The following is a 56,832-nucleotide window of genomic DNA, read 5'->3' as shown; positions in this document are numbered from 1 at the left end:
AAAGCCAAGAAGTTTTCAAAGAGATTGAAAATAAGTTCAAGGCGCTAGATCATCCTGAGCAGGAGAATGGCTTAGTAAGATGCTATAGGTATATGGAAAAAAGACTGGATATGATGAATTATAAAAACGCTTTAGATAAGGGCTTACCGATTGGGTCAGGCGAGATAGAAAGTAGTCATAGACATGTGGTACAAAAGAGGCTGAAGATAGCGGGAGCTTGGTGGAAGACAGAAAATGCTAATGCGATGCTAAGCTTAAGAATAGGTAGATTAAATGGTTATTGGGAAGCTTACTGGAATTCTTACAAAGCTGCGGCTTAAAAAAGATTGCCAACACTTTTGTTTACACCCCTTAACAGAAGCACATTTCTGATTTATTGACCTTATGTTAAAAGATCAGTATAATTGCACTCCTAAGCTTTAATCTTTAAGCCTAAATAAGGTATCATAAAGCCCATCTAAGGATTTAGAAAAAAGCTAAGAAAATTATTATTTTTTATTAAAACTTTTCTTATAAAGTTTGAAATTTATTTTTACACACTTTAATCAAGCTTATTGCTACCCTTTTGCCTATCACCTCTAAGCCCTCCACAATTAGCAAGTTACTAGCTAATTGAAATAAATAAGAATCCTGATTATAATTGGAATAGGTTAGAAGTTTAGCTTTAATTCCTTTTTTAACGCATTTAATTTCTATCTTAAGTCTATTGCCCTCCACCTAAAAAGCTTACATCCCTCCTGTTAACATTAGATAAATTAAAAAAAATAAAATTTACTTTGTAGACGGTGGAAGCCATTCCAAAACTCCTTGACCATTCAGAGAGAAAAGAATTATACTAGACTTGTAAAGTGAAAGAATTTTTTGTCATCATTTAGGCACTGAGAAATATTTAAATTTTGTTGCCACCAATAAAATTTCTTTATTTTTGCCAATTTATTTCTAAGCAAAGGCTGTGGCTATGGGCGAAAAAACTGAAGAAGCAACACCAAAAAAGTTAAGGGATGCCAAAAAGAAGGGTCAGGTAGCTAAATCTCAAGACCTTCCTTCTGCTTTTACCTTTATTGTCTCGGTTTATGCAGCCGTAGCATTAAGTTCAACCCTCTATCAGCAATTAGGAGATTTCACGGTAGGGACTTTTCGCATGATAGCCACCACTAATCTGGATGTGGCTATTCCTCAGCTCTATTACCAATCTGCTATTGTAATCTTTATAGCTAGCATTCCTCTGATGGCTATCGTATGTGTAGTCGGCGTTATCGTCAATTTTTTAACCGTTGGCCCGGTTTTTGCTATAGAAGTATTTAAGTTTGACCCCAAGAAATTTAATCCGATACAAAACTTAAAAGCAAAATTTAAGCTTAAGACTTTAATTGAATTGTTGAAATCAACATTAAAGTTATTTATTGCTAGCTACTTAATCTACCAGGTCATGATGAAGAGCTTACCCATTTTGATAAAAACAGTATCTATGCCGATGATCTCTGCTTTGTTGGTTTTTGATGCTTTTTTGATGGAAGTAGTAGCAAAAATAGGCTTATTTTTTATTATCATAGCGGTAGCCGATTTTATCTATCAGAAGAAAACGTTTGCTAAAGAAATGAAAATGGAAAAATTTGAGGTCAAGCAAGAGTATAAAAACTCGGAAGGAGATCCTCATATTAAAGGTAAACGAAAGCAAATTGCCCATGAAATTGCTTATTCAGAGGGACCTGCAGCAGGTGTTAAAAAAGCCAAGGCAGTTGTCACTAATCCTACCCACCTAGCTATAGCGATAGGATACGAACGAGAGATAGATGCAGCTCCTTACATCTTAGTAATGGGTAAAGATTTACTAGCAGAAAGAATTATTAAACTTGCCGAAGAATACGAAGTTCCGGTTTTACGGAATATTAAATTAGCCCATCGACTCTGGGAATCTGGGGAAATCTATCAGTACATTCCCGAAGACACCTATGAAGCCTTAGCAGAAATACTACGGTGGGTTAGCTCGTTAAATACCGAGGCTCAATACGATTATATAGGGGAAAAGTGACACATGAACTTTTTTAGAAAAATTTTGGACGGAATAACTGCCCGCCTAGGAGGAGAAAGATCGCTTGAAAATATTTCAAGATCAAGTGATGTCTTTCTTGCTTGCTTGATCATTGGTATTTTAATGATGATCATCCTTCAGCTGCCTCCTCACCTCATTGATTACTTAATTGCCTTTAACTTAGCTATCTCAGTGGCTCTCTTAATGGTAGGGATGTATATCCCTAGCGCTGTGCATTTATCTATTTTTCCCTCTTTACTGCTGATTACGACTCTCTACCGGCTAGGATTAAATATTGCTTCTACCCGTCAAATTTTATTACATGCTAATGCCGGCGAGATTATTTATGGTTTCGGTAATTTTGTTGTCGGCGGCAACTTTGTAGTGGGAGGAGTTATATTTCTTATCATTACCTTGGTCCAATTTATTGTCATCACTAAAGGTGCCGAACGGGTGGCAGAGGTAGCCGCACGTTTTACTTTGGATGCGATGCCCGGTAAGCAAATGAGTATCGATGCTGATATGAGGGCAGGGATTTTAGACCAAAACCAAGCCCGTGAAAAACGCCTAGCCATCCAAAAAGAGAGCCAGCTATATGGTGCGATGGATGGTGCGATGAAATTTGTGAAAGGTGATGCGATCGCAGGCATTGTAATTACCCTCATAAACATTATAGGTGGAATTATTATCGGTAATACGATGAATGGAATGACCATGGCGGATGCCGCCCAAACCTATAGCGTTTTATCGATTGGTGATGGTCTGGTATCTCAAATTCCATCTTTATTGATTACTATTACTGCAGGTTTGGTTACTACACGTGTTTCCAATGAAACTTCCGATTCTAACTTAGGTGCTGAAATATCAGGGCAAATTTTAAAGCAGCCTAAGGCTCTGTTGCTGGCTGCGGCCTTTTTAATGGGCATGGCCATTATGCCTGGATTTCCTGCCGCCCCCTTCTTAATCCTTTCTGCAGGCATGGGTTTAATTGGCTACTCTCTTATGTCAGCGGCAAGGTTGAAAAGAGAAGCAGCAGGTGGCCTTACTTCAGCAGGCGGGGGAACTATTTCTTCAGTAGCCGCAGCAAGCCCAAGTATAGACACTTCTGTTTCCGGCCATAAAGTAATTGCAGGTGGAGGCATTGATAATTACGCTCTCACCCTTCCTGTGATTCTAGAATGTGGTAGACACTTAAGTGGAGAGATCCAAAAAGCCCAAAAAGGACAAAGCTTTGTCGATCAAATGATTCCTAAGATGCGACAAGCTCTCTATGCCGATCTGGGTGTGAGATTTCCTGGCGTGCACGTACGTACAGACTCCCCTGTCCTTGAATCTGATGAATATTCCATTCACCTAAATGAAGTTCCTATTATTCGAGGAAGAGCTTTAGAAAACAGCGTGCTAACAAACGAAAGTGAAGAAAATCTTAAGCGCTACAACCTTCCTTACGTGAGCTATAAGAACTCCTTAGGGATGCCTTCCTTATGGGTAAGTATACAAAACAAAGAGCTTTTAGATAAAGCGGGTATCAAATATTGGAATGCCTTAGAGGTGATGGTTTTGCATGTATCTTACTTTTTTCGCCATTATGCTAATGAATTTGTGGGCATTCAAGAAGTAAAATCGATGATTGAGTTTGTAGAGAAATCTTTTCCTGATCTAGTCAAAGAAGTTACCCGTTTAATTCCCCTCCAGAAAATGACCGATATCTTTAAACGTTTAATTCAAGAACAAGTTTCAATCAAAGACTTACGCACAATTTTAGAAGCTTTAAGTGAATGGGCTCAAACAGAAAAAGATACAGTTTTGCTGACTGAATATGTACGTTCCTCCCTTAAACGCTACATTAGCTTTAAGTATTCACAAGGACAATCTGTTCTTTCGGTTTATATTTTAGATCCTGAAATTGAAGATATGGTGCGAGGGGCTATTAAACAAACTTCTGCTGGCTCCTATTTAGCTTTAGATCCTGATTCTGTGCAATTGATTCTGCAAAGCATCCGTAATACCGTGGCGCCTCCTCCTCCTGGAGGGCAACCCCCCGTTATCCTAACAGCCATCGACGTTCGCCGATTCGTTCGCAAGCTTGTAGAGATGGAGTTTTCTGATATCTCGGTAGTTTCCTACCAAGAAATTGTTTCTGATATTCGTCTTCAACCCTTAGGGAGAATACAGATAGGATAGCCTAATTTTAACGTTAAGTTTCACAAGAAGGTAAGACTATGGTCGTAGATCTTGGACATTTACAGAACCCTGATGGATTGAAACAAATCTTGATGGGAATGAAAGAGGATCAAGCATCCGATAAATTGGTAGCAAAAGCTGCTATTATCGCTTCTGAGCAGAAAGCAGAATTGCAAGAGCAACAATCGGAGGAAAAAAACCCCTTAGCAGCAGCGCTACGCCGCTCAGATCGTCAGATTAAAGCTCATACTTCTAGTGTTAAAAAAGCTAAGGAAGCCAAATTAGCGCAGAAAAAGTTAATGCCACCTAAAGAGCTAGAGGAAGGGGCTCAACAATTCTCCAAGAGAAACCCTCAATTTCCTCCTGCAGGCTTACTCGCCTTAACTGAAAAGCTTAAAGATGGCATGAGTAAGCAAGATATCTTGGAAATGATTCATAAAGAATATCCCAATCCCATTGAAGCTAGCTTAGCTTTAGAATTTCTTATCTCTGTAGCCTTAGAGGATTTTAAAGACACTCTTCAGGTTGCGCAAGTAGATTTGAACAAGGAAATCATTGATAAACGTGAACAGGAAGTAGCCCATAAGGTCGAGACGGAAGCCAAAAAGGCTACACAAGAAGCCACAGAAGCGGCTTTAAAAATTGTCCAAGGAGGGGATCTCAATAAATTATTAGATTACTTGATGTCAAATCCTATTGAAGCCACAGCTATTTATAAAATGTTAGATGAAGGCTATGGAAAAAATCTAAAAAAAATTGAGTCTTTTCTTTTAAAAAAATGTGGGATAGAAATAAATAAGCTGAAGAAGCTAGATGATAAAGAAGATGTGGCCCACATGAAAAATACAATGGCTCTTTTAAAAAAATTGCAAGCTATCATGGGCGTTGACAGGTATTTTGAAATTCGAAACGCTAACAAACCTATAAAAGCCGCTAGAGCTAGCTAGAATTTTTAACCACGATTGATTATGGCAAAATTTACTGCCCATGAAGTTTCTAGGCAATTTTTATATCTGGCTGCAGAAAGATTTTTGTCGTCCGATAAGATTATCCAGGCAGCCGTGAAAGCTGGTGCACAGACAATAGAGGATAAGATTACTTTGATTAACCAGATGCGTGATGCAGTTAGGCAAGTTTCTATTCATCATATTTTTCGCTCTGTCCAGCATCGCGATGAAATGTTTAGTGCCATCCTGGAAGCTTTAAGTGACTTAGAAGATCAATTAGAAGAAGAGCTAATTAAACAAGAAGAAGAACAGCAGCTACATATTAACCCTAATAATGAATGAGGTTTTAATGCCTTCTCATAATCTAGAATCGCTTCTGAAAGATCTTGGAGAGAAAATTGAACTTTCGCATTTAGAACCGACAGGAAATAATAATATCACCCTTCTTTTAAAAGGCAACAATGAGGTGGTATTGCAGAAGCATAACACTCAGCCTTATCTGATCATTTCGTTTGAAATCCTTGAATTGCCGGCCGGCCGTTTTCGTGAAAATATCTTTCGCGAAGCTCTTAAATTTAATCATCTAAATAAAGCTCATGAAGGCATATTTGCTTTTAGTAAAAAAACTCAAGTGTTTTTTTTGTTTGATATGTTACCTTTTGATGAAATCTCCGGTGAGCAAGTCAATACAATTATGCAGAATTTATCAGAAAAAGTGACTCTTTGGAAAGAAGCTCTTAACCGCGGAGAGATTCCCACCATCGGCTTTTCTAGCTTAACTTCTCCAGGAGGAGGTAGCAGCTTTTTTGGCATACGGCCTTGATGGGCTCATATTTTCTTAAGGCCAGGCAGCTAAGCTGTCTTTATTCTTTAGAGAGATTTTTGGCCAAGAAAGCCTAAAAACAAGCATAAAGCTGCTTATCTTATTTTGAAAATCAATGGCTAAGGATGCTTTAGCCCTTTTTTTGTATTTATTCTTATATAGACTATCTATTAATCTGCAGGCATGACAATGATAACGCCCCAGCTTTGTAACTCGCTTTTGGCCACTCCCTCAGCTCCCGGCTGGAAGGCAGTGGGCATAAAACCACACCACGGCATTAATGTTCCCCTATTCTCTTTACATACCCAAGTTAGTGGAGGCATAGGCGAATTTCATGACTTAAAATGGGTGATTGATTGGTGCCATCAAGTTAATTTTAATCTGATCCAGCTTCTTCCTCTCAATGACACGGGCCCTGAACCTAGTCCCTATAGCTCTATTTCAGCTTTTGCTTTAAATCCTCTACATATAAGTCTTTCTTCCCTTCCAGATGTAGAAACTTATAAAGATTTAACAGGCCTACTTGCTGAATTGCAATTGCTCACAAAAAAACAGCGTGTGGATTACCCTACCCTCCATATTAAACGCGATCTCTTTTTGCAGCTCTACTATCAATATACGTATGCGCATCAATCTCAATCTCCTGGCTACCTAAATTTTACTAAAGAAAATCCTTGGCTGCAGAGCTATGCTCTTTTTAAGGCATTAAAAAAAATTAGCAATTGGCAACCTTTAGATAGCTGGCCTTCAGAACTTCAAGATCCTTGTTCAGCAGAAATAAAGCGGCTGCAAAAAAAATATGAAACCCAAATTTCCTATCATATATTCCTACAATATCTCTGTTTCAAACAATTTGAAGAAGTACGAAAGTATGCTCGATCTAAGGACATCTTATTAAAAGGCGATATCCCTATCCTCATTAGCCGAGAAAGCGCTGATGTATGGCTTCATCGTAAACTTTTCATCATGGATCAAAATGCTGGGGCTCCCCCCGATATTTATAGCCAAGAAGGGCAAAATTGGCACTTTCCTCTTTACAATTGGGAGGAGATGGAAAAAGATCATTATACCTGGTGGCAAGAGCGTTTAAAAGTGGCCGGTCGCTTATATGATATTTTTCGCATCGATCATGTCGTGGGTTTTTTTCGTATATGGGCCATCCCTTTAGGTAAAGCTAGCGCTGAGGGAAATTTTTTTCCTGAGGATGAAACACAATGGGTTCCTTTAGGTAAAAAGAATCTTGCCATGATGCTAAAAAATTGCTCGATGCTACCGATTGGTGAAGACTTAGGGGCTGTCCCTGTGAAGGTAAGAGAATGCTTAAAAAGCTTAGGGATATGCGGCACAAAAGTTATGCGATGGGAAAGAGATTGGCAAGGAGATAAAAGCTTTATTGATATCCATGCTTATCCGCCAGAGAGCATGACCACAGTTTCTACCCATGATTCCGAAACGTTAAAGCAGTGGTGGAAAAATCATCCTGAGGAAGCCCTTTATCTATGCCAAGCCAAGGGGTGGGAGTATGAGCCTGCCTTATCATTTGAGAAAAATCTAGCCATCCTTAAAGACAGCCATCGCTCTCCTAGCCTTTTTCATATTAATCTTCTCAATGAATACTTTTCCCTTTTTCCCTACATGACCTGGGATGAGCTCAGCGATGAGCGCATTAATGATCCATCGGGACACTCCACTACCAATTGGACCTATCGCTATCGCTTGTGTTTTGAAGAGATTTATCATAACAGCGAATTAATAGCTCTCATGAAGAGCTTAGTTAAAGTAAAAAATTAAATGAAAATGCGCTTGATTTTCTTTATCTTTCTTATTTTTTTCTATCCATCTTTAGGGAAAGCAAGAGAGCCTAGTCATGCTAAGATTAAAACGCTCTATAGTAGCTTAAATCCTCATTCGATTGCAGAGCACCTTGCCTTCTATCAGCTTTATCCTCAAAGCATAGAAGGCAAAAAAGCTTGCCATGAGGCATGGCAACTTCTTAATAAAAGCAGTGGTAATGAAATAGTTTCTTTATCCTCCTTGCCTGATGTAAATTCCATCCTTCAAGCGATCATTGCTTTAATTAACAAAGAACCTAATGAAGAGCTCCCTACTCTTTCAGGGGCAGAACTAAATGTGATAAATAAGCTCTGTAGTCAACTAGGCAATAGAAGTCTAAAAGGCTATAAGGCCACTTCAGAAGCAGATATGATTGCTTTACCTTCCCAAGAGATTGATTTAGCACGAGGGATTTTTTTATCGCAACTAGGTGGGGGGCCGGCAGCCCTTTTACAAATTGATAGCTATGAAGCGCTGATAGATTTGATGGCTCTTCAAATATTAGCTCAAATTCCTACAGATGCTACTCCTGAACAAATAATTAAAGCGATTAATCATTTTGTGTTTACCGAAATGGAGTTTCGTTTTCCCCCTCACTCTTTATATGCTAAAAATATAGATATTTATACTTTTTTACCCGCTGTACTTGATTCTAGAAAAGGAGTCTGCTTAGGAGTTTCTATTCTTTACCTTAGCTTGGCCCAACGTCTTAGTTTACCCTTAGAGATGATCACTCCGCCTGGCCACATATATGTCCGTTATCATCAAGGTGACAAGGTTATCAACATTGAGACAACGGCACGAGGAGTTGAGCTTGAAAGTGAGGAATATTTGAGCATCGACACATGCCAGCTGCAGTTACGCGATCTTAAAGAAGTTATTGGCTTTGCTTATATCAACCAAGCTTCTGTATTTTTACAGGAAGAAAAATATGATCAGTCCTTAGCTATTTACCTAAAAGCCCTCCCTTATTTACCTCACGACATTTTGCTAAAAGAACTCTTGGGCTTTAATTATTTATTTGTGGGGAATCGTGAAAAGGCAATGGCTTTGTTAGAAGAAGTTAAAAATTATATTCCTACCTATACGATTAGCGGCAGTTCCCTAGCAGAAGATTATCTTTTAGGGAAAATAGATGCAGAAGGAATAAAAGCCATATTTAGGCGCGTAGATGAAACACGTGCCTCCATCCTCGAAAAGCAAAGCCGACTGGCTCAAGCTCTAAAAAAACATCCTCAGTTTCGAGCCGGCATGGCCGCTTTAGCTATCACATGGCTGCAACTCCATCGCGAAGGAGAGGCTCTTGAAATATTAGAGAAACATCATGCCCTTGAACCCTTCGATCCTACGACCAACTATTACATGGCAGCACTCTATGCAGAAAGAATGGATTATAATAAAGCCTGGGATCATCTAAAACTAGCAGAAAAAATTGCACATGGGCGTACTCATTTTCCACTTGCTTTAAAAGAACTTAGATATAAAATTGCCTACTTATGCCCGGAATTTCTTGCGGAGTAGATTGAAAAAAACTCTATGCATGCTTGCAGGCAGGGGTTAAAGCAACCCTTATAGCTTAAAGATGAGTGAGCAAAATTTTAGGCTTACTTTGTAAAAGCAAGCTGAAGAAAAAGCATCCTACATTTACTTCTAGGAGTCAAAGTCATTTTTATTAGAAATAATAAATTAAGAATGGATGACATTTGAAGTCGTAACCTACATCTTAAGAGGCTATAGCTGATGATAAAAAAGATCTCCCTTACCCTTCTATTGATACTCACCCTGACCGGTTTGGCATTTTTTTACTTGGCTCCTCGTAGGCAGTTTCTCCATTATCCTCAGAATACTATTTATCGTAGCCAAACGGTTCAGATCGCCGTACCTTCTTGCCCCCTACAAGCAAATTCTTTGATAGTAGAATCTATATTTCCCGAGAAAAGTCTCTCTCAATGGACTAAAAGGCAGCATGCTGAATCCTATCATCTTCTAGAGAATACAGCTCTATTATGGAAAGATAATGAATTTATCGATAATTTTATGATTGTTGCTACCATTCCTCCACGCATGCATGCTGATAATTTTTTCTGGGAAATTATTCCTTATACAAAAAAAAATTATAATTTATTTGAGCAGCTTTTAGTGCTAGGAAAGTTAACCTTTGATAGTCCCTGCCTTCCCAAAGCTGAACGTCAATCCATTAAAAGGAAATATCAAGATTATCTACCTTTTTTTTCCAAAAGTTATAGGCCTGTCCCTGAAGACAACTTTTGCCCTCCCGTCGATGCCTTTTGCCAGCCAGAGATTATTACCAAGCAGCTCCTCTACGAAGGTAAGCATATTCAGCTACTCTACAATCATGCCCCCATAGGGATAGGCGAAGAAAAACCTCATTTTTTAATTATTCCTAAAGCCCATCGTACAAATTTCATGGAACTTACCTTGGAAGAATATATAGAAGCTCAAGAGATTTCTTCTAAACTTATTTTATATTACAAGCAAAGAGGTTATCCTATTGTCTATATTTTTCATAAGTCAGGAAAGTATGCCGGACAAACTGTACCTCATTGGCATGAGCACCTTATTTTTGCCCCGCATCGCACCCATGAATTTGTAGGAAAATTAATGGCCTTGCAAAAAATGCTTCTTCCCACCTCTCCTCTTAATGAGAAAAAATTAAAAAAGCTTGTTGATAAATATCGCCTACAAGTAAAAGAGGCTTTAAACTCTTTAAATGATAGTAATTACACTAAGGAATAGCTATGGCTAAGATTAAAATTTATACTAAAACTGGCGATAAGGGTGAAACCACATTATTTTCTGGCCAGCGTGTCCTTAAAGATGATCCTTTCATCGAAGCTTTAGGCTCTGTAGATGAATGCAATTCAGCGATTGGAACGGCTCTTTCCCTATTACCTCATGATCCACAGTTACAGCTAACCAAAAAGCAACTAGAAACCATTCAACATACTTTGTTTGATCTGGGAGCCGCTATCGCTACTCCCCTCGGTCAGGCTTCAGCAAGTAAAGTTGAGCGCACACGTTTTGATCAGGAAGGCATTGAGATGTTAGAAAAATGGATTGACCTAATGGAAGAGCAACTCCCCCAACTTCATACTTTCATCCTCCCTGGCGGCCATCCTGCCGGTGCTTTCTTGCATCTAGCACGCAGCATTTGTCGCCGCGCCGAAAGGGATGTGATCCCTCTTACCAGAAACGCCGATATCTCAAAAAATGTAGCCATTTATCTTAATCGCTTGTCAGATTATCTCTTTGTGTGCTCTAGATATGCCAATCATCTTTGTAAGCAACCGGAGATCTTCTGGACTATGCATAAACATTCTTCCCTGCTGGAGAGCTAAAGGAAAACAGATCACCTCTAGAATGAGGTTATTTCTTCTTTTTTTAAAGTTTAAATAAATTTAATGGCAAAGAGCTCTTACACAGCTTATAAATTTTCCCTTCAAGGCAACCTCTATTTCACTATTACATATAAATAAAAAAGGTGCTTAATCCCACTCCCCAATATTTTTTTTGCAATGAATCAAAACGTTTTATCCATTCATACAGTCTTAAGAAGCGCTTGATAGCTTTGAACTATCGCTTCCCCAAAAAGGTATTATTTGGTGTCTTTCGAAATAATATATATATCATTTTTTAAAGCTTTTTTCTCAAGTTTTTGAAGATTCTTAAAATATTTCTTAACACACACCATGATTTCATAGCGAGTCTTTCTTTCAGGGGTAGAATTTTTATTGGGCAAAAATTTACATTTTTGCTTGGCAAAATCTTTTACATCTGAAGGAAGGTCTAACAGTGAGGAGTATCCCTCTTGTTGGCGCTTTTTATCTAGCTTAAGCAGTTTTTTAGTAGCAAGGAAGTTACCCACTTCTATAGCGTGATATATAAAAGGAAGAGTTCCAGCCACATGAAGGTCAGCCCCTTTTGCTAATAGAAGCTTAATAATTTCAGGATAAAACCGTTTCTTACCGATAGTATAATGGAGAGGAGTTTTCCATTTCTTATCTATGGCATTCATATCTGCACCACCATCAAGTAAGCGAGACGTAATCTCTATTAAACCTCGCTTTGTTGCTAGATGGAGAGGAGTAGAGCCTCTTTTACTGTTGCAATCGCTTATTTGTACATCCGCTCCTTTGGAGAGAAGGTAATGCACTAATTCTTCCTGACGAGAACGCACGGCTTCACTTAAAAAATTTTGCTGTTCCTTAAAGAAAGAATCAAGTATCGACGGATCTTTAGCTTCTATAATTTGTTTGACTCGTTTGAGCTGCCCCTGGCGGCAAAACCACTGCAGGGTGGAAACCTTAGGGTCTTTTTCTTCATCAATAAATATTGGAAGGCTCTCATCTGTAGATAGCTGGGCAAACTTTTTACACACTAGCCTTAGCTGGCGCATTTCCTCAGCACTTAGATAACGGAAGATAGCAAGAAACAATTCATTGGGCCAGGATTCAAATGAGCTTACCTTCAGGGAGTATCTTTCATGAAAAATAGTAGATACAGAAATAGCCGAATTATTTGTTATTAGATGCATAAGGTTAATCTCCTGAATTCCTGCTCTCCTAATACAAAAGAGGGTTGTAGTTCAATAATAAGCGATCACAAGATATAAAAGGCTTTTTAGATATTAGAAGGTATAGGTTACTTGGTACGAGCTGCATGGATAACGTCTGCTAGAAAATCTAGAATAGATTTTACTTGTCGATAAAGAATTTTGATACAGCTAGGCAGCACTTCCCTCTATCTTTTGCCATAGGTAGGCTGGCTACCTAGGCATAATCACATGCAATGGCTAGATTTCTTAAAGATTCTTGAGCGACATTATGAGTTATAGGAATAGCAGGATGTTTCAAATAAGCAGAAAAATGGGAAATATTTGGTTTACTTTAAAAGCTTGTAGCAAAACTTCCGTAATTTTTTGGCGCTACTCCAGCACTACAGCGCTTGCAACTCTTCTTGTATATAACGCCAGTTAAGATATCCATACTGCTGCCAAGTAGACTGGCTGATTTGTCCTTTTTCTATGCGATGCTTATCTTTAAAAAGCTCTTGCAAGGTATCATATAGGTTTCCTAAACGCTATGCATCTTCCAAGGATATAGTGGGCTGTTCTGCTTGACATTCCTTGTATGTTACGGATTATTGGAATGCCCGAAGGGCAGAGAGTGCTAGCTTCTAGATAATGCGACACCTTAAACAGACAAGCTATTAGATCATTTACGCAACAAGGCCATCTTTTAATCTAATACAGCCTTGCTGGGACTTTATCTTAAAGCTTTAATAATTCTGGAAACTTTCAGGGCTTAATACTTTACAGATATCGAGAATGCTATCATGATTATCTTCAACTAATTTCCTTCCACATTCTTCAAGCTCACGAATAGTTTGTGGATCCGTGCCATCAAGAGGAGGAGCTGGCTTGTCGAATTCATACTGAAAACGATGATAATTGTTACTCCCTATCATATAGGACACGATATTGTGTGTTTCAAAATATGGTTGAGTCATTTGAGACCATATGTCTCCAAAATTCTTATAATCACCAGGAAGCATACTATCTTTTCCCCCGGTTCCAAGAGATAGCACAAATAAATCCTCTTTTTTGTGTCCATTCGCAAGGGCTTCAACTACACAGGGTAATGCAGGATTGTTCTGTAAAGCACCACCATCTATAAGCCAGTCCTCTGTCCTTTGGGCATTTTCCGTTACGTTATACTCTGCTACAACAGGAGGAAAATAGATCGGAACAGCAGACGTTACTCTGGCCACATGAGACATAGAAAAATTAAGACTATTCACGCGTGAAATTAGATGCGGTAAATTAGTTAAATCTCTTGCTTTTAAATCGTTTAAACGATAGGAGAAAGTTTTCATTCCCCTTCCGGTATAAAGGTGTACGGTTGTAGGAATATCATCATGGGAAGTAATTTCAAGCTCGGGTCCGTTTACCAATTGTGAGACTAACGAAAAGCCTGTAGAAAACGTATTTCCTCCTATGCTCTTAATTTTACGTAAGATTTCATCAGAAGTATTAGTTATAACTACCACCTCAGTCAATGCTGAAGATAAAAAAGTCTTCTGTCCTAATTTTTTCTCAAAAAATTCTGAGGGATCCTTATACTTAGGATTATGCAAAATCCTTTCAATATTATTCACGAACCACTTAACTTTTTCCATCAATCCTAATTCTGCTGGCGGGGGAGAATAATTTGAATTGCGCTGAAAAATTTTAGCATATTCCCCTGTATACATGTCTAATAGATTTTGAGCGGTATATTGAGGCTTTCCTGAGATATGTTCATGGGGCTTGCTCAGTCCTAGGGCCAAAATTCCCCCTGTTGATGTTCCTCCAATTAACTTAAACAATTCTGCAATGCTCTTGCCTGTTATCTCTTCAATTGCCACTAGCATTGTAGCAGGAATAATACCTCGGATACCTCCACCATCTAGGGAAAGGATAGGATATATTGATTTCCTATTTTCATATCCTGCATATGATGTGCTGCTCTCCTGTGGACCATAAGGCGTAGAGGAAGGAATGGGATGTGGCGGTCTTATTGCTATAAGACCAGGATGTTCCCTAAAAAACACTTCTGAACGATAACTCTTAAAGCACTTAGTATAGAGTTCTCTACATTCTTTAATGAGCTTTTTATATATAGGTAATAGATTGCTTGAAACCTCTCTTTCAATTTTCGTAGTAGACATATCTAAGTGAGCTAGCTTGCGTTCGACGTCATCGCTGCACATAAGGATTCGATTTTGAATAGCATTTAACATATCAACAATTTTATTTAAGTTATCAACGCGTGTACAACAATTATTTATTATATTTTCGGTATTCTCAAGAGATAAAGCACAATTAAACACTGCTTTAATATCACCCCGTACATTTTGCTTAACTATTTGGAATCGCTCGTGAAGCTTTATTAATTCTTCTCTCTTTGAAATAATGCCAACTTCTTGTTGAAAACGTTCTAATATTAATGCGTATTTTGTAGATCCATCCCTTGCTGTATTGATTTCTCTGCATATGCCTTTTATGTCTTCTATGCTTTTTGAGTAAAGTCTATCCTGATAAGGAGTAGTTGCTGTATCTGTACTTTCTTTGATCATAGGAATGCCTTATTGTTAATTAAATGCAAATAGTTGATAATATTGCTCAAAAAGTTTTTTTTAAAGCTAATTTTTTTACCCCTATAAATTATTATGCAAGTGATTAATTGTAAAAGCAATAAGCGATGGCATGCAAACAATCTAATAGCTTATCTTTACGGTAAAGACTATGCTAGCTCACGTCATACCATTTAAGATACTACCCCCTCAGCTATTAGGGATTCCAAAAGGTACCCTCTAGCCGAAGCCTTAGGATGCAGTCCATCCATTGCGTTAATTAGGATGACCTCTCAGAAGAAGGATCTTCTTAAAAACTCTTTTTGAAGCGATATGACGCCGTTTCGTCTCGTGACTTTCTATGATAGCGGCGAAGCTTTTTATTAAGCTTTCTACCGTCATGGCCTCCTTCCGGGCCTCCTAATAACTCTTAAAGCTTCCTTTCATTTTCATTTAGATAGAGTTTAAGTCTTTGCTTATTCTTTCTTCTCTGCCCGGAGGCACTAAAAGTCTATACTTTAGACATACGCAGATAGGTTAAAAAGCTTGTTTATCGTAAGAGTCTTCACTGTAAGCATTCTTTACACTTTGGGCAGTTTAAGGATCATCGGGCTTATCACTAAATCACGAGCCTTATTGCCCTTTTGTCCACTCATTCATCATGATTTCCTGCGCGCTGCAACAAAATTTATAACCAAACTCAACCTGCTTTTATCACTTATAGAATCGAAAAAATTTTTCCTGTTTTTATGCCAAACAGGGCTCTTGCCATCTGCCATACGATTTGAGTAATTCAACCAACTTATCATCAGCTTCAGCGAAAGGAATATTTTTCTGCACACATTCTTTGCCTACATATAGATCGATCATGCCTGCCTTGGACCCCACATATCCAAAGTCCGCATCAGCCATCTCCCCAGGACCATTGACAATGCAGCCCATAATAGCAATCTTGACTCCAGGCAGATGTGAAGTTCGCTCACGTATCCTTTTAGTCACTTCTTGCAGATCAAATAAAGTTCTGCCACAGCTGGGGCAGGAGATAAAGTCGGTCTTAACCATGCGCATACGAGCCGCTTGCAAGATACTAAAACTTAAATGACGCAAATAATTAATCTCGTAAGGAGCCTCCAGCCATATTCCCTCTCCCAGTCCATCGCAAAAAAGAGCGCCATATTCCATTGAAGATTGAATCACTAGATCTTCTTGGCTGCCGCTATAGTGAAAGTTAAGGATGACAGGAATACCAATCTGGTTTTGCTTTAACCAATCAAAAAAACGGCGCGCTTTAAAAACACGAGAAGAAGAAGGACGAAATATAATCAAGGAAGGCTGTAAAGAAGGAATAGCTTCCCATTCGTCAGGAGATTCATCACTAATGGCGAGTGCCCAAGAAGCTTGAGAGCTTAACAAAAACTTATGCTGACTAACATATTGACGAGCTTCTATCAGATTCAATAAAGGCACTGCTCCTTCTTGAGAATGAGAGGAGAAAATACTTATCCCTATCTCTTGTAAAGGGTGCAGAACCTGCTTGTAAAAGTGGCCATCCGGAATAACAAGACCATCTACTGAAGAGATTTTAGGTTGAGGTCGTCCCAATTGTACCTCACAACCTAGATGCTGATAAAACAAGGCATCTTCTTGATTGCTTTTAAGAGCAGAGACCCAAACTGTGCCATCTTTATGCATGCCGATAGGCTTCGGATAAGTGATCGCACGTCTTTCAATATTCTGGAAATCCCGACAGCGCTCTTCAAATATTAGCTCATTTTGTTGAGAATATTCTTGGGTAAATTTGATTAAACGTCTGCAAGGGTCAATCTCATGCCAGGGATCCTCCGTCAAAGAGACCCGAATAGTATCTCCAATCCCATCTAACAGTAAGCTCCCAATTCCCATGGCAGATTTTATCCTTCCATCTTCCCCTTCGCCGGCTTCTGTAACCCCTAGATGTAAAGGATAGTCCCACCCTAATTTATACATCTCTGCTACAAGTAAGCGATAAGCCAAAATCATGACCTGAGGATTAGAAGATTTCATAGAAAATATAAAATCATGGTAGTCATTTTTACGACAAATCCTCGCAAACTCCAGCGCAGATTCTACCATTCCTGCAGGAGTATCGCCGTACCGATTCATAATCCTATCGGAAAGAGACCCATGGTTAGTTCCTATGCGCATCGCGCGCTTCAAGCTTTTACACTTTTCTACTAAAGGAGTAAATTTTTCTTCAATTTTTAATATTTCTTGAGCATACGAATAGTCATCATAATCGATCACTTTAAAGCTTGCTCTTTTATCGACAAAATTACCCGGGTTGATACGCACCTTATCAACGAAATCTATCACCCGCATAGCAGCCGGAGGAAAAAAATGGATATCTGCCACCAGGGGGATCGAATATCCTTTTTGAAGCAAGCCATTTTTTATGGCTTCGCAGCTGTCAGCTTCTTTCATACCCTGTACAGTCACACGTGCAATTTCACAACCAGCATCGGCTAAACGCATAATTTGCTGGATTGTCGCTTCAGCCTCCCGTGTATTGGAAGTGGTCATGGACTGAATGCGAATAGGATTGTTACCCCCCACTCCTACAGGGCCAACCATCACCTCACGTGTTGAGCGTCTTTTCAGCTGAGCAATCGATTCGCAGTATTTCATGAAATATACTCACTATAAAATTTCCTTTAAGCCATGAATTCTATCTTGATAATCCTAATATTGCAAGCAATCCTTCAAGAGGATAAGGATAACCCTTAAAAGCTCTCCACTCTTCTATTATTAGCTTTAAAAATTGAAGTAAAATTGGTTCTTCGAATGTTTAGGTGATAACACATTTCTTTAATGATAAAATCATCAAATAAAACTTTTTACATATAAATCCTCGAAGAGCCGATAAATTATTTATTTAAAAAAAAACGTACGATCCATCTATTCAAAGTAAATACCGAGGCAAAAGTAGGATAAAGGATAAAAGAGCAACGCACTGAGATAAGAATTATAGGATAAAAAATGCTTAATAAAATCTTTATCCAATTTTCCTGTAAGTTAAACTGCTTATATCTTAAGCTGCTTCATTGATTTCAAATAGGATTATTTTTAAAATGTAATCCACAAAAATTGATATGCAAAGGGTTGCCATGCGAACAAATTTTTTATCTAACAGCTGCCGATTTATCGTTAATAAGAGCGACTACTTGCCTTTTGTTAGTACTGTAACTAATTTAGTCTATATCTTTCAAAAAGCTGTTATTTTACCTATCAAGCAAAAAGGCTGTATGCCTAAAAGCTCCTACTATAATCATCTTAGTCAAAAAAGCTTTGCGCGCTGTATAATCTTGTTGCTCCCTGCCTTAGGAAATATAATAATTGGAATTTATGATTTTGCTCATAGAAAAAATTACACTAAAAACACGGGGGTAGAGCCAATCAATTATAATGATGGCACTTCTACCTTTACCCATCAACCGTTTAAAAACGATATTAAAATAGATCTTGCCACTGAAAAGCAAGACGATTCGGATCTTGGGTATGCTAACGAAGCAACCCCGTTTGAAAAAGTATATTATCAGGCGTGTCTCGAACTTGTCCAGAAAGATGGTTTGGTCCTTAAGTATACTCCTACGTTTCGCAATCATAAAGAATTCGTTCTTGCTGCTGTACGACAAAATGGCCTGGCGCTAGATTATGCTAGCCCAGAACTTCAGAATGATAGAGAGGTAGTGCTTATCGCTGTTCAACAAAATGCTTCAGCCGTTCAGTATGCTAGCCAAGAGCTTCAAAATGATCCGATAATTATTGCTCTAGTTACAACCCAATAAACTTACAAAAAGCTAGAGGCATTGCTTGAGTACAAACTCTCTTTCTAAAAAACCCCTTTAATAACTAGAAGAAGAAAAACTTTATTGCAAGCATGCCATGAGTTTAGGCATTTGAATCAGGTCAAAAGGAAAGAAACATCCTTAGGTTAAAAGTTTATTGGCTATTAACATTCAACCTATTTATAGAATAAAAAAATCTTGTCTCTTCCTTTTATCGAAAAAGTCTATCTTGTTGATTACTCAAGAAAAAACTTTAATCCACTAGATTTAAAGTTTTTTTCTTTATTGCGACTTACGTAAAGAAAAGCGAGGGCGTGTAATTAAACATACCATTTTTAATTTCTACAAGATGGAAAAGGTGCCTTTAGATGTTTATTTAAGAGAGCGATGGAGATGATTTTTTTTCTTACTTAAGAGATAATTTCTCGTAAGCTTTTTGCGCGTTTGAAACAGGCTAAAGAAACTATTATAAGGGATAAATACAACCTTCCCGCGCTTTTCATGTAAAGGGGCTAAAAAAAATAGCCAATCAAGAAAAGCAACTCTTAAACGCAAATATTTTTCATATTGACAAATGCTTATGTTATCCGTAAATTGATACTTCCTATCTTATAAGCGGAGAGTTGAAATGGCACAAAATTTCACAGAAGCCGTCATAAAAGCCTTAGAAGAAGCTTTCAAAATTGCTCAGCAACATAACCATACAGAAGTTACTGAAAATAGTCTGCTTAAAGCTTTGTTAGATGATCCGCAAGGCTATTTCACTTCTATTCTTACGACTCTTAATACAAAGCCACAGCTATTAATAGAAGAAGTGCAGCGTGCTATCGAGCAACAGCCTACCTATGCAGGCTCCCCTCAACCTCCGCAAACCGCCCGTAACTTACAGATGCGCATTGCTGATGCTCAGAGTATAGCCAAGCAAATGAATGATACTTATACTAGCAGTGATCATTTTTTACTTTCTTACTGGAGAAATGCTGGAGAACCTTTTAACTCTTGGAAACAAGCTACAGGCATTCCCTTAAAAAATGTTGAGGAACAAATTAAAAAAATTCGAGGAGCGAGACATATGGATTCGCCTAACGCAGAAGCAAGTTTACAAACCTTAGAAAAATATTGTAAAAATCTCACTCAGCTTGCTAGTCAAGGCAAATTAGATCCTGTCATTGGCCGTGATGAAGAAATCCGACGTACTATGCAAGTCTTAAGTCGCCGCACTAAAAACAATCCCATGCTGATTGGGGACCCGGGGGTTGGAAAAACAGCTATAGCCGAAGGACTAGCTCAAAGAATTATTTCCCAAGATGTGCCGGAATCCCTTAAGAATAAGCAATTGTTAGCCCTCGATATGGGTAGTTTAATTGCAGGTACCAAGTATCGGGGTGAATTTGAAGAACGTTTAAAAGGTATCTTAACTGATATTGAAAATAGTGAAGGGCGCATCATCTTATTCATTGATGAAGTTCACACTCTGGTGGGAGCAGGTGCTACCGAAGGGTCCATGGATGCTGCTAACCTATTGAAACCAGCTCTGGCACGTGGTACTCTCCATTGCATTGGAGCTACGACTCTTAACGAATATCAAAAGTATATTGAAAAAGATGCCGCTTTGGAGCGCCGCTTTCAGCCTGTCATGGTTCAAGAGCCTACTTTAGAAGACTCTATAGCTATATTAAGAGGCCTGCGTGAACGTTTTGAAATCTTTCATGGCGTACGTATTACTGAATCAGCTATTCATGCTGCAGTATTCTTATCCTATCGTTACATTACTGATAGACGCCTACCTGATAAAGCGATCGATTTGATCGATGAAGCTGCTAGTATGATTCGCATGCAAATTGGAAGCCGGCCTCTACCTATCGATCGTAAAGAACGGGAGCTAAGTAGCCTAATTGTAGAACAAGAAGCTTTGCGACGTGAAAACAGCCCCTCCTCTAAAGAGGAAGCTGATAAGCTTGAGGCTAGAATTGCACAAATCAAAGAAGAATTAGCTGTTTTAAGAAATCAATGGAATCAAGAGAAGAAACTTATAGAAGAAGTACAAAAGAAAAAAAATGAGCTTGAGCAGTTGCGATTCTATGCCGAAGAATTAGAACGCAAAGCTGATTATAATAAAGTGGCTGAAATACGTTACAGCACGCTCCCTAAGGTGGAGGCAGAAATTGCTGCTATTCAAAGTAAGCTCAATGAAAAAGTGGCTCGCTTACTGCAAGAAGAGGTAGATGAGAACTTAATCGCCCATATTGTCTCAAAATGGACTGGGATTCCCGTCAGCAAAATGTTAGAAGGAGAAGCCGAAAAGCTTCTTAAATTAGAAGAAGTGCTAGCCAAGCGCGTCGTAGGTCAAGAACTTGCCGTCACTGCCGTCAGCGAAGCTATCCGACGTTCTCGCTCAGGCTTAAGTGATCCAGGACGTCCTGTAGGTACATTTCTCTTCCTCGGCCCTACAGGAGTAGGAAAAACGGAGTTAGCTAAAGCGCTTGCCGAACAACTTTTTGATCAAGAAGACGCGATTATTCGCTTGGATATGTCAGAATATATGGAGAAGCATAGCATAGCTAGAATGATAGGCTCCCCTCCTGGATATATAGGTTATGAGGAAGGAGGACAATTAACAGAAGCTATACGAAGACGTCCTTACGCGGTGGTTTTATTTGATGAAATTGAAAAAGCCCATTCTGATGTCTTTAACCTTCTTTTGCAAATATTTGATGAAGGCCGCATTACAGATAGCAAAGGAAGAACAATAAACTGTAAAAATGCTATTTTTATTATGACTTCTAACATTGGCTCGGATTTGCTATTAGAAAAGCTTGAAAAAAATCAAACGGGCTTATCTAAAGAGCAAATTTTATCTCTTTTACAGCCTGTAATAAAAACTTATTTTCGACCAGAATTTATTAACCGCTTAGATGATATCCTTCCCTTTCTACCTTTGCAAGAAAAAGACATGGAAAAAATTGTCGCTCTTCAACTTAAACATCTAGCTAAACGTTTAAAAGATCGCGAGGTTAACTTAGAATGGACCCCAGAAATTTTAAGCCATCTTTCACGCGAAGGTTATGATCCTTTATTTGGCGCACGGCCTTTAAAACGCTATATTCAAACTGAAGTGATCAATAATCTTTCTAAAGCTATCCTTGAGGGTAAGATTCCTTCGAAAAGTTCTATTGAATTATATACGGAAAAAGACCAGATTGGGTTTAGAATAAAAGAAGGCCCTAAATCTTAAGAAAAAGAGTAAAGGTCAATGTCTGGCTTTTACTCTTTTGCCTATCAATACCAATACCTTAAGGTTCTCTGTACTTGGCGAATTCTCGCATCCAGCGGCTATTAACTGCTTCACCCGTAAGGAGAAAATACATTAATATCAGCCCTATTCCGTAACTGAGATGAAAAATGCAAACAAAACAGCCTAGCGTAAAAATTAGCATTTTCTTAAAACATCTCCAGGCCAAAGAAGTTTGTTTATTCACCCCCACAAATTGACGTAACAATACCAAAGAAATTGTCCCTAGGCACAATGTTATTATTAAAGCTAAAATGGAGCCCAATGCCATCACTAAGGTGGCTAAAAAAGCCACCATTCTTAGATAAGACGGATAGTTTCCTTGGGACAGAGATTGAACGGATTCAAATATCTCCCCCGGATTTTGACTTGGGTCGAAACTAACTTTTTCAGCTTCCTCCGCTGATGAAGAATTTATATCCAAAAAGACATATTCGGTAACCTTTCCCTCACTGCCATCTTTTGAGAGCTCGCTATTCCTAGCTTCTGCTCTTATCTCTGATTTCTCTTTATTATTTGACATCGACATACTTTTTATAATTAATTTTATTAAATCCATTGAGAGCAGCAATACGATAGCCTTCCGCATAAGTAGGATAGTTAAAGACCTGATCAATAAAATAATCTATTTTTGCATTAAAACTCATGGCCACTTGACCAATGTGGATAACTTCTGTAGCACTTCGCCCAATAATATGGACCCCTAAGATTTCTAGTGTTTCGGCATGAAAAAGGATTTTAAACATCCCGGTATTGCTTCCTACAATATGGCTGCGCGCGATCTCATAATAATAAGCTCTTCCTACTTCATAGCGAAAGCCCATCTCTCGTAGCTCATCTTCATTATAGCCGCAACTGGAAATTTCAGGTATAGTATAAATACCGATAGGATAAAGATTAGGAAATAAACGATGATGGACACCAAAAGCGTGGCGTGCTGCTAAGCGTCCTTGCTCCATACTAGTCGAAGCTAAGCAAGGCCCACCAATCACATCTCCTACGGCATAAATATTAGGCCGTTCGGTCTGAAATAGCGCATTGACAGGAATATACCCTTTGTTATTAACGCTTAAGCCGGCATTTTCAATATGTAAGCCATCCACATAGGCGCTCCGTCCTAGGGCAAAAAGTAGCGCATCCGCCGATATCTCTGTACCATCCTTGCATTTTACATAAGCTTTATTATTAATACGGGCAATTTGAGCAGCCTCTTTATTGCCTAGAAAACGTAATCCCAAATCCTTCAAGGAAGTTTGTAAAATAATGCCAATTTCGGGATCTAAAGAAGGTAAGATATGGTCCTTTTTATCAATGACTGTAACTTCGGTTCCTAAAGCAGCGAAAAAGCTTGCATATTCTGAGCCAATAATTCCTCCTCCCAATACAATAAGGCTGGAAGGAATCTTTTCTATCCCTAAAAGACGTGTTGAATCAAAAATTACATCATTATCGAAAGGTATATTATTAGGATTTCGTGGCTTGGAGCCAGTCGCGATAACAACAAACTCAGTGTCAATTTGATGAAGCAAGCGATAATCGTCATCCATTACAATCAACATGTGAGGATTTTCAAAACGTGCTGTTCCATTAATTAAACGAATGCCATTTTTTCTTAATTGTCGATAAACAGTGCTCCTTTCTTCTTCAATCACTTTATGAAGCCGTTGGTTCAATTGAGGAATAGAAACCTCTTGTAAAGCAAATTCCCCGCTATTAAATCCCCTTTCATAAAAGCGGGTTAAATCAATAATTGCTTCCCTAAGAGATTTAGAAGGAATGGTACCTGAATACAGGCAATTTCCTCCCGGTTCGGGTAATTTATCAATTACAATTACTTTTTTACCTAATTTGGCCCCTTGAATTGCTGCTTTTTGTCCTGCTGGGCCTGCGCCGATGACCACTAAATCGACCGTCATTTCTTCCATTCAAAAACTCGCATTGTTTAATAGGTTGGTAGGATAATGAGATATGCCTTGTAATGATTAGACTTTATCTAGGTGAGATATATTACAAGAATGTAAGTTTGTCAAATATAAATTTTAATGATAAGATAAAGTAAGCAAGCCATAACAAAAAAGAGTAGCCTTATGCCTAAAACTAATTTTACTAAAGTGGAAGAATCCTTAATACAAGGACTTGACAAATTAAATATTAAAAAAATTATCGACTCTACCTCCAAGGATATTAACGAGAAAAGAGCGATAGATGAAACCCGCATCAATAAAAGAAAAACTGCTATCTATATGATCTCTGAACTTAAACGTCTTCATAAAAATGATGAACGTATCTATTTAAAACTAGGCACTAATCTTTCCCATATAAAAAAAATGTTAGAACATCCTTTGAAGCTTAATGCAGAAGAATGGGGAAATGTATTAAAGTTGCTGGACAAAATTGAGGCCTACAAAAGAGCATTTGCTCAAACTATAAAAGAAGTGAACAATGAAGAAATGATAGAAAAAGAAAGAAAAAAGCAGGGCGATAAGCGCTTTAATATTCAAGAAAAGTGGCTTCCCATCGACTGAAATTTCTAATTGCATGTTCTAGGGCCTCCTTTATTATATTTTTCCTTGCTTATAACCCGTATAAATGCTAATATCCCCTTTTCAAATAATTACGCTTCATCGGAGTTACAGTTATGTCAAAAATCTGTACTGTTACAGGAAAAAAACCCGCTCGTGGTTATAAGTACACAATCAGAGGGATTGCTAAAAAGAAAAAAGGGATTGGTCTTAAGGTTACTGGTAAAACTAAGCGACGTTTCCAGCCCAATCTTGTTTCTAAACGTATTTGGTTCGGCGATGAAAAACGCTTTGTGACTTTACGCTTATCTACACAAGCTTTAAGAACTATTGATAAGGTGGGTGTAAGCACTATTATACGCCGCTTAAGAGCTCAAGGCCATACCGTTTAAAAAAAACGAGTGTAAGTTAAAGTTATTCTACAGGCTTACACTCCTTGTAATTTTTTAATATTTATATGTCCCTCTCTCCTCCTTCCAACATCTTCTTTATAGATTGATTAGGCACTGGTTCATCCATTGTTTTAAATCCAAAGCAAAAGGTTTATCCCCTTTTATCACTCTTACTCATGTTTAATAGCTAGCTTTGGCTTAAAAGCAAGCAAAGCTACCCGCACGACTTTTACAAGCTACATATGAGAAGTTTATCGTGCTATTTTTTAAGTATGATGGCTTTCTTTTATATGTAGAGCCCACCAATTAGGTAAAAAATAAAAGTTTTTGATTTTTTAAAAAAGCGAAAAAAACTAAGTTTCTCCTTAGCCATGCGGTTAGAAGAATCCTTTTTAAATAAACTCGCAAGTTATGGTCTAAAAAAATTAGCTCTTAAAAGCTAGCTGTCTTCTTGAAAGTAGGCTTTTTATACGCTTTTGAGCAGCTGTTTATGTAATACGCTTTTCATCTACTCTTTATGCAATCACGCACTTTATAAAGTCCCTTTTCTTAAGCAGAGAGGCATCTTTCAGAAGGTTGGGTATACAGACTAAGTTTTTTTAAAGCATATAATCATATACTTAATAGGAAGCTTGGTTTTTACGTAGAGAGCCGGCTTGGAAAAAGATTAATTTTTGTTAGCTATGCAGACGTGGTTTCTTTAAGCAGACTAAGTTTTTTCAAAGCGTATAAGTATATGTTTACCTAAAAAAAACCTTTTCAAAAGGATACCATGCTTGATTTATCTAAAGCTAGCTAATCATTCACTTTTAAAATTAAAAGGAGAGCCTAGCTAACAACTGCACCCAGGGAAATATCTTGAATAGAAAGAAGTTCTAGTTTTTTGTCATCAGAGGCTGCTAAAAGCATTCCTTGGCTAACAGTTCCCATTAAAGTGGCAGGCTTTAAATTAGCCACTACAATAACCTTCTTCCCTATTAATGCTTGCGGTTGATATTGTTGGCTGATCCCTGAGACTATCCTACGGGTCTCAAAGCCAAGATCTACTTCTAGCAACAATAATTTTTTACTTTTAGGCAGGCTCTTTGCATCTTTGATTACACCTACGCGTAAGTCTAGCTTCTGCAGCGCTTCAATCTCTATCATCTCCTTTAAAGGAGCGTAAACCATCTGAGAAGAATGATCTTTCTTTGCTTGCTCAGCTAGCGCCCGAAGCTGATTGAGCTCCTTTTCAATCTGTTCATCCTCTACTTTTTTAAATAGTATCTCTGGCGTCTGAAGTTGCTGATGAGCGGGAATAGATGTATTTAAAATTTGAACCCAGTTACCCTTCTCTAATTGAGAAGCATAGCCTAGAAGCTTCCACACTTTATCGGCTGACTCAGGAATGAGAGGAGAAGAAATAAGCGCTAAGCATTTTAAACACTCTAAACAACAGGCGATAGTGGTAGCTACTGCATGCTTGCTATCAGGGTTTATTGCTTCCTTCCAAGGTTTTTTAGCATCAAAATAGACATTTCCTAGCTGGGCTAATTCCATAATTAATTGACTAGCCCGGCGAACTTTGAAGGTCTCATAGCAGCAAGCGGCTTCATTGGCAAGCTTATTTATATTAAGTAAAAATTCTTCATCAATTGACTCTAAAGCTTGCACAGCAGGCATCTGTCCGCCACAATGATTTTTAGCAAAGACTAAAACACGGTTGACTAAATTTCCATACTTGCCTAGCAAGTCCGTATTGCAGCGCGACTGGAAATCTTTCCAAGTAAATTCCGCATCTGATGTTTCAGGAGCATTAGCAGCTAAAGTATAACGAATTTGATCTGTCGTATAATGATGAAAAAATTCTTCCAAATCAATAAACCATCCATCAGATTTACTAAACTGCCTTCCCTCTAAGTTTAAAAATTCATTGGCTGGAAGTTCATCGACTAGTTTAAAAGGTTGATTTTGCCCCATGGTCATGGCGGGAAATATAGCGGCATGAAAAGGGATATTATCTTTTCCTAGAAAATGAACTAGCTTAGTATTAGGGTCACACCAATAAGATTTCCATAAGTCGGGATCGCCTTCTTTTTGAGCCCATTCAACGCTTGCCGATATATATCCAATAGGAGCATCAAACCAAACATATAAAGCCTTTTGCTCTGCTTCAGGTAAAGGAAGAGGAACCCCCCAGCTCATATCACGGGTAATAGCACGCGGCCGTAAATCCTCTATATAGCTTTTAATAAAATTCACAACATTGGGCTTCCACTGTTTGGTTGCCATCCATTTCAAAAGCTTATCTTTAAACTTATCAAGGAGTAAAAACCAGTGCTTGGTAGGGCGAAGGACTAAAGGTGCCTCTGACAGCTGAGAACGAGGATTAATAAGATCGGTGGCTTCGTAGCTAGCACCGCATTTGGGGCATTCGTCACCTCGTGCCTGCGCAAATCCGCATTTAGGGCAAGTTCCCACGACATATCGATCGGCTAAAAATCGCTTATCGACTTCCGAATATAGCTGGTCAGTAACTCTTTCTTCAATATAGCCATTGGCCTGCAGATCTAAAAAATATTGTTGAACTAAGGGCTGATGGCCTTCCCATGTAGTCCTTGAGTAATTATCAAAAGATATATTTAATTTTTTGAAAAATTCTCGATTAATCGTGTGATAAATATCTACATGTTCTTTAGGAGACCGGCCTGCTTTTTCAGCACCGATCGTGATAGCAATCCCATATTCATCTGAACCACACACATACAAAACATCATTTTGCATCAGGCGTTGAAAGCGCGCATAGACATCCCCGGGTAGATAAGCACCCGCAATGTGTCCAAAATGGAGCGGCCCATTAGCATAAGGGAGAGCAGAAGTGATGAGTATTTTTTTTTGCATGAGATTCTAATATTTCCTATTTAGTTAATTTTCCAAGCTAAGGATAGATCTATTTAGAAAGTACTCTTGGGTTTTTGAACCACTAACACTTCTAAATTAGTTAGAGGGACGATTTTCCACCCTAACAATATCTTCTTTTCCATATCCACATATAAAGGTCCGGGAACAGCTTGGGTATAAAACTTTTCCGCCTTACTAGGCGCAGGCTCGGGACTAGAATATTCAGTTTGAAAGCCCTCTAATGAAGAGTGAGCTGAGCGAATAACTTCTTGTTGATAAATAGATAAGCTTCCCCAGGATACATAATGGCCTGGATAACGCTTATTAAGAAAGCTCCAGTCCACTTTAATTGCTCCATACCAAGAGATAGCATTAGAAAAAATACGCCTAGTTTCTCTACATAAAGCCGCTTTTTCTAGGTTAAACATGCGATTATCATATTGATGCATTTCAAAAAGAAAACGTAAAACTTTCTCTTTGCTCTCGTAAGACAGATCTGAAGCATGTCTTAAAGGCATCTTCCCATAAGGACTTCGGCTAGGTGATTGATTAATTACTTTATATCCAATTACACCAGTTATTGCAGCAAATATAAGAGTAAATAAAATAGCTACACATAAATAAACAGTATAAGCATAATCAGCCGTAGGATATGTCTCCAGCATTTTCTTTCCTCATCTTACCGCTTAATCGGCGAGAATTTTACGAGCTCTCTTTCTTTCTGAAGATCCTTTAGAAGAGCTTCCTCCATCATTTTCTCCACAATAATGCCGAGTAGCGTCTTTCTCCTCCTGCCTTTTATTTTCAAGAACGACAGGCTCAAGGTGATCTTTACCCGCTACGATTTCTTCTAAGATCTGCAAGGCTCTATTTTGCGTGTCTGATTTCACGCGTGGATCTCGCCCCGTTAAAATCATATTTTCAGCTAAAGAAATGGCATAGCCTACCATCTCAAACTGATTTTTAAATTTCTTTTTTAAGGCTTCATTGGTGATATTTTTTTGTATCATTTATAAACTTCCCTTTCTGTAAATTTAATGTATGCGATGCATTTCAGCTACAATTATACTTTTTAAAGCTTCGTAAGCTACATCCAATTGCTCATTAACAATCTTGTAGTCATATTTTTTTCCTTGCTCTATTTCTCGGCTTACACACGATAAACGCTCTTCGATCACGCTGAGAGATTCTGTTTGACGCGCTAGCAAGCGCCTCCTTAGCTCTTCTAGGGAAGGTGGTGCTAAGAAAATAAAAGTTCCTTGAATTCTATCTTTTAGTTTAAGCCCGCCTTGTGTATCGATAACCAGGACAATATGATAACCTTTTTGCTGCTGTTCTTCAATCCAAACACGTGAGGTTCCATAATAGAAGCCATAAAGCTCTACGTACTCTAACAACTCCCCTGCTTTAATCTTAAATTCAAAATCATTTTTATCAATAAAATTATAGTCTACCCCATCTGTCTCTCCAGCACGAGGCTTTCTTGTCGTGTAAGAAATGCTGGGTTTTACATTTGATAATTCTTGAACCAGTCTTTTAACTAAAGTTGTTTTACCTGTGCCTGTAGGGGCGCTAATAATAAATATTCGCCCTTTTTGTTGTGTGCTACTCGACATTTTGAATAATCTCACGGATTCTTTCCAATAGGCTTTTGATTTCTACGACCCGCCGTGAGACTTCTAACTCAGAAGATTTTGCCCCAATCGTATTGATCTCCCTATTCAGCTCTTGAAGAATGAACTCCAGCTTCTTAGCTACAGCTTCTTTTTGCGAAGATAAGACATCATTAAATTGCTTAAGATGAGCTTGAAAAAGAGTAATTTCTTCACTGATGTCAATTTTTTCTGCATAAATTCCTATCTCCCGTAAAAGCCGCTCTTCATCTTCTCTTGGTCCTATGGAAAATTCTTTTAAACGCTCGGCTAGTTTCTCTCGATAACGCTTAGTCGCCTGAGGCGCATAGTAGGCAATTTGCTCAATATCTTGATGTAAAGTCTTTAAGCATTGAGAAATGTCAATAAATATAGGACGGCCTCCGTGTAGCTTCATTTCCACAAAGCTTTGCATAGCTTTTTCAAAAGCTGTACTTAGAGCTTCTCGATAAAGCTCTTCATCCTCCATCTGCTCGTCAAATAGCAGGATGCTAGGTTGCTCAGCCAGCATTTTCAATGTTAGCTCATGCGTTACAGGAAGCTTTAAAGTGAAAGCTAAATCCTCGGCAGCCTTTTGAATCTTTAGGGCTAGAGGGAGATTGGCTACTACATTTAAAGGAGTCGTCTGATTAAATACTACCGAAAACTTAACAGTTATCTGCCCTCTTCCTATTTGGGCAGAAATCCATTTTTTTATTTCAGCATCAAAACGCATTAACTCTTTTGGGAGTAATACATTTATTTCCAGATGTTTACGATTAACCGATTGAATTTCCGCGGTGAATCTTCCTAGTGCTGTCTCTATAGCACCCCGGCCATAAGCCGTCATACTTCTTAACATTTAAAAAAGCTTAAATTTATTAATAAGGGCGCATTTTATCAAAAATTTGCATAAAAATATAGCTTAATCTCTGGCATGTAGAAATTTGGAAGATTGCCTTCACTCTGCCTTGCTTTAAGAGCAGCTTACTTGCTGCTTTATAGCTTTCCAAGCATTTTATAATACCTTTTAAAGAAACTACGTCTGCATAACCAAAAAAGAAATTAACCTTTTCCAGGCTGACTCTATCCGTAAAAACAAGCTTTTTATTAAGTATATGATTACATAAAGAATTGCTCGAAAGCGTATAATAGATCTCTTTCGAAACTGGAATATAATGTAAATTTTAGCAAAATGGTGACTCACCATTTAAAGGAGGCACCATGAAATTTGATAAGATAGAGAAAGTAGATGATGAACGCTTTCGCAGATTGATAGGGATAAAGCGTAGTACCTTTGATAAGATGGTGCAAATTTTACAGCAAGCCGGATATGGTCAAGAAGATTAAAGGCGGGCGTAAATATAAACTACGTTTAGAAGATACGCTGGTGATGGCATTGGAATATATGTGAGAATATAGGACCTATTTCCATATTAACCAAAGCTATGGAATCAGTGAAAGCTCAGCTTATAAAGCGGTGAAATGGATTGAAGATACGTTAATCAAGCATCCAGATTTTGCTTTACCGGGACGTAAAGAGCTTTTGAAAAGCGATACGGAATATGAGGTTATTTTGGTTGATGCTACAGAAACGCCTATTGAGCGCCCTAAAAAAAACAAAAGCGCTATTATTCCGGGAAAAAGAAAAAACATACTCTAAAGACCCAAGTTGTAGTCGATAAGAAGAGTAAAAAAGTAATTTGTACCTCATATGGCAATGGCAAAAAGCATGATTTTAGGCTATTCAAAGAATCGCAGGTTAAAATCAATCCACAAATAAGAGTGTTAACCGATTCAGGGTATCAAGGATTAAAAAAGCTGCATGCCCAAACTCAGATGCCCAAGAAAAAAAGTAAGAAGAAGCCTTTAACTAAAGAGGAAAAAAAACAAACCAAAGTTTATCGAGAGAAAGAGCTACCAATGAAAACGTCATTGGCCTCCTTAAGCGATTTAAAATTATAGCAGATCGTTACAGGAATAGGCGTAAAAGAGTTGTACTTTTCTTCAACTTAATTGCAGCAATCTATAACTGGGAATTAGATACGTGAGTTTCGAAAGAGGTCTATTGGCAATTAGATGTTCCTTAGGGAGAAGATAAGAGCAAAGTCCGTAAAGACCATGGTCCCGAAAATCTATCTGTTTTTGGAAAGATGGACAATGAATTTATTAAAAGTTGATACAAAAAAAAACAAAATCAGGAATTAAGGGTAAGAGAGCAAAAGCCGGATGGGATCGAGACTACATGATGAAAATGCTAAACGGTAAATAAAATCTTCATGCAATTATCCTGGGATAGCTGGCGTACTTAATAAATGATCGATGGGCTTGTCTTCAAAGTATTCAGAATACATGTAAAGCCTCCGCTTTGCAAATCCCAATCCCTTTAAGATTATACATTTAACAGCTTACCCATAGGTTAGATGCTTATTCGTCGCCTGGTCACCTACCGCCTGATCAATAAGGTCAACTAACCCTATCTCTTCACACATTTTAAGCTACCAATCCCAAATGATGGATATTTTGCATATCTATTTGCATAGCTTTTAGCCCTTTAGTTTAAACCTTTAAAGAAAACATCTTACTCGATTAGCCTTCAAAATTCCTAATTATTTTTTTGTTGAGGAATGTAAGCTAAAATGAATTTCCAATTTTTTTTTGTAGATTTAATATTTGTAAAATGGAATCTTAGAGACATTCTCTGAATTATTGAAATCTTTTAATATATAGGCTGTTTAACCAGAAGCCTAATATGACAAGAAAAGCTTATCCTAGCGATTTAAATAATCAAGAATGACAAGGCTTGAGCCTATTATATGTAAAAAAAAGCTGGCAAACCTCTAAGCACTCTAGAGAAGAGAGGCTGAATGCTATTTTTTATGCCTTAAGGGCAAGTTGTCAAGGGGCAGATCTTCCTCCATGGAAATCGGTTTATTCTCAGCTTTTTACGGATAGGTTCAAAATTTTATTTATTTCTAAAAAAATAATTTAAAAAATGACAAAAAACTTCTTATCAAAACTATATAATTAAGGATCAAAATATGAATTATGCGGGTTTTATTCCAATCATTTCTTCAACTTTAACAACCTTCCCTTTAGACAGACCACAATCAATACAAAGAATACATAGCTCAACTACAGTCACTTACAAGGTAGACAAGGCTTGTAAAGAAAGATTCATTAACGGTCAACGGTTGTGTACGGTAGAGCCTCTTAATATCAGCTTTACTTGTAAACGTGAAGCCGACAGCATTGATATTCGCGTAGTCGAAATATACAAAAAAATATTTAACGGTACTATACAAGAGGAGTTTACTCATAATCAGCAATGTAACCATACTCAAGTAGTAGGCCCTTGTGGTAATCAGCGAAAATTTCTTAATGAATGTAGATGTGGCCCTTTAGATCGTGTTACTAAGCCTAGTTTGAGGCAGCAATATGAAAATCAGATTATTTTTACGATACTTGCCATTAAGCAAAAACTTCCTTTTCAAAGTACCTTTAATATAACTATTTTTGCTAGTGGAGGGCTTCATGGAGAGCTTGTATTGATGGTAAAGTTAATTAATAGACTTAAGCAAGAAGATTTCTCAGGTTGTATTAATTTATTTTTAATAGATCGAATTTATGCAGATAATATAAAATTCGCAAGCGCTTCTACTGAAAATTCTCCCGTAAACTGGGAAGCTGCTACTGGAAGAAACCAGGCGCTAGGGCAATTTTTAACAGAAATAGCTCTTGGGTTACCGCAGGCTATTCAAGTAGCAAGCCATGTATTTGGCGACATTGATGACTACATTTGGCGATTAGAAAAGGATTCAAACTTCGATTGGCGTTGCGATTTGCTGATTGGAGCAGATACTGGAGATAACGGTACTAATTTTGCTAAACTTCAATCTAGTGCTTCACGAACACAACTTCCAGGAATTGCCCTAGCAAAGTTTCATGAAACGCCGCAACTTTGCTTAGTAACCCCTAAAGGAATGGAGGTTTGCGTACCTATTCAATAAGTATAGAGAATCAATTTTTACCACAATGCGAATTGACTAATTTAGATTTGCATTGTGAGTATAAATATTATCAGTAATACACTTTTTAGGAATTCTAGTAGCTTTTATAGCTATTCAGGTCCTTACATTTACTGAAAAGTTTTATGAACTTGAAAACACTTTCCCCTCTTAATAAAAATTTTAATTCTACTAGAGATACGTCTAAGAAGCCAGAAAACCAATTGCCATTATAGCAGATGTTTTTTTATTTCTCTCTTTCAAGGTGTTCAAATTTACATTAGAGCTCCTCTAAAACCTAAACTTTAATTATTAGATCAGTAAGTACATTAAAGTGAGTTATCGGATAAGAATATAATCTAATGCTGCTTAAAATCGCACCTTAAACTGTAAGCCAACTCATTAACTTTTGTTTTTCCTTGCGATTAAATTGAATGCAGGGCTTATAGGGTGTGTAAACCTAGGCCACTATTCCGCTGATTAGATTGATAAAAAAAATTCCAAGGCCTGCGATTGCGAAGTTTTTTAAACGATATTATAACCATATAAAAAAATTTAGCAAACCAGGCAAGAAGTCCGCCCCTCTAAAAAGCTAACTTAGCTAAGTTGCCATTGTTTAGCACTCTTATGGCTCCCTCCTCCCTTCCCGCTTAAAGGAAGCAGGCAGGCACTATCAAAAAGTAGAGTAGAAAATATGAGAGTATAAGCGGCTGCTCGCCGCTTAAAAATTTAAAGAATATATTAAGGAGATTCCTGATTTCTAGGACTAAGCTTTATGAAGCCTTTCTTGGGGAAGGCATAGCTTTCAGAGCCTCTTTTTGCTTTTCCGTGGATTTAATAGCTCTAAGGCGGCGCTTATCAGATTTTTCATCTAACTCTTTAGCCAATGTTAGCGCTTTACGCTTTTGAACGCGTTGTTTTTCAATAGCTTTTTCTTCTTCTATTTTTTTCTCTTTCTTAGATTCTTGAGAGCGAGAGCGATAGGTAACTTTTTTCTCTTCAGGCATAGTTGCTTTAGCGGCTAATGCATGCTTTGATTTAACAGGAGAGCTAGCTACAGGATGATTAATGATACGAGCTTGGCTATTCACTTTTTTCTGAATGTCAAGCTTAAAGGTTGCTTGAAGGCTTTTAGCTATCCTTTCTAATAAGGAAATATCTTGGTGCGACATCTCTTCTACTTGATCTTCTAAATTTTCTTTGGTGATATCAATGGAGATTTCTATCTGTGTCTTATCGGTTTTGTCTTGCTTCTTTAGGATAATGCTTGCAATTTCGCTAGGTTTCAATCCTTTACCCGCATATTTTACTGTACCTTCGCGACGTTTGCCGACTTTAAGCCAAATCTTACCCTCATTAAGCTTAGTGATTAAAGCCTCTATTCTTTCTATACTATCGTGCTGATTTAGCTTCACTCTTTTGATCGTATAGCTTTTTTTTCCATTTTCACGTGATACACTCTCTGCCACTTCATATAAACGAAGAGCGTTAATGTCATTAAACAAGTCTTGCGTGTTTATTTTCATACCTATACCTTAATTTTAACCTTAAATTATCATATACATATATTAACTTTCAAACACAACTAATTTATAAATATTATATTAAGATTGTAATGAAACTCAGTTACCTAGGGAAAAATTAATTAGAAAGTTAAGGAGAATTGAGCATTTTTTATGCCAAGTTGATCTCTAACTGGCCCAAAACTTTGGCGATGGATCGGGCATACTCCATGCAAATTAAGTGCTTCTAAATGCTTGGCCGTCCCATACCCTTTATGTTGATCAAAACCATAAAGAGGCCATTTTTGATGATATTCGATCATCAGACGATCGCGAGTTACTTTCGCAATAATAGAAGCAGCTGCAATAGATTGCGATTTAGTATCCCCTTTAATGATCTTTTGAGTAGGAATACTAGGATGCGGAAGCTTTAAACCATCTACAAGCAAAAAATGAGGCTCTAAGCTTAACTGCGCAACTGCCCTAAGCATTGCCGCTATAGTGGCCTGATAAATATTGATTTTATCAATAGTAGGAGAATCAATGACCCCTATCCCATAATGAATAGCGTCATGGCGGGTAAGTATATTATACAATTCCGTACGTTTATCGCTGGATAATTGCTTGCTGTCGTTAACTTCAGGAATTAAAAGGCCTACAGGAATGATGCAAGCTGCTGCAACTACAGGTCCTGCTAAAGGGCCTCGCCCGGCTTCATCGATACCTGCAATAACCTGATAGCCTTGTTGCCTGGCTTCTTCTTCAAATACAGTAAGGCTAAGCAAGCGCTTAGTTTCACGCTTGCCAATCTTCTTTAACTCTGACATTTAGCCATTTTAGCTTTCGCTAGCAACATTTGCAGCTACTGGCTCTTTTTCAACTGCAGTGCTTTTGCGATTAAAACCTACGCGACCTTTAACTTTAGAAGCTTTTCCCGAAGTTCCTCTAAGGTAGTACAATTTAGCACGGCGCACTTGACCTTCTTTTACGACTTCGATTTTTGCTATGCGTGGGCTATGTAAAGGAAATAGACGCTCCATACCTTCTCCATAAGCCACCCGATGTAAAGAGAATGTTTCGGAAAGCCCTGCACCTTTACGGGCAATCACTGTGCCTGTAAACACCTGAATACGCTCTTTCTGACCTTCAATAATACGAGTATGCACACGGATAGTATCGCCAATTCTAAAATTGGGAATATCTTTTTTAAGTTGTTCGTTTTGGATCATTTCGACCAAAGCATGTTTTCTCATTTTTTCTACTCCTCAAGATTTATATTTAACTTTTGCCATAAATCGGGTCGTACACGTTGAGTTTTTTCTAACGATTTTTTACGACGCCATTCGGCGATCTTTTTATGGTCCCCACTTAATAGAATTTCGGGGACTGCTTTACCTTCATAGCTCTCTGGCCGAGTGTAATGGGGACACTCTAATAATCCATTCTCAAACGAATCTTCGGCGGCCGCACTTTCATGCCCCAGCACACCGGGTACAAACCTAACGAGTGCATCAACAAGAACTATGGCACTTAAACACCCATTCGTTAATACATAGTCTCCAATGCTAATCTCTTCATCTACCTCATCTAGAATACGCTCATCAATTCCTTCATAATGCCCACATAACAGAATAAGATGATTTTGTTGAGCTAATTCTCGACATTTACCAGCCTTGAGGAGAGGCCCTTGGGGCGACATATAGATCACTTTAGCGCCAGGCTTTTTAACGCTCCGTATGGCGCTGAGGACAGGTTGGGGCATCATGACCATTCCAGGCCCACCCCCATAAGGTCTGTCATCAACTTTGTGATAGCGATTGTCTGCAAAAGTACGTATATCAATGAGATTGATATCTAAAAGGCCCTTTTTCCTGGCCTGCATGATAATACTTTCATCAAACGGCCCTTTAAAATAGTTGGGAAATAGCGATAAGATATCAATCAGCATTGGCGTAATTTTCTAAGCGCTCACTTTTTTACGAGCCTTACGTTTAGCAGCATATTTTGCTCGTAATGCTAGTTTCTTATCCACCAAACCACGTACAAGGCTAGGGGCGCTTTTTTTGATTAAAGCTTCTGCAGAATCGGTCAAGACAGCACCTTGGCTGAGCCAATGTTGTGCACGTTCTGCATCTAAAGAAAATTCTTGCTCTACCTGTGTAGCAAACGGATTGTACCAACCGATTGCTTCAACATATTTTCCATCACGTGGTGAGCGGCAATCAGCCACCACCAAACGGTAGAATGGACGATTGTGACGGCCTTGCTGTCGCAATCTAATTTTTAACGCCATAGGGATCCTCCCATCATTTTTTCTAAATTTTTCATATTAGGCATATTCTTAAAGAACTGCTTTGCTTGTTTAAATGATTTAACTAGCTTATTGATATCTTCCATCCCTGTCCCACTCCCTTTCGCTATTCTTTTACGCCTGGAGACGGAAAGCTCTTCACTTTCAGCTCTTTCCTGGGGAGTCATAGATAATATAATAGCCTCTATTTTAAAAAACTCTTTTTCATCAATTTCTAAAGATTTAAGCGCACTCATGCCGGGCAACATGCCTAAAAGGCTCTTAAGAGAACCCATTTTTTTTACCGCTTGAATTTGCTTAAGATAATCTTCATAAGTAAAGGTAGCTGAACGTATTTTTTGTTCTAAGTTTTTGGCTTCTTCTTCACTAATATGCTCTTGAGCTTTCTTGACCAAATTAATGGTATCGCCCATACCTAGAATACGATGAGCCATAGACGATGGATTAAAAACTTGAAGATCATCAACTTTTTCGCCTATCCCTTCAAATTTTAAAGGAGCGCCTGTCACTTCTCGTATCGATATGGCTGCCCCTCCGCGAGCATTTCCATCCAACATGGTCAATATTGAACCCGTTATAGCCATACGTTTGTTAAATTCTGCGGCACTGTTAACAGCATCTTGTCCCGTCGTTGCATTGGCAACAAATATAATTTCTGAAGGCTGCAAAACTTTTTTGATTTCTTCTAATTGCAGCATAAGTTCTTCATCGATATGGAGTCGCCCTGCTGTATCTACAATCAAAACATCAAAGTCTTCCTTTTTAGCTTTTTCTAATGCATGTCGAGCCACCTTTATAGGATCTTTTTCCGCAGGAAGGCTAAAGACAGGGATTTCAATTTGCTGCCCCAACGTCAATAATTGCTCAATAGCTGCAGGTCTTTGTAAATCACAAGCTGCTAATAAAGGTTTTTTACATAGTCCTTTTTTCTTTAAATAGCGTGCTAATTTAGCCGAATGTGTCGTTTTACCTGCTCCCTGAAGCCCACATAGCATAATAACAGAGGGTTTTCCTTCTAGCTTTAGCTCAGCTTCTCCCCCGCCCATCAAAGAAACAAGTTCTTCATGAACAATTTTAATAAACTGCTGACCTGGAGTAACCGCTTTGATAACCTCATCACCTAAAGCTTTCTCTTTAACCCTTTTAATAAGGGTTTTAGCCACTCCATAGTTGACATCAGCTTCAAGCAAGGCTAAACGCACTTCACTAACAGCGTCAGAAATGTTTTCTGCGGTAAGTTTTTTTGCACCAGCCAGTTTTGAAACCAAACCACGCATTTTTTCAGTTAGAGCACCAAGCATGAAAATCCTTAAAAATTTCAGTGGAGACAATACTTGAAAACTTATTCATTTTCAAGGAAAAAGAATCGATCTAAACCAGCCCAATCTTTATCAACTCTATAATTTCTCCATCCAGATTGACTAAATAGTTTGCATAGAGAGGGCCCTTGGCTACTTCCTATTTCGAGCCACACTTTTGCTAGAGGAGCAAGACAAGCCTTCATTTCCTCGCTTAAACGCTGATACATCTCTAAACCGGTAGGTCCTGAAATCAAAGCTAGGCGGGGTTCAAAATCCCGCACTTCAGGGTCTAACCCTGCAAACTCATGCTCAGCAATATATGGGGGATTACATATTAGATAATCTACCTTTTTGCCCTCAAAAGGTTTTAATAAGTCGCCTTGTAAAAAATGCACTTCCACCTGATTTTCTTTCGCATTTTTTTTAGCAAGCTCAAGTGCTTGATGAGAAATATCAGACAAAGTAACTTCTAAAAGAGGAAACCTTCTCTTTAATGAAATTCCTATACATCCAGATCCACAACATACATCCCATAAATGCAGACCGCAAACATCAACCTGTTCGAGCTGTTTAACAATTTTATCAACGAGAATTTCTGTTTCTTGCCGAGGAATAAGGACATCTTTGTTAACAGATATTTGGCACCCATAAAAATCCATTTTTCCATGGATGTAGCCAAGAGGTTCTCCCTTAGCCCTGCGAGCCAGACGGTCTCGACAAATTTTTAATTCCTGCTCTTCTAAAGGACGATCAAACTGCTGGTAAAGCTGTATACGAGAGAGGTGTAAAGCATCACATAACAAATATTCAGCTTGAAGTTTAGGATTTTTGATTCCTTTTTGCGCTAAATAACCAGTTGATAGATTTAATATGTCTTGAACGGTATTCAACCTTCACTCTTTATGTATAGTATTTAAGGGCAGAGCTTTAAAAAAAATGCCAATTAGAGATAAAAAGACGCATTGCACCCTCGGCATGAAAGCTTAAAGATTTTTAGCATCTTTTCTGCCTGTTAATCTTAACCTTCCTTATTTGCTTAATTTTAAGTTTAGCATGCATGAGAAAAAGCTTGTTTACTTAAGAGTAATAATTAAAGAGCCAGCAAAAATATGAATGTAGGGATTAAGCTTTTTCAAGTTCCAAACATTTCCTTATAATAGTGAGATACTAAGGCGGAAGTTATATCTTCCATATCCCCTTCCATAATTTTATCCAAATTGTATTTGGTAAGGTTGATTCGATGATCCGTTAAGCGATTTTGCGAAAAATTATAGGTACGAATACGTTCTGAGCGATCCCCGCTACCCACTTGAGCGGCGCGGTTAGAAGCTAACTCTTGAGCTTTTTTCTGTTGCTCTATCTCAGTAATTTTAGCTTTAAGTAAACGCAATGCTTTTTCTTTATTTTTATGCTGGCTGCGTTCTTCCTGACAGTAAACGACAAGACCCGTGGGCAAATGAGTTAGCCGTACTGCACTATCCGTGGTATTCACATGCTGCCCTCCTGCTCCCGAAGATCTATAGGTATCCACGCGTAAATCTTTTTCATCAACTTGTACATCTGAGTCTTCGTCAGGTTCTAAAAGCACAGCTACAGTGATAGCAGAAGTATGAACTCTCCCCTGCGCTTCAGTAGCAGGCACCCGCTGAACACGATGAGTTCCTCCTTCGTAGCGCAAATTTCGATAGACGTTTGGACCTGATAGAACCATGACGTATTCCTTATAACCACCCATATCAGAAGGGGTGCAAGATAATAGTTCATAATTCCATTGTTTACTGTCAGCATACATTTTATACATACGAACGCAGTCTCCCACAAATAAAGCAGCCTCATCCCCTCCTGTGCCGGCTCGCAACTCTAGGATGGTAGGACGATTATCATTAGGATCAGGAGGTACAAGCAGTGTTTCCAAATGTTTTTGCAACTCAGGAAGCTTGCTTTCAATTAGACGGATTTCTTCCTGCAAAACATTAGAAAATTCAGGATCGCTCTCTATTTTTAGAAGTTCTTTATTATCGGAAAGTTCTTGTTCAGCTTTTTTAAGAGCATCCCAGGTAACTTTGATCTCAGCTAGGTAAGAATGCTCTTGTGTCAGTTCTTTATATTTTTTCTGATCATTAAAGATCTCAGAGTGACCTAATGTGGCTTCAACTTCAGCTAAACGGAGGAGGAGTTGTTGGACTTTTTTTTCAATCATGATGAGGGAGATAAGCTTACAAAGCTCTCCTCTGACATGATTGTGGAAGAAAGCTTTGTAGGCTAGAATTTAAAGAATTATTTCCTTTTCTTTTTGGACTCTTTTTTTACTTCTTTTTCTTTAGGCTGCTCTTCTAATTTTCCTTCAGACTCTTCATGAGTCGCCTTGTTTTGAGCCGCAGCAGCATAACGTTTTTTAAATTTATCTACACGGCCTTCAGAGTCAACTAAAGCCTTGCTACCCGTAAAGAAAGGATGGGAAGCCGAGGAGGTTGATAAATGATAAACAGGATACTCAGCGCCTTCAAATTTATCCATTTGTTTTGGCTGTAAAGTAGATCCACATACGAATTTATGTCCTGTCGAAGAATCAACGAACAAGATTTTTTGATATTTAGGATGAATATCTTTCTTCATCAGAATTAACTCCAAAAAGGTTAGCAAATTTAATTTTCTTAAGTTACGAAAAAATGATAAAATGTATTCAATAAAAAAACAAGCCTTTTCTTTGCTGCTCGCTCAACACTTTTATCGTCAGAGTAGAAAATCTTTGGGATGCAAAAGAGATTTTGTGCTTAATTAGGGGCAATTGATTGAAATTTTTGCTTCTTAGCTCTAAGATGTCTAAACATTCGTATTTGCAAACTTTAAAACCCCATTTTTTATTATGTCTTATCATTCTTCTTTTCTCTCAAACTACGACAAGGTTCCTAAAAGCCTTAAAATCTTGATTTGCCTGACAGCTATAGTGACTATATGCAGTGCGGCATTAGAACCTCTTTTTACCACTCTCTTTAAAATATATGGACCCCAAGAGCTTTTAGGGCTCTCCCCTTGGGGTATGACAAACTCCTATTATTGGCAACTTATTACTTCCCTTTTTATTCAAAAACATGCGCATGGCATCAATTTATTTTTACTTATCAATCTTACTTTTAATATGTATATACTCTGGCTTTTTGGATCCCAACTTGCTGAATCTTATGGAGATAAATCTTTTCTTGCTCTTTATTTTATTAGCGGCATCCTCGCCAACCTAGCAGCTTTAGCAACCGTTTACCTTTTACTACCTTATAAGCTGTTTATCATTGCAGGCTTAGCCCCCTCTCTATTAGCCATCTTTGTAGCCTGGGCCATGCTTCATCGAGAGACCACCCTTCTCCTCTTTTTTTTAATCCCTATTCAGGCTAAGTGGCTTCTAGCTGTTGTGGTTGCTTTTTCTCTTCTTATTCCTTTATCGGAACTGGATTTTGTGAATCTATTCTACCATATGGTAGGCATAGCTTCCGGCTATCTTTATAGCACAGTTGTTTGGCAGCAACCGACGCCTTATCTATACATGCAAAACATAGACGAAATTTTTATGGTTGGGGGCCACAAATTTCGCGCTAAAATTCAACGCTACTTCTTTTCCACCCCGCAAAAGAGTAAAATTGTCGATATCAAAACAGGAAAAGCTACCTTAGGAGATGATGCATTTATTGACGAGATGTTAGCCAAAATTTCCCGCTATGGAGAACAATCTTTAACACGGCAAGAAAAAGACCGTATGCGTAAAATTTCGGAAGAAAAAATGAAGAAAAACTAGGAAAGCTTGCATTTTAGGCACCTAAAGCACACTCTAACTTGCCAGCTCTCTTAATCTCAAAGTAACATGTTATGCCTTTTTATAATTATAAAGCCTTTCCGAATACTAAATTTTGCTTGTTAACAAGTATATTTTATAGGAGATGGGATAGCTTTTATATAGGAGGAAGATCGCACCTGTGAACAAAAAAAAAGCTAGTAAGGGGGAATCTTCCTTTTACCAAATATGGAAATAGTTTTAATAAAAATCCTTCCACCGTAAAAGACCAAAACTTTCCTGAGAATGTTAAACAGGGAAATTGCATGAAGATTTAAGTTGACAAAGCAAGGGGTATAATTATCATTCTTTTCCTTAAAAAGGAGGAATGAATGAATACGCATAAACCCAATAGTGTTTTTGCTGTATTTAAGGCCCTGGAAGATCCAAGGAAGCAAAGAAACCAAATCTATAGTTTGTTTGATATTGTTACGATTAGCATTTTGGCGGTTTTATGCGGTGCAGATGATTGGGCAACCATCCATTTATGGGCATCTTGCAATTTACCTTGGCTGCAAGAGCATGGAATCTGCTTAGCAGGTGTGCCATCGCATGATACTTTAGGAAGATTTTTCCGCTATGTATCTGCCTCGAATTTTGAAAGATGTTTTGTACAATGGACCCAAAATATTGCTGGAGCCATTAAAGGAGTGATTGCTATAGATGGCAAAACATTAAGAGGCTCGTATGATGCAGCTCGTGAAGGAAAAGCAATTCACATGGTTAGTGCCTTTGCAGCAGAGAATAAGCTAATACTTGGCCAGCTTGCTACGGACACAAAATCAAACGAAATAACTGCCATTCCCTTGTTATTGGATATGCTTGATATCAAAGGAGCTACAGTTACCATAGATGCAGCTGGATGTCAGAAAGAGATAGCTAAACAGATTCGCCATCAAGGAGGTCATTACTTACTCGCACTGAAAGGTAATCAAGGGAGTCTACATGCAGAAACCAAAAACTTTTTTGATCAAGCTATACAGGTAACACCTAAAGAAGCGAGTTGCGATTATTACTCGATTGAAGAAAAGAGCAGAGATCGTTTTGAGAAGCGAGAAGTTTGGTGTACGCATGAATTAGATTGGCTGCCCCAGAAAGAAGAATGGGTAGATCTGAATGCGCTAGTCTGCATGAGAAGCACTAGGCGCATTAAAGATAAGACATCTATAGAGGCTAGATACTATATTGCTAGTGAAAAAGCTAGCGCTGAAAAGCATGGACTAGGCATACGCTTGCATTGGGGTATCGAAAACAAAGTTCATTGGCAATTAGATGTTTCTTATGGGGAAGATAAGAGCAAAGTCCGTAAAGACCACGGTCCCGAAAATCTATCTGTTTTGAAAAGATGTACAATGAATTTATTAAAAGCTGATACAAAAACAAAAGCAGGAATCAAGGGCAAGAGAGCAAAAGCCGGGTGGAATCGAGACTACATGATGGAAATACTAAATGGTAAATAAAATCTTCATGCAATTTCCCTGGAATGTTAAAGATTTAAACTTTGCGCACTATACGCTTCGTTTTTAAATGAGAGAAAACTTATTCCATGACAATTTGTAGGCCTTACCGATACGCGCTGAAAAACCTCAAAGAGGTTTTTGCTACAGGGCCCTCCAAAAAGCTTAAGAAGCAAGCCGCCCCCAAGTTGCAGAGAGCTTGGTAAAGGACTTTAGAAACACAAGCATCACGAAGGCTGCCCTGGAAGCCTATGGAAGTGTTGTGAAATCTTATTTTTATTACCTTATTCTCTAAATTTAAACCTCATTGAAGCTTTTTGAGCTAATTTTAAGAAGCTTAGAAAAACAAACTTAAGTAAATTTTTTCTCTTGCATAAATCGTTGATTACTATTTAAGGAAAAAAGGCCAGTAGCAGAATTTAAATAGGTTTAATTTCAAAGATGGGGATAAAAGGGTAGTTTGGCACGAAAGAGTTAGCTAGCTTTGCTTGTAGCTTTAATCGCTAAGATCTTCAATAACAAAGAGGGCTCTACAAGCATTCTCCCTATTATGACTCACGACTTAAAATCATGATTTTGCCCCCATCTATAAATCTAACACAAACTATGGCGCATAGAAGAGTATCACCATTCGATAAAGCAGAATGCTAGCTTTAAGAAGTCACCTATCAAAATCGCTTGCTCTCAAAGAAATCATATTTTTTTCCTCTTATCGCTTATTAAAAGCTTGCATTTCTTAAAATAGGGCTAGCACCAGAACGATAAGGTCGATTTTCTGCTTGAGGTAATAGTGAATAATTAACTTTTTGATTTGTCGATGGTAACTTGGAACTATTTTTAGAATTTTGATTAAGCTGCTCTTCCAACTGAGCCATGCGCGCTTCAAGCTTGGTGATTACCTTTTCCACTCTATTTACCGTAGCTTTTAGCTCTGCATTCTCTGTCAATAGCTGCTCGTATGAGGGTTGTATGCTATTTAATGTATAACTAAGCCAGTATATACCCTAGAAATTATTTTATTTATCAAAAGTGATTGATATACACCGTGACCGCTTATGAAAATTAGGATTTGCAAGCATGAAAGATATGAATAAGTTTTTATCGGTCGAGGCTCGACTTCTTTAAGTGCTTCTTTAATTTTTAAATAAGCAATCTAGCTACTCGCCAGCCAAAGCCTTTTTTTCTTGGCGACATTTTTTAAAAAAATCACGCATGAGGGTGGCTCCATATTCCTCTAGAACGCCTCTTCTAATGTTGAGATTATGCGTAGGATGAACCTTCTCAAACACATTCATCCAACTCCCATTAGCCCCATGCCGTAAATCAGGCGCGCCCCATACCAGCGTGGAAATTCTTGATAAAAACATAGCTCCTGCACACATGCAACAAGGTTCTATGGTGGTGTAAAGTGTAGTATCAGTCAATCGCCAGTTCTCTATTGCCACTTCCCCTGCAGTAATGCATAGCATTTCTGCATGGGCAGTAGCATCTTTGAGTAGTTCTACTTGGTTATATCCCCTCGAGATTACTTGTCCTTCATGCACCAAAACAGCTCCGACAGGAACTTCCCCCTGTTTAAAAGCTTTCCAGGCCTCTTTCAAAGCTTCAAGCATAAATTTTTCATCTTCTGAGTGAGGCTTAAACGTAAAGGGAAAAAGCATAGTTATCCATTCAATCTTTTCTGTAGTAATGCCATTTGCTTTTTCAAAGATTCTGTATCTTGAATATATTTTTTTTGCATTCCAATCAGTTTTTTCTCATACTTATCCACTAAGCGAGCTAATTGCTTTTCATAATAATCTTTTAAAGATTGTTGGCTTGAATGTTCGTCCTGGGCATTTCCTACAGCTGCTAAGGCTTTTTGTTCTTCTTCAGCAAGCTTATTGAGCTTTTCATAAATTTCTTTAGGAAATACTACCGAATTCATAACGGAAAAAAGATAAGTACGTACAGCCCCATATTGGCTAACTGCACCCCCCACTATCTCTTGCGATTTATCTGTATCAATTTCAGTTAATTGGGTAAAATCATTGGAGATTTGCAACAAGGCCCGTTCAAAATAATCATAAAGCTCGGCATTCTTGAGAAGCCATCGATTGATGATAAACTCAGCAATTTTTTCTCCATTTTCTTCTTGCTCTAAAGCTAAGGTATAAGCCTTCACTATCTCTTCATTTGTTAGCTTGTTTAAATTTTTACCTAAAAAATATTTCTTTACAAATTTAAAATCGTTTTTAAGATGCTCGTGTTTAAGGTCTTTTTTTACCTCTTCAATGATTTGAGGCATCCATGATATTAACAATGTAGATTTTTCTTTATAAGTGGCGTCTTTCAGCATAGAGTAATTCCTTAAAAGGGTGTTTTGATTATGCACGGTTCAAGAATCTACCAATTTAACAGAGAAAATGCAAGAAGAGAACCTTTTATTAATGGGTTTAATTTAAAAGCCATGAAATAGACCCTTCATCCTAAAAGCCTCTTTTCTTCTTTTTTCTTTTACATTTCTCCTTTTATTCGTCATGGCTCCCTCCCACCCTAAGAAGATTGCTCTTGATTTTTAATAGTTACCTAGGTAAGATGGGATGATAGAGTGAGAAAAATAGATTTACATTTTTTTAATATATTAAGTCCCCATAACTATGGTCGGACTTTAAACTTAAACGGGGGATTTTCTGAATGTCTCTAGACAAAGGAACGAAAGAAGAGATTACAAAAAAATTTCAGCTTCATGAAAAAGACACAGGCTCCGCTGACGTCCAAATCGCTATTTTAACAGAGCGTATTGCTGAATTAAATGAGCACCTTAAGCGTTCTCCTAAAGATCACGCTTCTAGGCTAGCTCTCTTTAAGCATGTTGGCCTAAGAAGACGTTTATTGGATTATTTAAACTCAACCGACACTTTGCGCTATTTGTCGCTTATTAAAAAGTTAAAATTAAGAAAATAACGCAAAAAGCTTTATATTAAGTGGGGCAGATGGCCCATACCACTGCCCTTGTTAATCTAAGCTTAAGACCCTTTATTCTTAAGAAGGCCTCAAGTTTAAGGAGAATTTTAAAGATTATAGAAATCAGAAATCGCGCTTTAAATCCATCATTTAAAGTATGTTTTCTGAGTTCTATCTGTTAGCCTTCTTTATCATCTTCGATGACGCTTGCTGGAAAAACCGCATAAAATTATGTGGATTTTTTTAGCCTTCGACCTATCAATAAATTCAAACTACATTTTAGGAGTATAATATGCAACCACACCTCATGAAGGTTAAAGTAGGCGAGCAAGAACTAATTTTTGAAACAGGAAAAATTGGTAAACAAGCCAATGGGGCTGTTTTAATAAAAGCAGGCGAAACTTATCTTTTTAATAGCGCTTGTGCGGCAGCTAACGCGGCTGATAATATTGATTTTTTCCCTTTGAAAGTTGATTACCAAGAAAAATTTTCTGCGGTAGGTAAAACGATTAGCGGCTTTATAAAAAGAGAAGGACGCCCATCTGAGAAAGAAACCCTTATTTCACGCCTTATAGACCGTCCAATACGTCCTATGTTTCCCGAGGGCTATTATAACGAAGTTCAACTATTGTCCTACGTTTGGTCTTATGATGGCATTAATATGACAGAGCCCTTGGCAATCTGTGGCATTTCAGCCGCTTTAGTGCTCTCAGATATTCCCTTATTAAAACCTGTAGCTGGTGTACGTGTTGGCTTAATAGATGGGAAGTGGCTTGTCAATCCTACTCAAGAGCAGATGAAAAAATCTAAATTAGATCTAATGCTAGCGGGAACCGAAAATGCTATTCTTATGATCGAAGGTCATTGTGATTTTCTGACAGAAGATCAACTCATGGAAGCCATTGAAGTAGGCCACAATAGTATCAAAATTATTTGCCAAGCCCTACATAATTGGCAAAAAGAGATTGGTAAAGAAAAAAACTTGACCACTCTTAAAAGCTTGCCTAAAGAACTCATGGGAGAAGTTGAAAAACTTGCTAGACCTCTTTTAGAACCTGCATTAAGAAGCAATCTAAAGCAAGATCGTGAAGAAAAATTGAATGCTATGAGAAAAGCTGTGGTGGATAACCTTTTACCTGAAGGAGAAGAACCTAAATATTCCGTTAATCAGGTTAATGTGGCTCTTAAAGATATTCAGTCTAAATACATGCGTAAAATGATCTTAGAAGAAGATATCCGTAGCGATGGACGTGACAGTAAACAGATTCGCTCGATTGATATCGAGCAAGGCCTTCTGCCTCGTACGCACGGCAGTTCACTATTTACGCGTGGTGAGACGCAAGCGGTAGGGGTATGTACGTTAGGTGGGGAAGCTATGTCGCAAAGATACGAGGATCTCGATGAAGAGAGTAGCCGTAGATTTTATCTTCAATATTTCTTCCCTCCCTTCTCTGTAGGAGAAGTGGGACGCATAGGCTCTCCAGGACGCCGTGAAATTGGCCATGGAAAATTAGCAGAAAGAGCTTTGTCAGCTATTGTACCTGCTCGAGATATCTTTCCTTATACCATGCGCTTAGAATCCACCATTACAGAATCTAATGGTTCTTCCTCCATGGCTACAGTATGTGCAGGCTGCCTTTCTATGATGGATGCAGGAGTACCTATTAAACGTCCAATTGCAGGAATTGCCATGGGACTGATTTTAGAAGAGGGACATTACAAAATTTTGTCTGACATTTTGGGAATCGAAGATGCTTTAGGCGACATGGACTTTAAAATTGCTGGTGACCAGCATGGCATCACAGCCTTCCAAATGGATATCAAAGTAGAAGGAATTACCCCAGCTATTATGCAAGCGGCTCTAAATCAAGCTAAAGAGGGTAGAATTCACATTCTTAACAAGATGTTGGAAGTTTGTCCTACTTTCAAACCGCAGATGTCTATCTATGCCCCACGTATTGAAACCATGCAGATTAAGCCTAGTAAGATTGCCACAGTGATAGGTCCAGGAGGAAAACAAATTCGAGCTATTATCGAAGCCTCCGGGGTAGAAATTGATATCAACGATGACGGCTTGATTAGCATAGCCTCTACAAACTTAGAAGGTATTGAAAAAGCCAAAGCTATTATTCATGGCCTAACAGCTGAGGTAGAAATAGGTAGGACTTATACAGGTAAAGTTACCTCTGTAGTAGCTTTCGGAGCATTTATAGAAATTTTACCGGGTAAAGAAGGGTTATGCCATATCTCTGAATTTGAACATACACGCATTGAAAACTTAGCCGATCATGTCAAACAAGGAGAAATAATCTCTGTAAAAGTTTTAGATATCAACGAACGTGGCCAGCTTAAGTTGAGCCGTAAAGCACTTCTTAGTAAGTAATGAAGAGGAGATCGATAGAAAAAGACTATCGATCTCCCTTCATTTTATTCATTCCTTAAGATATCTATATTTTATCATCATATCATTTTTCGCTTATCTTTTTCTGCTAGGCTTTATTCCTTTCCCTCTCATCTTAAACCCCACTTCTTGGCTAATAAATTTCTTTGCTATGTTCTTAGTAGATGCTCTAAATTTCTGAGACAAAAGCTGATCTTGTTATCTAAAAACCTTTCTTAGCAAATAATCGTGCCTTTCATTAGCAAGCCTCTTAGTTGTACCATTAACTTTTTAACTTAATAAAACATTTGACAAAACGTTATCTTTAATAAATTTTTGTAGCTCTATAATCATTATCTTTAAGTCATACTTTTGCGTCTACAATCTCTTAATTTTCACTCTACTAGCCTTCTTAAAGATGGCGACTTAATTTATTAATAATTAAAGCTACTTGATTTGTGCCTCATCACTCCATAGAAAGAAAGTAATTATAGAAGTAAATACCCCTTTTGCTTAACTCTTCCTAGCTTAAGCCTGCCTAAAAGCTCCTTCAGCTAGCGATTAGCGAATAAACCTAGCGCGCGATATATATTCTAGGATTAATAGACGCAGCATGGATATTTTTAATTACTTTCTAAAAACTCGCTTCACGCATCCATCAGGCAACATGACGCATTAATTACTCTCAAGCAAAGTATCTAGAAGGCTTTTTAAAGCATATCCTCTCTTCTCTAAAGCTAAGTAAAAAATTAGCATATGGTTGATCTATATTAAAAGTGAGCAAGCCAATCCTCAAGGCACGTGCATAACTTTTAAGCCCATCATCCTAATTAGGGAAAATTAAAAAAATCTTATAATTACGATATTTAAGTTCTTTACAAATTTGAATGGTATAGATATAAACTGCTTTAACACTAGCCAAAAAACTACAAGCGGCAACATATCAACCATTTATTCAACTTTAGGCCCCATAACTGTAGGTAGTAATGAATAATATTTTTTCTTGGAATCCTTCTAACCCTCTTCTCAAGCAACTAGAAGATTATCGCCACGACCTAAATAAAACCCTCCCTACATCTGAGAGAGATAAAGACCCCACCCAAAACCTTACTGCTTTTTTCCAAAATTTTGTGCGAACAATCGAAGTAGAGCACCCTCTTCTTCGCAAAGTCTTTGTGCGTTGGCTAGGAAAAAAAGATTTAGTAGATAGTAATGGAGAGCTTGAACCTACCTTAATTGCGAATTATCTTGCTCCTATTTGGAAAAAGGATCCTGATGAATGCCAAGCTAATCTCCATCTTTTATTCAATTACATGACTCAGATCACGAAAAGTTTTATCAAAAAAAAATTCAGCTTAGCCGTAAACCCCTCTCTTGAAAAAATTGATATCCAATTTTTGGATCAAAAATTTTATAAAAGTTACCACAAAATTTTATCTACCGTGCAGTTCATTTGCTCGCTAGAAAAAATAGAAGATGAGTCAATTAAAATCATTATCACTGAGCTCAACGTCTGGTGCCTTCATTATTTAGTAGAATCAGCAAAAACGCCCTTAATCAATTTCGATCAGGATAAATACAACTATCCATTTAGCGAATACATAGACGATAATGCTCCTCATTATCACCGTGAAGATGGAGGGGCAATTGTAAAGATTTTCCTTAGGGTAATCAAGCAACGGCACGATTGGCTAAAAGATATCAAAATTAGCCTTATAAAAAATGATGAGTTTGAAAAATTAATTATTAATTGCTGTCAGATCTTAAAAGGACGCTATCTTCCTGCTGAGTCGAACAATCTGAAGAATATCCTTGAAGAGATTAACAACAAACCAGAAGAAAATGATTTTACTTTTGTAGATTATTCCGAAGCGTTCAAGTTCTATGAACATAATAGCTCCATTCTCCCTACCAAAAATATAAAGGAAATTTTACATAGAGTGTCTAAGGACAATCATTTAATTGTTGGAGTAGTATTAAAAATTGATAGCCAGGCTCTCTACTTTTTTCATGGCAATAACAAAAAAAACTTAAAGAAATTTTTAAATACATTTAAAAGCCTTCAAGGAGCTCACGGAGCGTATCCTGATATTGTATTACTCAAAGAACTTTTAATTCGTACAGGCTATAGAATTACATCCCTTTTAGACCACTATCCTCTTCCCCAGAGAAAAGCTTACGAAACCTACCTAGAGATTCCTCCGTTAGAAGAGCGTGAGATTACTCTAAAGGAGGTAATAAATACCCATCAAGAACTCTTTAAATACGTAGAAACTTTATCTGAATCGGTAGAAAACTCGACGCTTACCTCACACTATTTGCAGTTTCTTTATAAACTGCTTGCCGTCACAAAGCCAGTCATAAGAGTAGAAAATCCTCTTATTTATAAAGCAGCATTTAATTGTTTAAGCAAGATAAGAAAACATCTTAGCCAGCTTAGCTATGGTAATTTCCAAGCTTGCCAAAACAAATTCATTCTTGTTTTTGAACATTTTCAACAGCTTCAAATATTATACAAAAGAGAAGAAATTGAAACTATTCCTGAGGTTCTAAATTCCCAACCTACTCCTGAAGGAGTAATAAGCAACGGATATACTTTTACAAGCGGTATTGCTTGCTTTGGAAACATTACGGAAGGTCTTTTGCAAATGTTTGCTGAAGGACCTTCTCAGCCTGATGGAGAGCCTTGTAAGCCCTCTGTAATATTTGACACCAACAGTTACTACGAAATCAGCGAGAGCACAGGAGGCCTTAAAGATTGCTTAAAAGAACGTTTTTCCTGTCAAACTGCCCAGCTAAGTAATTTTGAAACAATTCCGAACCTGGAAAATTATGATGTTATCTTTACAGATATCTATCCTAATCGGGTAGTGAGACTTGTCATAGAAGAAATAAAAGTTAAAGAGATTATTAAAAAAATTTTAGAAAAAAGAGCTTCTAGCTCGGCTGCGCATAATGATAAACGTCCATTAGCGATGGTCCTTGATTGTGCCACTACGTTTTTTATGCATGAAGAAGTCCGCAGCTTAGTAGAAGAATTTGCAACCCCTATTAATGAAGGAAAATTAATTCTTATTTTAACCAACAGCCTAGCTAAGTATGGGCAGCTTGGGTTAGATAAATTTCCGGGCGGAATAGTACAAGTTTATAGTTCCGATACATCTGCGGACGATTTATTAAGAGGTTTATTAACAAGTAGTGCAAACGATAACTTTTCTAAAGAAGCTTTCTGGTTTTTTCATCTTATGCTCAAACATTGCAGTGAAAATATCATAAATTATCTAGAAAAAATAAGAAAAAATACTGACTTTGTTTATAAAGAATTACAAAAACAGGGACTAGTCATAGAAAAAAAACAAGACAGTACTAATCAAGGCTCCATTCAAAAGAATAATACTAAAAAACCTTTGATTCAAATCGGTTATAGAGATGAAAAAGTCCCGATGATAGGAATTCACATGAAGGGTTTTCAAAAAGAACTTTTTGGAAAGGAGGATGAGCAACTTTTACATATTTTGGTAGTTATCATGCAGTATTATTTGTATGCTAGATATATCAATGAAAATCTACCTGTCACCATGAGCCAAAGCTTTGGATTTGCGAATGCCAATTTAATTGAGTGCTGGTCTGCATTGAGATTAACAATTGGTCTAGAGGAGGAAAAAGATCTACGTTCATATGCTGCGATAATCGGTCAAATTAAAGAAGAGCTAGATTGTTTGGTCGAAGATGGTTTAAAAGAAAAAATAAAAGATAACATCATCACGCTATCCAAGCAACAGGATTTAAAAAAGTTATTTTATCATTACCATTCTAACTTTGTGAATAAGGTTCAAGACGGTTTATCATCTTTCATTAGCTATCTGTGTACTCTTAAGGAGTGCTAAGAAACCTTTTAAGGTATTAAATAAGACGAGTTAGCCGATAAGGAAATAGCTGAAAAAATGAGGCACTTAAATCTATCTTCCCCTTGGTCAATTTATAAATCTAGCCAACTAACAATTTTTGCTAATCCTTAATATTTTCTTTCCTTTAGCTACACTTTGCGGAAACTTTCTTTGCAGCTAAGAGATTCATTTAACCTGCCATCTTATTCTTTTTACACTAAAAGTGATCCTGCTCCAGTCCTTTTGCCAGGCTTTGGTTGCCTATAGATCCAAGGAGAAATTTTTCATTTCAATAGCTTATCTCCAGGGTTCCGCTAGCTGGCGTTTTTTCGGCAGCAATATTTTCCCAAACTTATAGGCAAGCTTTTCCTTTTGCTAATAAATAAGAAATCTCTCCTTTTCCTTTACAGGGCTAATCAATTGCCCGCCCTCTGCCTTTTTCTACTGAAAAAAAATCGTTTACTACGCGCTGCCAACCTAACTTTGTGATTAGCTTAAGTTGCATCTAAGCAAGGTTTACAGCATTCTATCTAATGGGCTATCTTAGTAGCATCTAGGTACCCTGAAAGAGCTCCTGACCGGCAAAGCTTCACCCTTCTCCTGAAGGTACATTACATGACCCTACATCTTTAATGAGCTCTAGATCAAATAGTGCTACAGATCTTTTTCTAGGATCCATAAGGATAAGTCTCTAACTTGCTTTTTACACTCCTTAAAAAGCTTGGGTGCTAAAATCTTGTGTTGGGTGTCCATAGCTTTTTACAACCATTCTGGTATCAGATCTTAGATATTACCATCATAGAAAGATACTTAATACGCCTTAAAAAACTTAGTCTACATACCCAACCTTCTGAAAGATCCGCCTATGCTCAACAAAAGGGGTTTTATTAAGTACGTGAGTGCATAAAGAGTAGATTAAAAGCGTATGCTGGAAGACGAATAAAAAAACAGCTGCTAGTGAAATACCTTCTTCACAGGGTTTGATTCTTTTTATCAAAAAAGATTTAAACAGTGAGGATCATGAGGGTTTAGAGAAAGATTGATGAATGCCCCTTTTTCCGAGATATAGGATAAGTGTAAAAAGCTTGAGCCTTAAACAATGCAAAATGTCGCTCAAAAGCTATTTGAGGCCCCCAATTAGCAAGAGCAATAGAAGAAGTAGATGGCCAAAATTATTATTAAACGAAGCGCTGGTTATGAGTATATTGTCTTATGAAAAGTGGCTATATCACATGCATGGACTTTAAATATATTAGGAAACTCTTATCAATTTAAATATCGACATCCTGGCCGCCGCTTAAGTTGTCTTTACCAATTTGATAAAAAGAAGGGTAGCTTATGCTTACCACCCGTAACCCCTGCATCCACTTGACTCGTAAGGAAAAACAAACATCAATGAGCTAGATGATGCAGTATAGGCTATGGCGTGAAGCATATAGAATTATTATAATCTTATCCGATGAATAGGGTGGAATGGGGGAGCGAATATTTAGATTTTTATCCATGTTTGAATCATTGCACCTGGATCAATAATACCTTGGAGTTTTACAGAAGCTTTATTGACCTTCGTGTTTCCAATTTTAATGACTTTTAAATTCATGTTGTCTAAAAAAGAAGGCAGTTCTTCAAATGAATGATTTCCATTCAAATTTAATTCTTGTAAATTAACCAATTCTTGAAGTTCAGAAGGTAGAGAAGTTAAATTATTAGCGCAAAGATCTAAATGCTGTAAGCCTTTCAGGTATTTAAAATAAGGAGGTAAATTTGTTAACTTTGCACCACTAAGTTCTAAAAACTGAATTTGTTCAATTTGCCGCATGATATCTTTTAAGCATATCCTCTCAACTTCTTCAGGATGAGAAAAATCATGGTTTAAGTATTTGTGAAGAATATTTCGAGCTATCGTGTGACCTTTTAAACTTCTCGAATACTGCACATAGATACGACCTTTCAGATACACATTTTTAACAATAAATTCACACAGTTGCTTGATTTCTTTTAACTGATTAATTTTCTGGGATATCTCACTAACACTTTTCTCTGCATCTTTTATGCCCTCATTAGAAGAAATTGATAAATCATAATCATTCTGCCCAGGTAAATGAGATTCAAGGAAATTAGAGCCGAATCGGGAATCAAAGCTAGAGGTTTGTGTTAATGCTTGCATACTGTACTCCTTTTTAACAAAATTTTTATTTTATTATAAAAAAAATGTCAATAAGTATTTAATATCAAACGATCTGGAAAAAATCTTTTTCAAGATAATATTTACCATCAAACCTATCCAGGCAATGGTTGAAAGTGTTTTAAAAAATGATTTTGTATAATTAAGGAGAATTAAAACTTTCTGTTCTTTTTTCTCCCATCTTTCGTATAAGTAAAGAAACTACTTAGCATAGATCAGGCTATATTGCCTAATATTTAAAATTTTGTTTAGCAATCCCACTGATTTATTAAGCAATTATACACGTTAGCTAGCTAAAAGAGCATATCAGCTGCTGGCATTTGAGTGATAAATGTTATTTTAATATTAAAATTAGCTTTGATGAACAAACTAGGCTTAGGCCCTCAAATTTACCTAAGGAACCTTTGAGGGCCTTTATCCAGATGGAGAGGCTGAAAAGTCGATATATTGAAAACCTTATATATTAACTAGATGATTTTCGATTTCAGGGATGGGACAATCCGTCAAATCTTTTGCTACTTCAGCCACTATAGTTTTTTGCGTGCTACTATTTATATGAGGGCGCACTAATCCTAAAAACGCAGGATTAGCCATTAAATAAAGCCTTGTAAATTCTCCTTTATAATGGGCAGCACAGATATACTCTCCTAAGGATCTAGCAAATTTCTCCTTTTCCACCTCTTTAGGATCCGTTTCAGGTTCGTAAGCATGACGAGTGGTTCCTCCACTTTGAAAGTTACGCCCAGGTTTTCTCCCTTCTAACACCTGATCTTGTAAACGGCTTTCAGGATGATTGAGGACTATAAGTTCTTCAATTTTAGGAAATTTTGCTAAACGATAAATCTTAGCTTTCGAGCTATTGGCAACTACGATCCAAGTTAGAGTATGTGGCATTCTTCCTCCTAATGCTATTAGAACAATTAATTTTACTATTAAAAAAGCAACTGATATTTATATTGTCTATCATTTAGTCTCGAAAAATAGATTAAAAGCTCCTCTAAATTTTTTTATCACTTATTATCTATAAAGCTTGCCTCTATCTATTAAAGAAAGGTTTTTTAAGTGATGAAGCTCTCAAAAGGCTTATATTTAATCTAGCTTTTGAAAGCATTCACTTAACGCATAATCTTGCATTTAGCTTTTTAAAATACTATAAAAAATTCAATTAGGCTAAACTTTTAGCCATTTCAAATTGTCACGCTACCTATTCTCAAGCCTATTTATTGAGCTTACAATAACATTACTTTTTCCTCCTAGCTACAAGATTTTTATCCAGCCATTCCCGCAAATAAAAATTTTAACGTTATTTAAAGATAATCCTTAGGTCTGCTTATCTAAAAGCAAAAGGGTACCTTAAGCTTTCTTTGCCGAAGTTAATATTTAGTTTAAATTTAAGAATTTCTACACTCAAGGGTTCAAAGGGCACTTTTAAGCTTTTTATGTTAAGAAGTATTCGGAGTAAGTCTTGCTCCTTTAAATCCATAGGCAATTGAGTGATAAAGATCTTGCCAGCTATCGATAAAGTAAGAGACAAAAAAA

The 56,832-nt window shown here is 37.6% G+C and carries 43 protein-coding genes and 3 pseudogenes; 21 read left to right on the top strand and 25 right to left on the bottom strand.

Annotated elements, in window-relative coordinates; translation table 11 throughout:
• The 10 genes and pseudogenes from NEOC65_RS05740 to NEOC65_RS05695 all read left to right on the top strand — a co-directional run.
• A pseudogene (locus NEOC65_RS05740) lies at positions 1 to 320 on the top strand (hypothetical protein); the annotation flags it as partial.
• Positions 321 to 958: 638 nt separating this feature from the next.
• Positions 959 to 2,032, top strand: a complete 1,074-nt coding sequence (gene sctU / locus NEOC65_RS05735; RefSeq protein ID WP_166155377.1) for a type III secretion system export apparatus subunit SctU — start codon at positions 959 to 961, stop codon at positions 2,030 to 2,032.
• A 3-nt stretch (positions 2,033 to 2,035) separates the two neighbouring features.
• On the top strand, positions 2,036 to 4,216 hold the full coding sequence (gene sctV, locus NEOC65_RS05730) for a type III secretion system export apparatus subunit SctV (RefSeq protein ID WP_166155375.1): 2,181 nt from the start codon (positions 2,036 to 2,038) through the stop codon (positions 4,214 to 4,216).
• Between the two features lie 38 nt (positions 4,217 to 4,254).
• Entirely contained in the window at positions 4,255 to 5,163 is a 909-nt protein-coding gene (locus tag NEOC65_RS05725; protein ID WP_213151696.1) for a hypothetical protein, read from the top strand.
• A gap of 21 nt (positions 5,164 to 5,184) precedes the next feature.
• A complete protein-coding gene (locus NEOC65_RS05720; protein ID WP_039384997.1) occupies positions 5,185 to 5,505 on the top strand; it encodes a TyeA family type III secretion system gatekeeper subunit in 321 nt (106 codons plus the stop codon).
• Between the two features lie 7 nt (positions 5,506 to 5,512).
• The gene (locus NEOC65_RS05715; protein ID WP_166155371.1) at positions 5,513 to 5,986 is read left to right on the top strand and encodes a CesT family type III secretion system chaperone; all 474 of its coding nucleotides are present in this window, start codon (positions 5,513 to 5,515) and stop codon (positions 5,984 to 5,986) included.
• A gap of 189 nt (positions 5,987 to 6,175) precedes the next feature.
• Entirely contained in the window at positions 6,176 to 7,777 is a 1,602-nt protein-coding gene (locus NEOC65_RS05710; RefSeq protein ID WP_213151714.1) for a 4-alpha-glucanotransferase, read from the top strand.
• Complete coding sequence (locus tag NEOC65_RS05705; protein WP_249299083.1) at positions 7,778 to 9,340, top strand: transglutaminase family protein; 1,563 nt, start codon at positions 7,778 to 7,780, stop codon at positions 9,338 to 9,340.
• A gap of 219 nt (positions 9,341 to 9,559) precedes the next feature.
• Positions 9,560 to 10,576, top strand: a complete 1,017-nt coding sequence (locus tag NEOC65_RS05700; protein ID WP_166155365.1) for an HIT family protein — start codon at positions 9,560 to 9,562, stop codon at positions 10,574 to 10,576.
• A gap of 11 nt (positions 10,577 to 10,587) precedes the next feature.
• Positions 10,588 to 11,178: a cob(I)yrinic acid a,c-diamide adenosyltransferase gene (locus NEOC65_RS05695; RefSeq protein WP_349305298.1), complete on the top strand. Its 591-nt coding sequence runs from the start codon at positions 10,588 to 10,590 to the stop codon at positions 11,176 to 11,178.
• A gap of 257 nt (positions 11,179 to 11,435) precedes the next feature.
• Here NEOC65_RS05695 and NEOC65_RS05690 read toward each other — a convergent pair whose 3' ends face one another.
• The 3 genes from NEOC65_RS05690 to ispG all read right to left on the bottom strand — a co-directional run bounded on the left by NEOC65_RS05690 (position 11,436) and on the right by ispG (position 17,617).
• A complete protein-coding gene (locus NEOC65_RS05690) occupies positions 11,436 to 12,374 on the bottom strand; it encodes an ankyrin repeat domain-containing protein (RefSeq protein WP_213156021.1) in 939 nt (312 codons plus the stop codon).
• A 743-nt stretch (positions 12,375 to 13,117) separates the two neighbouring features.
• Positions 13,118 to 14,956, bottom strand: a complete 1,839-nt coding sequence (locus NEOC65_RS05685; RefSeq protein ID WP_213156020.1) for a patatin-like phospholipase family protein — start codon at positions 14,954 to 14,956, stop codon at positions 13,118 to 13,120.
• A 744-nt stretch (positions 14,957 to 15,700) separates the two neighbouring features.
• Positions 15,701 to 17,617: a (E)-4-hydroxy-3-methylbut-2-enyl-diphosphate synthase gene (ispG, locus tag NEOC65_RS05680; RefSeq protein WP_213156019.1), complete on the bottom strand. Its 1,917-nt coding sequence runs from the start codon at positions 17,615 to 17,617 to the stop codon at positions 15,701 to 15,703.
• A gap of 479 nt (positions 17,618 to 18,096) precedes the next feature.
• Here ispG and NEOC65_RS05675 point away from each other — a divergent pair, with 479 nt between their 5' ends.
• Both NEOC65_RS05675 and NEOC65_RS05670 read left to right on the top strand, forming a co-directional pair.
• A complete protein-coding gene (locus tag NEOC65_RS05675; protein ID WP_213156018.1) occupies positions 18,097 to 18,777 on the top strand; it encodes a DUF4116 domain-containing protein in 681 nt (226 codons plus the stop codon).
• 628 nt (positions 18,778 to 19,405) lie between these two features.
• Entirely contained in the window at positions 19,406 to 22,012 is a 2,607-nt protein-coding gene (locus tag NEOC65_RS05670) for an ATP-dependent Clp protease ATP-binding subunit (protein ID WP_213156017.1), read from the top strand.
• A gap of 58 nt (positions 22,013 to 22,070) precedes the next feature.
• Here NEOC65_RS05670 and NEOC65_RS05665 read toward each other — a convergent pair whose 3' ends face one another.
• Together NEOC65_RS05665 and sthA are read right to left on the bottom strand one after the other, a co-directional pair.
• A complete protein-coding gene (locus NEOC65_RS05665; RefSeq protein WP_213156016.1) occupies positions 22,071 to 22,592 on the bottom strand; it encodes a hypothetical protein in 522 nt (173 codons plus the stop codon).
• Positions 22,582 to 23,994, bottom strand: a complete 1,413-nt coding sequence (gene sthA / locus NEOC65_RS05660; RefSeq protein WP_213156015.1) for a Si-specific NAD(P)(+) transhydrogenase — start codon at positions 23,992 to 23,994, stop codon at positions 22,582 to 22,584. Before sthA ends, NEOC65_RS05665 begins: the two co-directional genes overlap by 11 nt.
• A 162-nt stretch (positions 23,995 to 24,156) precedes the next feature.
• Between sthA and NEOC65_RS05655 the strand changes: the two genes are divergently transcribed.
• Together NEOC65_RS05655 and rpmB are read left to right on the top strand one after the other, a co-directional pair.
• Complete coding sequence (locus NEOC65_RS05655) at positions 24,157 to 24,594, top strand: hypothetical protein (RefSeq protein WP_213156014.1); 438 nt, start codon at positions 24,157 to 24,159, stop codon at positions 24,592 to 24,594.
• Between the two features lie 113 nt (positions 24,595 to 24,707).
• Positions 24,708 to 24,983, top strand: coding sequence for a 50S ribosomal protein L28 (gene rpmB / locus NEOC65_RS05650; protein WP_039385022.1), 276 nt, complete (start codon positions 24,708 to 24,710; stop codon positions 24,981 to 24,983).
• 828 nt (positions 24,984 to 25,811) lie between these two features.
• Here the strand turns inward: rpmB and metG are convergent.
• The 5 genes from metG to NEOC65_RS05625 are packed head-to-tail and all read right to left on the bottom strand — an operon-like array spanning position 25,812 to position 30,356.
• On the bottom strand, positions 25,812 to 27,863 hold the full coding sequence (gene metG / locus NEOC65_RS05645) for a methionine--tRNA ligase (RefSeq protein ID WP_213156013.1): 2,052 nt from the start codon (positions 27,861 to 27,863) through the stop codon (positions 25,812 to 25,814).
• 53 nt (positions 27,864 to 27,916) lie between these two features.
• Positions 27,917 to 28,528, bottom strand: coding sequence for a hypothetical protein (locus NEOC65_RS05640; RefSeq protein ID WP_213156012.1), 612 nt, complete (start codon positions 28,526 to 28,528; stop codon positions 27,917 to 27,919).
• A gap of 21 nt (positions 28,529 to 28,549) precedes the next feature.
• Positions 28,550 to 28,873: a hypothetical protein gene (locus NEOC65_RS05635; protein ID WP_213156011.1), complete on the bottom strand. Its 324-nt coding sequence runs from the start codon at positions 28,871 to 28,873 to the stop codon at positions 28,550 to 28,552.
• A 24-nt stretch (positions 28,874 to 28,897) separates the two neighbouring features.
• Positions 28,898 to 29,479 carry a guanylate kinase gene (gene gmk / locus NEOC65_RS05630; RefSeq protein ID WP_166155343.1) on the bottom strand — a complete coding sequence of 194 codons (582 nt, stop codon included), beginning with the start codon at positions 29,477 to 29,479 and terminating at the stop codon, positions 28,898 to 28,900.
• Positions 29,469 to 30,356 (bottom strand): YicC/YloC family endoribonuclease, encoded by an 888-nt coding sequence (locus NEOC65_RS05625; RefSeq protein ID WP_166155341.1) that lies wholly within the window; start codon positions 30,354 to 30,356, stop codon positions 29,469 to 29,471. Before NEOC65_RS05625 ends, gmk begins: the two co-directional genes overlap by 11 nt.
• Positions 30,357 to 30,718: 362 nt before the next feature.
• On the opposite strand from NEOC65_RS05625, the pseudogene NEOC65_RS05620 reads away from it, so the two are divergent.
• A pseudogene (locus NEOC65_RS05620) lies at positions 30,719 to 31,545 on the top strand (IS5 family transposase).
• A gap of 234 nt (positions 31,546 to 31,779) precedes the next feature.
• On the opposite strand, the gene NEOC65_RS09980 reads toward NEOC65_RS05620, so the two are convergent.
• Positions 31,780 to 31,890 (bottom strand): DUF4277 domain-containing protein, encoded by a 111-nt coding sequence (locus NEOC65_RS09980; protein ID WP_502710353.1) that lies wholly within the window; start codon positions 31,888 to 31,890, stop codon positions 31,780 to 31,782.
• A gap of 645 nt (positions 31,891 to 32,535) precedes the next feature.
• Here NEOC65_RS09980 and NEOC65_RS05610 point away from each other — a divergent pair.
• Entirely contained in the window at positions 32,536 to 33,504 is a 969-nt protein-coding gene (locus tag NEOC65_RS05610) for a hypothetical protein (RefSeq protein ID WP_213156009.1), read from the top strand.
• Positions 33,505 to 34,274: 770 nt separating this feature from the next.
• Here NEOC65_RS05610 and NEOC65_RS05605 read toward each other — a convergent pair.
• The 9 genes and pseudogenes from NEOC65_RS05605 to NEOC65_RS05565 form a co-directional block, all read right to left on the bottom strand.
• Complete coding sequence (locus NEOC65_RS05605) at positions 34,275 to 35,027, bottom strand: hypothetical protein (protein ID WP_213156008.1); 753 nt, start codon at positions 35,025 to 35,027, stop codon at positions 34,275 to 34,277.
• 119 nt (positions 35,028 to 35,146) lie between these two features.
• A complete protein-coding gene (gene rnhB, locus NEOC65_RS05600) occupies positions 35,147 to 35,830 on the bottom strand; it encodes a ribonuclease HII (protein ID WP_166155337.1) in 684 nt (227 codons plus the stop codon).
• Between the two features lie 9 nt (positions 35,831 to 35,839).
• On the bottom strand, positions 35,840 to 36,256 hold the full coding sequence (gene rplS / locus NEOC65_RS05595; protein WP_166155335.1) for a 50S ribosomal protein L19: 417 nt from the start codon (positions 36,254 to 36,256) through the stop codon (positions 35,840 to 35,842).
• Between the two features lie 35 nt (positions 36,257 to 36,291).
• Positions 36,292 to 36,951: pseudogene (gene trmD / locus NEOC65_RS05590) on the bottom strand (tRNA (guanosine(37)-N1)-methyltransferase TrmD); the annotation flags it as partial.
• Positions 36,952 to 36,963: 12 nt separating this feature from the next.
• Positions 36,964 to 37,296: a 30S ribosomal protein S16 gene (gene rpsP, locus NEOC65_RS05585; RefSeq protein WP_166155331.1), complete on the bottom strand. Its 333-nt coding sequence runs from the start codon at positions 37,294 to 37,296 to the stop codon at positions 36,964 to 36,966.
• Positions 37,287 to 38,615 carry a signal recognition particle protein gene (ffh, locus tag NEOC65_RS05580; protein WP_213152171.1) on the bottom strand — a complete coding sequence of 443 codons (1,329 nt, stop codon included), beginning with the start codon at positions 38,613 to 38,615 and terminating at the stop codon, positions 37,287 to 37,289. The genes rpsP and ffh overlap by 10 nt, the downstream gene beginning before the upstream one ends.
• Positions 38,616 to 38,656: 41 nt before the next feature.
• Positions 38,657 to 39,505 (bottom strand): peptide chain release factor N(5)-glutamine methyltransferase, encoded by an 849-nt coding sequence (gene prmC / locus NEOC65_RS05575; protein WP_213152170.1) that lies wholly within the window; start codon positions 39,503 to 39,505, stop codon positions 38,657 to 38,659.
• A gap of 242 nt (positions 39,506 to 39,747) precedes the next feature.
• A complete protein-coding gene (gene prfA, locus NEOC65_RS05570) occupies positions 39,748 to 40,812 on the bottom strand; it encodes a peptide chain release factor 1 (RefSeq protein WP_349305257.1) in 1,065 nt (354 codons plus the stop codon).
• 80 nt (positions 40,813 to 40,892) lie between these two features.
• On the bottom strand, positions 40,893 to 41,231 hold the full coding sequence (locus NEOC65_RS05565) for a type B 50S ribosomal protein L31 (protein ID WP_166155325.1): 339 nt from the start codon (positions 41,229 to 41,231) through the stop codon (positions 40,893 to 40,895).
• Between the two features lie 310 nt (positions 41,232 to 41,541).
• On the opposite strand from NEOC65_RS05565, the gene NEOC65_RS05560 reads away from it, so the two are divergent.
• Positions 41,542 to 42,402, top strand: coding sequence for a rhomboid family intramembrane serine protease (locus NEOC65_RS05560; protein WP_213152168.1), 861 nt, complete (start codon positions 41,542 to 41,544; stop codon positions 42,400 to 42,402).
• Between the two features lie 368 nt (positions 42,403 to 42,770).
• The gene (locus NEOC65_RS05555; protein ID WP_213156007.1) at positions 42,771 to 43,898 is read left to right on the top strand and encodes an ISAs1 family transposase; all 1,128 of its coding nucleotides are present in this window, start codon (positions 42,771 to 42,773) and stop codon (positions 43,896 to 43,898) included.
• A gap of 716 nt (positions 43,899 to 44,614) precedes the next feature.
• On the opposite strand, the gene NEOC65_RS05550 is transcribed toward NEOC65_RS05555, so the two are convergent.
• The 3 genes from NEOC65_RS05550 to NEOC65_RS05540 all read right to left on the bottom strand — a co-directional run bounded on the left by NEOC65_RS05550 (position 44,615) and on the right by NEOC65_RS05540 (position 46,233).
• On the bottom strand, positions 44,615 to 44,866 hold the full coding sequence (locus NEOC65_RS05550) for a DUF6444 domain-containing protein (protein ID WP_502710352.1): 252 nt from the start codon (positions 44,864 to 44,866) through the stop codon (positions 44,615 to 44,617).
• Between the two features lie 186 nt (positions 44,867 to 45,052).
• On the bottom strand, positions 45,053 to 45,556 hold the full coding sequence (gene tadA, locus NEOC65_RS05545) for a tRNA adenosine(34) deaminase TadA (RefSeq protein ID WP_213152284.1): 504 nt from the start codon (positions 45,554 to 45,556) through the stop codon (positions 45,053 to 45,055).
• 2 nt (positions 45,557 to 45,558) lie between these two features.
• Positions 45,559 to 46,233 (bottom strand): hypothetical protein, encoded by a 675-nt coding sequence (locus NEOC65_RS05540; RefSeq protein ID WP_213152285.1) that lies wholly within the window; start codon positions 46,231 to 46,233, stop codon positions 45,559 to 45,561.
• Between the two features lie 338 nt (positions 46,234 to 46,571).
• On the opposite strand from NEOC65_RS05540, the gene rpsO reads away from it, so the two are divergent.
• The 3 genes from rpsO (at position 46,572) to NEOC65_RS05525 (ending at position 53,108) form a co-directional block, all read left to right on the top strand.
• The gene (gene rpsO / locus NEOC65_RS05535; protein ID WP_039385127.1) at positions 46,572 to 46,841 is read left to right on the top strand and encodes a 30S ribosomal protein S15; all 270 of its coding nucleotides are present in this window, start codon (positions 46,572 to 46,574) and stop codon (positions 46,839 to 46,841) included.
• 292 nt (positions 46,842 to 47,133) lie between these two features.
• Positions 47,134 to 49,224: a polyribonucleotide nucleotidyltransferase gene (pnp, locus tag NEOC65_RS05530; RefSeq protein ID WP_213152286.1), complete on the top strand. Its 2,091-nt coding sequence runs from the start codon at positions 47,134 to 47,136 to the stop codon at positions 49,222 to 49,224.
• Positions 49,225 to 50,207: 983 nt separating this feature from the next.
• Complete coding sequence (locus NEOC65_RS05525) at positions 50,208 to 53,108, top strand: hypothetical protein (protein ID WP_166154298.1); 2,901 nt, start codon at positions 50,208 to 50,210, stop codon at positions 53,106 to 53,108.
• A 1,489-nt stretch (positions 53,109 to 54,597) separates the two neighbouring features.
• Here NEOC65_RS05525 and NEOC65_RS05520 read toward each other — a convergent pair.
• Together NEOC65_RS05520 and NEOC65_RS05515 are read right to left on the bottom strand one after the other, a co-directional pair.
• Positions 54,598 to 55,275, bottom strand: a complete 678-nt coding sequence (locus NEOC65_RS05520; protein ID WP_213152287.1) for a leucine-rich repeat domain-containing protein — start codon at positions 55,273 to 55,275, stop codon at positions 54,598 to 54,600.
• Positions 55,276 to 55,749: 474 nt separating this feature from the next.
• Complete coding sequence (locus NEOC65_RS05515) at positions 55,750 to 56,187, bottom strand: host attachment protein (RefSeq protein ID WP_166154302.1); 438 nt, start codon at positions 56,185 to 56,187, stop codon at positions 55,750 to 55,752.
• Between the last annotated feature and the right edge of the window lie 645 nt (positions 56,188 to 56,832).

The organism is Neochlamydia sp. AcF65, from assembly GCF_018342435.1.
Taxonomy (GTDB): domain Bacteria; phylum Chlamydiota; class Chlamydiia; order Chlamydiales; family Parachlamydiaceae; genus Neochlamydia.
The sequence above is the reverse complement of the archived record's forward strand: the minus strand, read 5'-3'. Positions and strand labels throughout refer to the sequence as shown.

Excerpts from the sequence above, each read along its gene's own strand:
- sctU (WP_166155377.1), top strand. The coding sequence starts at position 959 with ATGGGCGAAAAAACTGAAGAAGCAACACCAAAAAAGTTAAGGGATGCC.
- ispG (WP_213156019.1), bottom strand. The coding sequence starts at position 17,617 with ATGAAATACTGCGAATCGATTGCTCAGCTGAAAAGACGCTCAACACGT.
- tadA (WP_213152284.1), bottom strand. The coding sequence starts at position 45,556 with ATGCTTTTTCCCTTTACGTTTAAGCCTCACTCAGAAGATGAAAAATTT.
- NEOC65_RS05655 (WP_213156014.1), top strand. The coding sequence starts at position 24,157 with ATGCCTAAAACTAATTTTACTAAAGTGGAAGAATCCTTAATACAAGGA.
- rplS (WP_166155335.1), bottom strand. The coding sequence starts at position 36,256 with ATGAGAAAACATGCTTTGGTCGAAATGATCCAAAACGAACAACTTAAA.
- rpsO (WP_039385127.1), top strand. The coding sequence starts at position 46,572 with ATGTCTCTAGACAAAGGAACGAAAGAAGAGATTACAAAAAAATTTCAG.
- gmk (WP_166155343.1), bottom strand. The coding sequence starts at position 29,479 with ATGTCGAGTAGCACACAACAAAAAGGGCGAATATTTATTATTAGCGCC.
- NEOC65_RS05610 (WP_213156009.1), top strand. The coding sequence starts at position 32,536 with ATGAATTATGCGGGTTTTATTCCAATCATTTCTTCAACTTTAACAACC.
- metG (WP_213156013.1), bottom strand. The coding sequence starts at position 27,863 with ATGCAAAAAAAAATACTCATCACTTCTGCTCTCCCTTATGCTAATGGG.
- rpmB (WP_039385022.1), top strand. The coding sequence starts at position 24,708 with ATGTCAAAAATCTGTACTGTTACAGGAAAAAAACCCGCTCGTGGTTAT.
- NEOC65_RS05725 (WP_213151696.1), top strand. The coding sequence starts at position 4,255 with ATGGTCGTAGATCTTGGACATTTACAGAACCCTGATGGATTGAAACAA.
- NEOC65_RS05705 (WP_249299083.1), top strand. The coding sequence starts at position 7,778 with ATGAAAATGCGCTTGATTTTCTTTATCTTTCTTATTTTTTTCTATCCA.
- NEOC65_RS05635 (WP_213156011.1), bottom strand. The coding sequence starts at position 28,873 with ATGATACAAAAAAATATCACCAATGAAGCCTTAAAAAAGAAATTTAAA.
- NEOC65_RS05640 (WP_213156012.1), bottom strand. The coding sequence starts at position 28,528 with ATGCTGGAGACATATCCTACGGCTGATTATGCTTATACTGTTTATTTA.
- sthA (WP_213156015.1), bottom strand. The coding sequence starts at position 23,994 with ATGGAAGAAATGACGGTCGATTTAGTGGTCATCGGCGCAGGCCCAGCA.
- NEOC65_RS05665 (WP_213156016.1), bottom strand. The coding sequence starts at position 22,592 with ATGTCAAATAATAAAGAGAAATCAGAGATAAGAGCAGAAGCTAGGAAT.
- NEOC65_RS05715 (WP_166155371.1), top strand. The coding sequence starts at position 5,513 with ATGCCTTCTCATAATCTAGAATCGCTTCTGAAAGATCTTGGAGAGAAA.
- NEOC65_RS05720 (WP_039384997.1), top strand. The coding sequence starts at position 5,185 with ATGGCAAAATTTACTGCCCATGAAGTTTCTAGGCAATTTTTATATCTG.
- sctV (WP_166155375.1), top strand. The coding sequence starts at position 2,036 with ATGAACTTTTTTAGAAAAATTTTGGACGGAATAACTGCCCGCCTAGGA.
- NEOC65_RS05520 (WP_213152287.1), bottom strand. The coding sequence starts at position 55,275 with ATGCAAGCATTAACACAAACCTCTAGCTTTGATTCCCGATTCGGCTCT.
- NEOC65_RS05675 (WP_213156018.1), top strand. The coding sequence starts at position 18,097 with ATGCGAACAAATTTTTTATCTAACAGCTGCCGATTTATCGTTAATAAG.
- NEOC65_RS05555 (WP_213156007.1), top strand. The coding sequence starts at position 42,771 with ATGAATACGCATAAACCCAATAGTGTTTTTGCTGTATTTAAGGCCCTG.
- NEOC65_RS05540 (WP_213152285.1), bottom strand. The coding sequence starts at position 46,233 with ATGCTGAAAGACGCCACTTATAAAGAAAAATCTACATTGTTAATATCA.
- ffh (WP_213152171.1), bottom strand. The coding sequence starts at position 38,615 with ATGCTTGGTGCTCTAACTGAAAAAATGCGTGGTTTGGTTTCAAAACTG.
- NEOC65_RS05565 (WP_166155325.1), bottom strand. The coding sequence starts at position 41,231 with ATGAAGAAAGATATTCATCCTAAATATCAAAAAATCTTGTTCGTTGAT.
- NEOC65_RS05525 (WP_166154298.1), top strand. The coding sequence starts at position 50,208 with ATGAATAATATTTTTTCTTGGAATCCTTCTAACCCTCTTCTCAAGCAA.
- NEOC65_RS05670 (WP_213156017.1), top strand. The coding sequence starts at position 19,406 with ATGGCACAAAATTTCACAGAAGCCGTCATAAAAGCCTTAGAAGAAGCT.
- NEOC65_RS05515 (WP_166154302.1), bottom strand. The coding sequence starts at position 56,187 with ATGCCACATACTCTAACTTGGATCGTAGTTGCCAATAGCTCGAAAGCT.
- NEOC65_RS05700 (WP_166155365.1), top strand. The coding sequence starts at position 9,560 with ATGATAAAAAAGATCTCCCTTACCCTTCTATTGATACTCACCCTGACC.
- rnhB (WP_166155337.1), bottom strand. The coding sequence starts at position 35,830 with ATGTCAGAGTTAAAGAAGATTGGCAAGCGTGAAACTAAGCGCTTGCTT.
- NEOC65_RS05685 (WP_213156020.1), bottom strand. The coding sequence starts at position 14,956 with ATGATCAAAGAAAGTACAGATACAGCAACTACTCCTTATCAGGATAGA.
- NEOC65_RS05605 (WP_213156008.1), bottom strand. The coding sequence starts at position 35,027 with ATGAAAATAAACACGCAAGACTTGTTTAATGACATTAACGCTCTTCGT.
- rpsP (WP_166155331.1), bottom strand. The coding sequence starts at position 37,296 with ATGGCGTTAAAAATTAGATTGCGACAGCAAGGCCGTCACAATCGTCCA.
- pnp (WP_213152286.1), top strand. The coding sequence starts at position 47,134 with ATGCAACCACACCTCATGAAGGTTAAAGTAGGCGAGCAAGAACTAATT.
- NEOC65_RS05710 (WP_213151714.1), top strand. The coding sequence starts at position 6,176 with ATGATAACGCCCCAGCTTTGTAACTCGCTTTTGGCCACTCCCTCAGCT.
- NEOC65_RS05625 (WP_166155341.1), bottom strand. The coding sequence starts at position 30,356 with ATGTTAAGAAGTATGACGGCTTATGGCCGGGGTGCTATAGAGACAGCA.
- NEOC65_RS05690 (WP_213156021.1), bottom strand. The coding sequence starts at position 12,374 with ATGCATCTAATAACAAATAATTCGGCTATTTCTGTATCTACTATTTTT.